Annotated in this window: 56 protein-coding genes, 1 tRNA gene and 2 pseudogenes (1 of these 59 running past the window's edge); 38 read left to right on the top strand and 21 right to left on the bottom strand. The window is 68.1% G+C overall.

The window, feature by feature from the left end; genetic code table 11:
* The 12 genes from A9976_RS07790 to A9976_RS07735 form a co-directional block, all read left to right on the top strand.
* A protein-coding gene (locus tag A9976_RS07790; RefSeq protein ID WP_183018526.1) for a virulence-associated protein crosses the window boundary here: on the top strand, window positions 1-906 show its 3' portion. It extends 141 nt beyond the left edge of the window; the window shows 906 of its 1,047 coding nt (coding positions 142-1,047); the start codon falls outside the window, past its left edge; its stop codon occupies window positions 904-906.
* 65 nt (window positions 907-971) lie between these two features.
* On the top strand, window positions 972-1,595 hold the full coding sequence (locus A9976_RS07785) for a hypothetical protein (RefSeq protein WP_183018525.1): 624 nt from the start codon (window positions 972-974) through the stop codon (window positions 1,593-1,595).
* A gap of 2 nt (window positions 1,596-1,597) precedes the next feature.
* Window positions 1,598-2,398, top strand: a complete 801-nt coding sequence (locus tag A9976_RS07780) for a hypothetical protein (protein WP_183018524.1) — start codon at window positions 1,598-1,600, stop codon at window positions 2,396-2,398.
* Between the two features lie 11 nt (window positions 2,399-2,409).
* Window positions 2,410-2,838 (top strand): hypothetical protein, encoded by a 429-nt coding sequence (locus tag A9976_RS07775; RefSeq protein ID WP_183018523.1) that lies wholly within the window; start codon window positions 2,410-2,412, stop codon window positions 2,836-2,838.
* 226 nt (window positions 2,839-3,064) lie between these two features.
* Window positions 3,065-3,490, top strand: coding sequence for a hypothetical protein (locus A9976_RS07770; protein ID WP_259649142.1), 426 nt, complete (start codon window positions 3,065-3,067; stop codon window positions 3,488-3,490).
* A 57-nt stretch (window positions 3,491-3,547) separates the two neighbouring features.
* Window positions 3,548-4,741: a phage tail sheath subtilisin-like domain-containing protein gene (locus A9976_RS07765; protein ID WP_183018522.1), complete on the top strand. Its 1,194-nt coding sequence runs from the start codon at window positions 3,548-3,550 to the stop codon at window positions 4,739-4,741.
* Window positions 4,742-4,804: 63 nt separating this feature from the next.
* Complete coding sequence (locus A9976_RS07760) at window positions 4,805-5,314, top strand: phage major tail tube protein (RefSeq protein ID WP_183018521.1); 510 nt, start codon at window positions 4,805-4,807, stop codon at window positions 5,312-5,314.
* Window positions 5,315-5,410: 96 nt separating this feature from the next.
* On the top strand, window positions 5,411-5,770 hold the full coding sequence (locus A9976_RS07755; protein WP_012204507.1) for a phage tail assembly protein: 360 nt from the start codon (window positions 5,411-5,413) through the stop codon (window positions 5,768-5,770).
* Between the two features lie 8 nt (window positions 5,771-5,778).
* Complete coding sequence (locus tag A9976_RS07750) at window positions 5,779-5,895, top strand: GpE family phage tail protein (protein ID WP_012204506.1); 117 nt, start codon at window positions 5,779-5,781, stop codon at window positions 5,893-5,895.
* Between the two features lie 113 nt (window positions 5,896-6,008).
* Window positions 6,009-8,744, top strand: a complete 2,736-nt coding sequence (locus A9976_RS07745; protein WP_183018520.1) for a phage tail tape measure protein — start codon at window positions 6,009-6,011, stop codon at window positions 8,742-8,744.
* 11 nt (window positions 8,745-8,755) lie between these two features.
* Window positions 8,756-9,196: a phage tail protein gene (locus A9976_RS07740; RefSeq protein ID WP_183018519.1), complete on the top strand. Its 441-nt coding sequence runs from the start codon at window positions 8,756-8,758 to the stop codon at window positions 9,194-9,196.
* Window positions 9,196-10,197, top strand: coding sequence for a contractile injection system protein, VgrG/Pvc8 family (locus A9976_RS07735; protein ID WP_259649140.1), 1,002 nt, complete (start codon window positions 9,196-9,198; stop codon window positions 10,195-10,197). Before A9976_RS07740 ends, A9976_RS07735 begins: the two co-directional genes overlap by 1 nt.
* A gap of 48 nt (window positions 10,198-10,245) precedes the next feature.
* Here A9976_RS07735 and A9976_RS07730 read toward each other — a convergent pair whose 3' ends face one another.
* Window positions 10,246-10,578: a helix-turn-helix domain-containing protein gene (locus A9976_RS07730; RefSeq protein ID WP_183018517.1), complete on the bottom strand. Its 333-nt coding sequence runs from the start codon at window positions 10,576-10,578 to the stop codon at window positions 10,246-10,248.
* Between the two features lie 86 nt (window positions 10,579-10,664).
* Between A9976_RS07730 and A9976_RS07725 the strand changes: the two genes are divergently transcribed.
* From A9976_RS07725 to A9976_RS07700, 6 genes are all read left to right on the top strand, one after another.
* A complete protein-coding gene (locus tag A9976_RS07725) occupies window positions 10,665-10,886 on the top strand; it encodes a hypothetical protein (protein WP_224986487.1) in 222 nt (73 codons plus the stop codon).
* A gap of 61 nt (window positions 10,887-10,947) precedes the next feature.
* The gene (locus A9976_RS07720) at window positions 10,948-11,271 is read left to right on the top strand and encodes an ogr/Delta-like zinc finger family protein (protein WP_099734180.1); all 324 of its coding nucleotides are present in this window, start codon (window positions 10,948-10,950) and stop codon (window positions 11,269-11,271) included.
* 156 nt (window positions 11,272-11,427) lie between these two features.
* Window positions 11,428-11,832 carry a hypothetical protein gene (locus tag A9976_RS07715; protein WP_259649139.1) on the top strand — a complete coding sequence of 135 codons (405 nt, stop codon included), beginning with the start codon at window positions 11,428-11,430 and terminating at the stop codon, window positions 11,830-11,832.
* 4 nt (window positions 11,833-11,836) lie between these two features.
* Complete coding sequence (locus A9976_RS07710) at window positions 11,837-13,831, top strand: replication endonuclease (protein WP_183018515.1); 1,995 nt, start codon at window positions 11,837-11,839, stop codon at window positions 13,829-13,831.
* A gap of 21 nt (window positions 13,832-13,852) precedes the next feature.
* Entirely contained in the window at window positions 13,853-14,128 is a 276-nt protein-coding gene (locus A9976_RS07705) for a hypothetical protein (protein WP_183018514.1), read from the top strand.
* Window positions 14,129-14,170: 42 nt separating this feature from the next.
* Window positions 14,171-14,377 (top strand): AlpA family transcriptional regulator, encoded by a 207-nt coding sequence (locus tag A9976_RS07700; protein ID WP_012204496.1) that lies wholly within the window; start codon window positions 14,171-14,173, stop codon window positions 14,375-14,377.
* 26 nt (window positions 14,378-14,403) lie between these two features.
* Here A9976_RS07700 and A9976_RS07695 read toward each other — a convergent pair whose 3' ends face one another.
* The 6 genes from A9976_RS07695 to A9976_RS07670 all read right to left on the bottom strand — a co-directional run bounded on the left by A9976_RS07695 (window position 14,404) and on the right by A9976_RS07670 (window position 22,083).
* The gene (locus A9976_RS07695) at window positions 14,404-15,711 is read right to left on the bottom strand and encodes a type II toxin-antitoxin system HipA family toxin (protein WP_183018513.1); all 1,308 of its coding nucleotides are present in this window, start codon (window positions 15,709-15,711) and stop codon (window positions 14,404-14,406) included.
* A complete protein-coding gene (locus A9976_RS07690; protein WP_183018512.1) occupies window positions 15,711-16,118 on the bottom strand; it encodes a helix-turn-helix transcriptional regulator in 408 nt (135 codons plus the stop codon). The genes A9976_RS07695 and A9976_RS07690 overlap by 1 nt, the downstream gene beginning before the upstream one ends.
* A 119-nt stretch (window positions 16,119-16,237) precedes the next feature.
* Window positions 16,238-17,254 (bottom strand): tyrosine-type recombinase/integrase, encoded by a 1,017-nt coding sequence (locus tag A9976_RS07685; protein ID WP_183018511.1) that lies wholly within the window; start codon window positions 17,252-17,254, stop codon window positions 16,238-16,240.
* Between the two features lie 185 nt (window positions 17,255-17,439).
* A tRNA-Leu gene (locus tag A9976_RS07680) sits at window positions 17,440-17,526 on the bottom strand.
* A 121-nt stretch (window positions 17,527-17,647) separates the two neighbouring features.
* Window positions 17,648-20,863 (bottom strand): efflux RND transporter permease subunit, encoded by a 3,216-nt coding sequence (locus A9976_RS07675; protein WP_183018510.1) that lies wholly within the window; start codon window positions 20,861-20,863, stop codon window positions 17,648-17,650.
* Window positions 20,860-22,083, bottom strand: coding sequence for an efflux RND transporter periplasmic adaptor subunit (locus tag A9976_RS07670; protein WP_183018509.1), 1,224 nt, complete (start codon window positions 22,081-22,083; stop codon window positions 20,860-20,862). Before A9976_RS07670 ends, A9976_RS07675 begins: the two co-directional genes overlap by 4 nt.
* A gap of 173 nt (window positions 22,084-22,256) precedes the next feature.
* Between A9976_RS07670 and hpnC the strand changes: the two genes are divergently transcribed.
* The 4 genes from hpnC to A9976_RS07650 all read left to right on the top strand — a co-directional run bounded on the left by hpnC (window position 22,257) and on the right by A9976_RS07650 (window position 26,585).
* Window positions 22,257-23,141 carry a squalene synthase HpnC gene (gene hpnC / locus A9976_RS07665; protein WP_183018508.1) on the top strand — a complete coding sequence of 295 codons (885 nt, stop codon included), beginning with the start codon at window positions 22,257-22,259 and terminating at the stop codon, window positions 23,139-23,141.
* A 67-nt stretch (window positions 23,142-23,208) separates the two neighbouring features.
* The gene (gene hpnD / locus A9976_RS07660) at window positions 23,209-24,054 is read left to right on the top strand and encodes a presqualene diphosphate synthase HpnD (RefSeq protein ID WP_012204489.1); all 846 of its coding nucleotides are present in this window, start codon (window positions 23,209-23,211) and stop codon (window positions 24,052-24,054) included.
* Complete coding sequence (gene hpnE / locus A9976_RS07655; protein ID WP_183018507.1) at window positions 24,051-25,439, top strand: hydroxysqualene dehydroxylase HpnE; 1,389 nt, start codon at window positions 24,051-24,053, stop codon at window positions 25,437-25,439. Before hpnD ends, hpnE begins: the two co-directional genes overlap by 4 nt.
* A gap of 126 nt (window positions 25,440-25,565) precedes the next feature.
* Window positions 25,566-26,585, top strand: a complete 1,020-nt coding sequence (locus tag A9976_RS07650; protein WP_097202878.1) for a tripartite tricarboxylate transporter substrate binding protein — start codon at window positions 25,566-25,568, stop codon at window positions 26,583-26,585.
* A gap of 38 nt (window positions 26,586-26,623) precedes the next feature.
* Here the strand turns inward: A9976_RS07650 and A9976_RS07645 are convergent, their stop codons facing one another.
* Window positions 26,624-27,307, bottom strand: coding sequence for a GntR family transcriptional regulator (locus A9976_RS07645; protein ID WP_012204486.1), 684 nt, complete (start codon window positions 27,305-27,307; stop codon window positions 26,624-26,626).
* Window positions 27,308-27,474: 167 nt separating this feature from the next.
* On the opposite strand from A9976_RS07645, the gene A9976_RS07640 reads away from it, so the two are divergent.
* From A9976_RS07640 to A9976_RS07630, 3 genes are all read left to right on the top strand, one after another.
* Window positions 27,475-27,873: a carboxymuconolactone decarboxylase family protein gene (locus A9976_RS07640; RefSeq protein WP_183018506.1), complete on the top strand. Its 399-nt coding sequence runs from the start codon at window positions 27,475-27,477 to the stop codon at window positions 27,871-27,873.
* A gap of 10 nt (window positions 27,874-27,883) precedes the next feature.
* Window positions 27,884-28,747, top strand: a complete 864-nt coding sequence (locus tag A9976_RS07635) for an NAD(P)-dependent oxidoreductase (RefSeq protein WP_183018505.1) — start codon at window positions 27,884-27,886, stop codon at window positions 28,745-28,747.
* Between the two features lie 132 nt (window positions 28,748-28,879).
* Window positions 28,880-29,878 (top strand): tripartite tricarboxylate transporter substrate binding protein BugD, encoded by a 999-nt coding sequence (locus A9976_RS07630; protein ID WP_183018504.1) that lies wholly within the window; start codon window positions 28,880-28,882, stop codon window positions 29,876-29,878.
* A gap of 7 nt (window positions 29,879-29,885) precedes the next feature.
* Here the strand turns inward: A9976_RS07630 and A9976_RS07625 are convergent, their stop codons facing one another.
* Genes A9976_RS07625 through A9976_RS07610 form a run of 4 tightly spaced genes read right to left on the bottom strand, consistent with a single transcriptional unit; the run spans window position 29,886 to window position 32,405 of the window.
* Window positions 29,886-30,476, bottom strand: coding sequence for a class I SAM-dependent methyltransferase (locus A9976_RS07625; protein WP_183018503.1), 591 nt, complete (start codon window positions 30,474-30,476; stop codon window positions 29,886-29,888).
* A 19-nt stretch (window positions 30,477-30,495) separates the two neighbouring features.
* Window positions 30,496-30,708 (bottom strand): DUF2788 domain-containing protein, encoded by a 213-nt coding sequence (locus A9976_RS07620; RefSeq protein WP_016449600.1) that lies wholly within the window; start codon window positions 30,706-30,708, stop codon window positions 30,496-30,498.
* Window positions 30,709-30,764: 56 nt separating this feature from the next.
* The gene (locus tag A9976_RS07615) at window positions 30,765-31,604 is read right to left on the bottom strand and encodes a DUF2189 domain-containing protein (protein WP_183018502.1); all 840 of its coding nucleotides are present in this window, start codon (window positions 31,602-31,604) and stop codon (window positions 30,765-30,767) included.
* Window positions 31,605-31,634: 30 nt separating this feature from the next.
* Window positions 31,635-32,405 (bottom strand): HAD family hydrolase, encoded by a 771-nt coding sequence (locus tag A9976_RS07610; RefSeq protein WP_183018501.1) that lies wholly within the window; start codon window positions 32,403-32,405, stop codon window positions 31,635-31,637.
* A gap of 91 nt (window positions 32,406-32,496) precedes the next feature.
* On the opposite strand from A9976_RS07610, the gene hemH reads away from it, so the two are divergent.
* The 4 genes from hemH (at window position 32,497) to A9976_RS07590 (ending at window position 36,144) form a co-directional block, all read left to right on the top strand.
* Window positions 32,497-33,594 carry a ferrochelatase gene (hemH, locus tag A9976_RS07605; protein WP_043823822.1) on the top strand — a complete coding sequence of 366 codons (1,098 nt, stop codon included), beginning with the start codon at window positions 32,497-32,499 and terminating at the stop codon, window positions 33,592-33,594.
* Window positions 33,595-33,740: 146 nt separating this feature from the next.
* On the top strand, window positions 33,741-34,715 hold the full coding sequence (locus tag A9976_RS07600; protein WP_183018500.1) for a sulfurtransferase: 975 nt from the start codon (window positions 33,741-33,743) through the stop codon (window positions 34,713-34,715).
* Between the two features lie 146 nt (window positions 34,716-34,861).
* Window positions 34,862-35,959 carry a YeeE/YedE thiosulfate transporter family protein gene (locus A9976_RS07595; RefSeq protein WP_183018499.1) on the top strand — a complete coding sequence of 366 codons (1,098 nt, stop codon included), beginning with the start codon at window positions 34,862-34,864 and terminating at the stop codon, window positions 35,957-35,959.
* An 11-nt stretch (window positions 35,960-35,970) separates the two neighbouring features.
* On the top strand, window positions 35,971-36,144 hold the full coding sequence (locus tag A9976_RS07590) for a hypothetical protein (RefSeq protein ID WP_012204476.1): 174 nt from the start codon (window positions 35,971-35,973) through the stop codon (window positions 36,142-36,144).
* Between the two features lie 13 nt (window positions 36,145-36,157).
* On the opposite strand, the gene A9976_RS07585 is transcribed toward A9976_RS07590, so the two are convergent.
* The 8 genes from A9976_RS07585 to A9976_RS07550 form a co-directional block, all read right to left on the bottom strand.
* A complete protein-coding gene (locus A9976_RS07585; protein WP_183018498.1) occupies window positions 36,158-37,153 on the bottom strand; it encodes a rhodanese-like domain-containing protein in 996 nt (331 codons plus the stop codon).
* Window positions 37,154-37,263: 110 nt separating this feature from the next.
* A complete protein-coding gene (locus A9976_RS07580) occupies window positions 37,264-38,172 on the bottom strand; it encodes an alpha/beta fold hydrolase (protein WP_183018497.1) in 909 nt (302 codons plus the stop codon).
* A 74-nt stretch (window positions 38,173-38,246) separates the two neighbouring features.
* Window positions 38,247-40,463 carry a 3-hydroxybutyrate oligomer hydrolase family protein gene (locus A9976_RS07575; protein ID WP_183018496.1) on the bottom strand — a complete coding sequence of 739 codons (2,217 nt, stop codon included), beginning with the start codon at window positions 40,461-40,463 and terminating at the stop codon, window positions 38,247-38,249.
* Window positions 40,464-40,514: 51 nt separating this feature from the next.
* A complete protein-coding gene (locus tag A9976_RS07570; protein WP_183018495.1) occupies window positions 40,515-41,582 on the bottom strand; it encodes a branched-chain amino acid ABC transporter permease in 1,068 nt (355 codons plus the stop codon).
* Between the two features lie 13 nt (window positions 41,583-41,595).
* Complete coding sequence (locus tag A9976_RS07565; protein ID WP_183018494.1) at window positions 41,596-42,588, bottom strand: branched-chain amino acid ABC transporter permease; 993 nt, start codon at window positions 42,586-42,588, stop codon at window positions 41,596-41,598.
* Window positions 42,585-43,328: an ABC transporter ATP-binding protein gene (locus A9976_RS07560; RefSeq protein ID WP_183018493.1), complete on the bottom strand. Its 744-nt coding sequence runs from the start codon at window positions 43,326-43,328 to the stop codon at window positions 42,585-42,587. The genes A9976_RS07565 and A9976_RS07560 overlap by 4 nt, the downstream gene beginning before the upstream one ends.
* On the bottom strand, window positions 43,325-44,107 hold the full coding sequence (locus A9976_RS07555) for an ABC transporter ATP-binding protein (RefSeq protein WP_183018492.1): 783 nt from the start codon (window positions 44,105-44,107) through the stop codon (window positions 43,325-43,327). The genes A9976_RS07560 and A9976_RS07555 overlap by 4 nt, the downstream gene beginning before the upstream one ends.
* Window positions 44,108-44,110: 3 nt before the next feature.
* Window positions 44,111-45,313: a substrate-binding domain-containing protein gene (locus A9976_RS07550; protein WP_183018491.1), complete on the bottom strand. Its 1,203-nt coding sequence runs from the start codon at window positions 45,311-45,313 to the stop codon at window positions 44,111-44,113.
* A 312-nt stretch (window positions 45,314-45,625) separates the two neighbouring features.
* On the opposite strand from A9976_RS07550, the pseudogene A9976_RS07545 reads away from it, so the two are divergent.
* Window positions 45,626-45,817: pseudogene (locus A9976_RS07545) on the top strand (DUF779 domain-containing protein); the annotation flags it as partial.
* A gap of 18 nt (window positions 45,818-45,835) precedes the next feature.
* Here the strand turns inward: A9976_RS07545 and A9976_RS31730 are convergent.
* A pseudogene (locus tag A9976_RS31730) lies at window positions 45,836-46,236 on the bottom strand (peroxiredoxin); the annotation flags it as partial.
* Between the two features lie 188 nt (window positions 46,237-46,424).
* Between A9976_RS31730 and A9976_RS07535 the strand changes: the two are divergent.
* The 8 genes from A9976_RS07535 to A9976_RS07500 all read left to right on the top strand — a co-directional run bounded on the left by A9976_RS07535 (window position 46,425) and on the right by A9976_RS07500 (window position 55,022).
* Window positions 46,425-48,035, top strand: a complete 1,611-nt coding sequence (locus A9976_RS07535) for an ATP-dependent acyl-CoA ligase (protein ID WP_183018490.1) — start codon at window positions 46,425-46,427, stop codon at window positions 48,033-48,035.
* A complete protein-coding gene (locus tag A9976_RS07530; protein WP_183018489.1) occupies window positions 48,032-49,174 on the top strand; it encodes a thiolase family protein in 1,143 nt (380 codons plus the stop codon). Before A9976_RS07535 ends, A9976_RS07530 begins: the two co-directional genes overlap by 4 nt.
* Window positions 49,171-49,467, top strand: a complete 297-nt coding sequence (locus A9976_RS07525) for a zinc ribbon domain-containing protein (protein WP_183018488.1) — start codon at window positions 49,171-49,173, stop codon at window positions 49,465-49,467. Before A9976_RS07530 ends, A9976_RS07525 begins: the two co-directional genes overlap by 4 nt.
* 14 nt (window positions 49,468-49,481) lie before the next feature.
* Window positions 49,482-50,681: a dienelactone hydrolase family protein gene (locus tag A9976_RS07520; protein ID WP_183018487.1), complete on the top strand. Its 1,200-nt coding sequence runs from the start codon at window positions 49,482-49,484 to the stop codon at window positions 50,679-50,681.
* A gap of 112 nt (window positions 50,682-50,793) precedes the next feature.
* Window positions 50,794-51,957 carry a cupin domain-containing protein gene (locus A9976_RS07515; protein ID WP_183018486.1) on the top strand — a complete coding sequence of 388 codons (1,164 nt, stop codon included), beginning with the start codon at window positions 50,794-50,796 and terminating at the stop codon, window positions 51,955-51,957.
* Entirely contained in the window at window positions 51,948-52,859 is a 912-nt protein-coding gene (locus tag A9976_RS07510) for a fumarylacetoacetate hydrolase family protein (protein WP_183018485.1), read from the top strand. Before A9976_RS07515 ends, A9976_RS07510 begins: the two co-directional genes overlap by 10 nt.
* Before the next feature lie 13 nt (window positions 52,860-52,872).
* Entirely contained in the window at window positions 52,873-53,928 is a 1,056-nt protein-coding gene (locus tag A9976_RS07505) for a carbon-nitrogen hydrolase family protein (protein ID WP_183018484.1), read from the top strand.
* 122 nt (window positions 53,929-54,050) lie between these two features.
* A complete protein-coding gene (locus A9976_RS07500; protein ID WP_183018483.1) occupies window positions 54,051-55,022 on the top strand; it encodes a tripartite tricarboxylate transporter substrate binding protein in 972 nt (323 codons plus the stop codon).
* Window positions 55,023-55,033 lie beyond the last annotated feature (11 nt).

Here is a 55,033-nt window from a genome sequence, read left to right as displayed (position 1 = left end):
GCACTGCGTGAGCAGCGTCTGGAGATTGCGCAGATCAAGACCGACGGGGCCGCCACGCGCGTGACCTGGACAGCCCTGGTGCAGCTGCAGGCGGGCACCAGCTACGCGCTGTGCATATCGGCAGCTGACACAGACACGGCCCTGGCCGTGGCTCAGATCGGTGATGCGCGCCAGGACGGCACCGGATGGGTCACGACCGCGCCGGCAGAGCTTGGCCAACTGCTGGAGATCAATGCCTCCGGCATCGCCACGCGCCACGCCAACCGCGTGCTGCGCTTTGATCTGTTCGAGGCCCAATATCCCGCCACGGTCAAAACCGTGGACGTTGGTGCGCAGGAGGTGGAGAACGCCACCATGCTGCTCATCAATGCCGGCGCCGAGCAGCCCGACCCCACGGCGCGCATCACCTATTCCATCGAGCTGCTGGGCGCAGGCGCTGCCGTGCTGCGCACCATCGAGGCGGACGCCGGCCAGCCCGTGCGCCTGGATGAGCCTCACACCGGCACCGTGCGCGTGAAGGCCACTTTGCGCGTGGGCGACAGCGGCATGGGCGCCGTGCTGGCTCCCGCAACCCTCCTGGCGGTGGGCAGCCTGCTGCAAAGCGGCACCTACATCACGCCCACCATCGCCACGGCGGGCGGCACCGAGCTGCGCGTGATCTTCGAGGGCACCATCCCTGCCGGCGCGGCCGTGGCCGTGCATGCGCAGCTGGGTGCCAGCGAGCAGTGGACCGAGGTGCCCTACCTGAGCAGCAGCCCGCAGACGGCCGGCACCATCGAACTCACGCACCGGCTGCAGGGCATCAACGCGGCCAGCCTGCGCCTGCGCCTGCGCCTGCGCCTCACGCTCACCGGAACGCCCACGGCGCGCCCCCTGGTGGACAACCTGCGCGCCGTGGTGCTGTAGAGGTGGATATGGCAGATGACACCCTCGAAACCCCGCCTGTCTTTGAAGACACGCCGCACCTGGGCATGCCCCTGCCCCATCCGGCGAACAAGCTGGAAGTGGATATCGGCCGACTGCGCCAAGCGCTGGACATGATCGACCAAGTGGCCGAGGACATGGGGCTGGCCATCGACGCCAGTGCAAGCCGGGAAGCCCTCCAGGCGCTGGCCCGGGCGACGGGCGACAGCATCGACCAGTTGCAGCAAAGCACCGGCCAGGCCCTGGCGCAGATGGGGCAGCAGATAGATCAGCTGGCCGATGACATCGAAAGCAAGTCGGTCAACCTGCAGGCCGTCGCGCAAGCCAGCGATGCACAGCAGGCCCGTGAGGGCGTGGGGAAAATCAAGCGCCTGGTGCAAGAAGCCGCGAACAGCTCCACCAACGGCGCTCCGCTGGTGGCTGGCGTGGAATACACGCTGCTGGCAGATGCAGCCTACAGCCGCCCATTGCCTGCCGACGCTCAGTTGGGCGACTCCATCCTGTTGCGTGACCCCACGGGCGAATGGAAGCTGGGCCGCATCACCATTGCCCGAAGCGACCCCGCCTACACAATCAACGGCCGGGCCGGAGATGTACTGTTCAACGTCAACGCCTGGAGCGTCGTGTTTACGTATGCGGGCAAAAAAAACTGGACGCTAACCAGGGGGTAGGAATGCTGAATCTGGATGAACTTTTGGGCAGCAACCCGATGCTGCTCGTGCAATCTGAAATGGTGCTCACCACCAAATCATTCAACATCGCAGCGGATGGCTATGCCGTGCTCTCGGGAATGGGCGGTGGCGCGGGCGGCTGCAAGAACTATGCGCCCGGCAATTCGGCGCCGTGGGGGGTCAAAGCCATCGCAGTGCGAGCCGGGGATGTGATTGCATTTGAAATCGGAGCGGGAGGCCTGGCCGAACAGGGCGCCACATCGGCGGCCAGGGCTGGCTCAAACACCACCATTTCCATCAACGGTGCGGCAGTGCTCACATGCCAGGGTGGAGATGCCGGGCCTGCTACAGCTACTGCCGTCAGTCCTCTGAATGCCAAAGTGATTGGCGCAGATATCTGGAAACTGGGAGCGCAGCCGAAAAGCCGTCCGGATGGAATAACTCCTATCAGTGGCGCGGCCGTAGACGTGGGTTCGGGGACGTATAACCAAGATTACAAATCTGGCGACGATTGTGTGGATTTTGAAGGCTCATCCAGAACGGGCGCTGGAGTGCCATGGGGCTACTTCTTCTGGCCGTTCGCCGTGCAGTTCCGGGGCTATGAATCGGGATCTCCCGGCGGTGGGGGTTCCCGTGCGCGAAAAGCTGGACTGTTCGGTGGGGGCGGAGGGGCTGTGTCTAGTCAGGAGAATGCACATGATCCTGGCCGAGGTGGATCGGCCGGAAGGTCTGCGGCCGGCGATGTCAAAAATGGTGGTGCCGGAATGGGCTATCTGAGGCTCTACCAACGGGTTAGCGCATAGGAGCCGTGCCGATGAACAACATCCACATTCTCGATTCAGCGGGCGACGTCGTGAACACCATCGTTGCCGACGAGCAAACTGCCCAGGCCATGTACCCCGGCCGCTGGCGCATTGCCGAGCAACAGCCGCAGCCCGAGCCACAGCAGCCAACCCGCCGCCGCATCACCCCCCTGGCATTCCGCCGCCGCTTCACCAGCGCCGAGCGCGCCGCCATCGAATGGGCCGCCGTGGACCGCGCCGACGCCACCAGCGCCGAGCGCATGCAGGCCGCGCAGCTGCGCAGCACGTTGAAGGACCAGGAGCTGGCCAGCTTCATCGACTTGGACGACCCGGACGTGGCGGCCGGCGTGCAGCTGCTGGAGACCGTGGGACTGATCGCAGACGGCCGCGCGCTGCAGATCACGGACACGCCGCCGCGCCCGGACGAGCTGCCGGCCTGACCTGGCCGCGCCACGCGCGCACCTGTCCCAAGCCCGCCACCCTGGCGGGCTTTGTCTTTCACGACCGTTCCTGCGACCTGTCTGAAACGGGCAGACGTGCCTGCTTGACCCACAGCCGGGATCGCTGGTGGCGCAGGCGCTCGCCGACGAACATCAAGCCACCGGGGGCATGCAACAGCGTCGCGACACCTGGCCACCCCGCCAATTTGCCCTGGGCCCTGCCAGTATGAACAGCAACACCATCGCCAACCTGCAAGACCGCATCCCGGCAGTGCCCGACTCTGGACATCCCACGCGCAGGCGCGGCAAGCTGCGGCGGCCTTCGCTGGCGGGGACACGACTGCCAGCGGCCGCATCGCGCAGGCCACCCCGCCACATCACCCCCCACGCCCTGCGCCGCCGCTTCACCGTGGTCGAGCGCACGGCGCTGGAGTGGGCCGTGGTGGACCGTGCCGAGGCGGGCGAGGCCGATCGGCGCCATGCGGCCACGCTGCGCTCGCTGCTCAAGGACATGGAGCAGGCACGTTCCATCGATCTTGACGACCCCGAACTGGCCGACAGCCTGCACCGGTTCGAGGCCTTCGGACTCATCGCCGCGGGGCGTGCCCAGGAAATCCTGGACGGCCCCGTACAAGCCCACGAACAGCCGTGACCGCCCCTTTTTGACGACAGCCCCACGGCCCAACCATCCCCCAACCCGGAGAACACCATGGCGACAGCCCCGTTCCATCATGGCATTCGCGTCACGGAAGTGAGCGAAGGCATCAATTCCATCCGCATCGTGTCCACGGCCGTGATCGGCCTCGTGGCCACGGCCAGCGACGCCGATGCGGCCACTTTCCCGCTGAACCGCCCGGTGCTGGTCACCAAGGTCGATGCGGCCATCGGCAAGGCCGGCACCAAGGGCACGCTGGCCCAGGCGCTGAACGCCATCAAGGAGCAGTGCCGCCCGGTGCTGGTCGTCGTGCGCGTGGCCGATGGCGAAGGCGCCACCGAGGCCGAGCGCCGCACCGACCAGGACGCCAAGGTCATCGGCACCACCGCCGGCAACCAGTACACGGGCCTGCAGGCGCTGCTGGCGGCCCAGGCACAGCTCGGCGTCAAGCCGCGCATCCTGGGCGCGCCGGGCCTGGACAGCCAGGCCGTGACCGACGCGCTGGCATCCGTGGCCATCAAGCTGCGCGGCTTTGCGTATGCAGCGGCCATCGGCAACGATGTGGCCGAGGCCCAGGCCTACCGCGAGCACTTCGGCCAGCGCGAGCTGATGCTGCTGTGGCCCGGCTTCAAGGCGCTGGACCTGTCCACCGCCGCCGTGCAGGACGCCTCGCCCGTGGCCTACGCCCTGGGCCTGCGCGCGCGCATCGACCAGGAGCAGGGCTGGCACAAGACGCTGTCCAACGTGCCGCTGTCCGGCGTGCTGGGCATCTCGCGCGATGTGCACTGGGACCTGCAAAGCCCCGATACCGAGGCCGGCATCCTCAACCAGGCCGGCATCACCACGCTGATCCAGAGCCAGGGCCACCGCTTCTGGGGCTCGCGCACCTGCACGGACAGCGAGCTGTTCCGCTTCGAGTCCAGCGTGCGCACCGCGCAGGTGCTGGCCGACACCATGGCCGAGGCGCATTTCTGGGCCGTGGACAAGCCCATGCACCCCAGCCTGGTCAAGGACATCCTGGAGGGCATCAACACCAAGTTCCGCGAGTTGAAGGCCCTGGGCTACATCCTGGACGGCAAGGCCTGGTACGACGAAACGGTCAACGAGACCGCCACGCTCAAGGCCGGCAAGCTGGTGCTGGACTACGACTACACGCCCGTGCCTCCGCTGGAGGACCTGGGCTTTCGCCAGCGCATCACCGACCGCTACTTCGCCGACTTCGCACTGCGCGTGGGCGCCGGCCAGTAAGCGGCGACCGCATCCGATACACCGGATACACCGGACAAACCTGATACACAGGAGAAAAGCACCATGGGACTGCCCCGCTCTCTCAAGAATTTCGCCACCTTCGTGGATGGCAACTCGTACATCGGCGACATGCCCGAAGTGGGCTTGCCCAAGCTCACCCGCAAGATGGAGAAGTACCGCGCCGGCGGCATGAACGGCGAGGTCAGCCTGGACTTCGGCATGGAGGCCATCGAGGCCGACCTGACCGCTGCCGGCTACATGAAGGAGTTGATCTCCACCTGGGGCACGCTGCGCCACGACGGCGTGCTGCTGCGCTTCGCCGGCGCCCTGCAGGGCGATGACAGCGAAGGCGTGGACACGCTGGAAGTGGTCATGCGTGGCCGCTTCTCGGAGTTCGACCCCGGCAAGGCCAAGGCCGGCGACAAGACCGAGATCAAGTACAAGCTGGCCGTCAGCTACTACCGCCTGTCCATCAACGGCCAGGTGCTGATCGAGATCGATCCGGTCAACTTCGTCGAAGTCGTCAACGGCATCGACCGCCTGGCCCAGGTCCGCGCCGCACTGGGCATCTGAGCCTGGCTCAACTGACCTGACCTCACCGGGCCTCACCGGGCCCCCGGGCCGGCCGGCCCGGTCCTCTCTTTCCCTTCACCCGAACGCTGACACACCATGGACACCACCAAGCCCCAGGAAGACCTCCAGAACCAGGCTGCCGCCAACGCGGCCGCCCTCGCATCGGGCGATGCGCGCGAGATCACGCTCGACGTGCCGCTCAAGCGCCCCGGCGGCGACCTGGCCCGGGTGCTGGTGCGCCGCCCCAATGCCGGCGCGCTGCGCGGCCTGTCGCTGGTCGAGCTGCTGCACATGAACGTGACCGCGCTGCAGACCCTGCTGCCGCGCGTGACCGAGCCCATGCTGCACAAGGCCGAGGTGCTGCAGCTGGACCCTGCCGACCTGGTGACCCTGGGTACGGAGGTGGCCTCTTTTTTGGTGCCGAAGGCGCAGAGGGAGCAATTCCCGAGCGCGTAGAGGACGCCATGGCCGACCTGGCCATGGTCTTCCACTGGCGGCCGGCGGACATGGAGGACATGTCGCTGGCCGAACTCGGCCAATGGCATGAACGGGCGCGCGAGCGCTACGAAAGCCAGGACTGAGCCAGGACTGAGCACCACCTCCACTCCATCGCCCGCCTCTCGCCCCTCTCTTGCACGCCCCTTGCCCATGACCTCCACCCAACGCCAAAACCGCACCGGCCAGGGAGCCCTCCATGGCCGTTGACACCCTGCGCCTGGACGAGGTGCTCAAGCAGGCCGAGCGCGTGCACCAGCCCCTGGCGCTGCTGGGAAGAACCAGCAGCAACACGGCCAGGGAACTCAAGGAAACGGTCGACCAGTTGAAGAATCTGCAGCAGCAGCAAGCCCAGCTGGGCGACTACCGCGCGCTGCGCAGCGGCCTGGCCGACACCACGGCACGGCTGCGCGGCGCGCGCCAGCAGATGGCCCAGCTGCGGCTGGAATCGGGCGCGGGCGAGCAGCCCTCGCGCGCCATGCTGCGCGCGCTGCGTTCGGCCCAGGTCGAAGAGGAGCGCCTGGCGCTGCTGCGCGCCACGCAGCGATCGCGCCTGATGGACATGCGCGAAGGACTGCGCGGCGCGGGCGTGGACACGGGCAACCTGTCCGCGCACGAGCGCAAGCTGCACAACGACATCCGCGCCACCACGGCCCAGATGGAAAAGCAGCGCAAGGTGGTGGCACCGGCCGCCCAGCGGCTGGAGAGGATCGACGCCCTGCGCGAGCAGAGCAAGACCCTGGCCGATCGCGGCCAGGCGCTGCGCGAGACGGGCGGCAAGATGCTGGCGCCCGTGCGCGCCGTGAGCCAGGCCTTCATGACCGACGACCAGGCCGCCGCACAGCTGCGCGCCACCATGGCGGGCAGCAACGGCAAGCCGGGCACCGATTACCAGCAGGTGCTGGACTTGGCCAAGAGCCTGGGCACCGACATGCCCGGCAGCACGGCCGACTACATCGCGATGATGAACCAGCTGCAGCGCCAGGGCGTGTCCTCGCAGGATGTGCTGGGCGGGGTGGCCCGGCAGGCGGCCAACCTGGGCGCGGTGCTGAACATGCCCGCCAAGGAGGCCGGCGAGTTCGCGGCGCAGCTGCAGCAGGCTACCCGCGCAAGCGCGGGCGACATGGCCGCGTTGGCCGACACGGTGCAGCGCACCTCCCACCTGGGACTGGACCCCACAGGCATGGTCAAGGGCCTGGACGCCATCGGCAAGGCCCTGCCGCAGCTGGGACAGCGGGGCGCAAGATCGGGACAGATGTTCGCGCCGCTGCTGCTCATGCTCAACGACGCCAGCATCAGCGGCGAGGCCGCCGGCAAGGCCGTCGGCAACCTGGTCAAGAACTCCATGGACCCGGCCAAGCTGGGCCAGGTCAACAAGATGCTCGCGAGTCAGGGCGTGTCGCTGGACTTCAAGGACGCCAGCGGCCAGTTCGGCGGTACCGGGCAGATGATGGCCCAGCTGCAAAAGCTGCAGAGCCTGGGCAGCGACAAGCTGCGCGCCGCTGCGCTGGACAAGCTGGCCGGCGGCGATGCGCAGACGCGCAAGGCCCTGGAGGCGTTGCTCCAGCAGGGCCCGGGCGGCTACCAGCAGATCGCCTCCCAGCTCAAGTCACAGGCGGATCTGGATGGGCGCGTGGCCATCCTGAAGGACTCGGTCTCGGCCCAGTACGAGTCCGTCAAGGACAGCTACAACGGCCTGTTGAGCGACATGGGCTCGACCATCGAGTCCGACCTCAAGGCCGTGCTGGGCACGCTGCGCGAGATGACCGAAGGCATGCGTGCCTGGGTCAAGGAGCATCCCCAGATCGTGCAGTGGACGCTGCGCATCGTGGCCGTGCTGGGCCTGCTGATCGCAGGCGTCGGCGTGGTGAGCAGCGTGCTGTTCGGCCTGCTGGCACCGCTGCTGCTCACGCGCACCGTGTTCGGCCTGCTGGGCGCGGCCATGGGCGCAGGCAGCGGTGCCTTGGGCGTGCTCAGGCGCGGCCTGGCGGCCGTGGTCCTGTCGCTGGGCATGATGGGCGGCGGCGGCAGTGCCATGGGCCTGTTGGCCGGCGGCATGCGCATGGCCAGCAACGCTGCAGGCGTGCTCAGGCGCGGGCTGGGCGCCGTGGTCCTGTCGCTGGCCATGATGGGCCGCGGCGCTGCCATGGGCAGCATAGGCACCGCCCTGGCCGGCGCAGGCCGCGCTGCAGGCCGCATCTTCGGCGGCGGTGCAGGCGCAGCCAAAGGCGTGGCCGGCAAGGGCCGTGCGGGCGCCGTCATGGGCCTGCTGGGCGCCGGCCTGGGTGCCGCAGGTGCCGTCGGCGGTGGCCTGGGCGGTAGTCTGGGTGGTGCAGCCGCATCGCTGATGGGCCTGGTGCGCATGACACCCATGGGCCGGCTCGCAGGCGGCCTGATGGGCGCGGGCGGCTCGATCATGCAGAACTGGGACGGCCTGTCCACCGCCTTCAAGGCCGGCGACTGGAAGGGCGTCGGCGGCACGCTGCTGGAGGCCGGCAAGGCCGGCCTCGATGGCGCCACGGGCGGGTTGTTCGGCGTGGTCTCTGACCTGGCGGGCAAGGGCATCAGCGGCCTGGCCTCGTCGGTGGGCTCGTGGTTCAAATCCGGCGATGCGCCAGCACACGACCAGGGCCGCGCCGGCGCACTGCGCCAGGGTGTCGCGGCCGCAGCCACGGCGGCCACGCTGGCCACGGGCGCCATGCCTGCCATGGCCGACACCGGCGCCGTACGCATCGACAGCCGCCCGCCGCTGGCCAGCATGGCTGCACCCGCGCCGGCACCGGCACCGGTGGCCGGCGCCACCATCCACATCACCGTCAACGCCGCGCCCGGCCAGGACGCGCAGGCCATTGCCCGCGCCGTGGCCGCCGAGCTGGACCGCCGCGACATGGCCAGGCGCTCCAGCGTGCTGTCGCAGCTGTCGGACATCGACTGAGGAGCATGAGCATGCTGATCACACTGGGCCAGTTTGCCTTCGGCATCGACACACTGGCATTCGACAAGCTGGTGCGCAGCAGTACCTGGCGCCACCCGAGCAACAGCCGCGTGGGCGCGCGCCCCGCCCGCCAGTCGCTGGGCCCGGGCGATGAAACGCTGGGGCTGACCGGCGTGCTCGCACCCGAGTTCCGGGGCACGGCCAAGTCGCTGGACGACCTGCGCGAAATGGCCGACCAGGGCAAGGCATGGGCCCTGGTGGGCGGCGAGAGCATCCTGGGCGCCTGGGTCATCGAGAGCCTGCAGCAGACCGGCACGCACTACACACCGGGCGGCAAGCCGCGCCGCATCGAGTTCGATCTCAAGCTGGCCCGCGTGGATGACCACCTTGCCGAAGGCAGCGGCGGCGTCGATCCCTGGCCCAAGGACGACTTCTGGGAATGGTGGATCTGATGACCACACAGGAATACCTGCACGCCAAGCCCCAGTACGAGATCGTCCTGGACGGGCGCAACATCACCAGCCAGGTGGACACGCGGCTGATGAACCTGACACTGTCCGAATCGCGCGGCGAAGAGGCCGACAAGCTGGACATCACGCTGGACGACAGCGATGGGCGCCTGGCCCTGCCAGGCAAGGGCTCCAAGATCGCGCTGAAGCTGGGCTGGGCCGGCCACGGCCTGATCGACAAGGGCACCTACGAGGTGGACGAGGTGGAGCACCAGGGTGCGCCCGACAGGATCGTGGTGCATGCGCGCTCGGCCGAGCTCAAGCGCCAGCTGCGCACGCGCTCCGAGCACAGCTACCACGACAGCACGCTGGGCCAGATCGTGCGCAGCATCGCCCAGCGCAACGGCCTGCAGGTGCGCGTGGACGCGCAGTTCGAGAACCTGCGCGTGGACCACATCGACCAGACCCACGAAAGCGACCTGAACTTCTGCAGCCGCCTGGCGCGCCAGTACGACGCCGTGTGCACGGTCAAGAAGGGCAAGCTGGCCTTCATCGCCATCGACAGCAAGATCACCGCCGGCGGCCAGGCCGTGGAGGCCGCCACGCTGACGCGCGCCGAGGGCGACAGCCACAACTACCACACGGCCGCACGCAACGACTACAGCGGCGTGCGCGCGTACTGGAACGACGCGGATCGTGCCGAGAAACGCAGCGCCACGCAGGGCGCCGAGGACAACGAAAAGCGCCTGAAGGACACCTACGGCAGCGAGGCCGAGGCGCAGGCCGCCGCCAAGGCCGAGATGGGCCGCATCCACCGCGCCAAGGCCACCATGGGCCTGAAGCTGGCGCTGGCGCGGCCCGACCTGATGCCGCAGACACCGCTGAAGCTGCAGGGGTTCAAGGCGGAGATCGATGACACGCCGTGGCTGGTCGTCAAGATCCAGCACGAGCTGGGCGACGGCGGCTTCACCTCCAAGCTGACGCTGGAAACACGCGCCAAGTGAGCGAGAGGGGCGGGTAGAGCGCGTCCTGGAGCGGCCGGCGCAGGCCGTTCAGCGCGCGGCCAGGGTCGCCACGGCCCTGATGGCGGCACGGCCCGAATCGTCGGCCCGGCCGTAGCAATCGAGCAGCTCGCGTTCGTCGGGCGCCAGGGTCTGGACCGATGCGTTCGCATGCTGGCCCGTGACCACATACAGGACATCCACGCCCAGGCCCGCCATCACGGCCAAGGCGGCCGCATTGGGCGATTGCTCGCCCTTCTCCCAGGTGGCCAGGGTGCCGCGCGAGACGTCGCAGGCGTCGGCCATGGCGAGCTGCGCCACGTCCAGACGCAGACGCTCTTGCCTCAGCCTTTCACCGATGTGATCGAAATTTCTTCTATTCATCAATTGACATGCTCGAAATTTCGAGCAATGATGCAGTCAGCGTGTAACCAAACCATCCAAACCATCCCAAATACTACATGACAGCCATGCACTCCCCCAGAGCCGTGCCCGGTATCCCTGCGGATCCGGTGCTTCATGACAGGCCCGTGCCACTGCGCATGACGGCATCCGAACGCGAACGCCACGCCCGCTATGCCAGCCGTGAAAGCCGCAGCGCCTCCAACTTCGCGCTGAAGCTGTACCGCATGGGCATGCAGCAGTACGAGCAGCAGATGCCGCCGCTGCCCCAGGCCGATCAGGCGCGATAGCCACCCGCGCCGCCCTGTTCACCGTCTTGTCTTCGATCCCAACTGCCCCAAGGAGCCTGCCATGCGCATGATGTGCCCCCACTGCAACGAACACGCCTACACCCGCACCAGCCTGCAGCTGACCAGCACCAGCCGCGAGACCATCTTCCAGTGCCGCAACTTCGAGTGCGGCCATGTGTTCTCGGCGGTCACCGAGATCAACCGCACCATCAGCCCCAGCGCCATCCCCAACCCCATGGTGATCCTGCCGATGAGCACGCACATCAAGCGCAAGCTGCTGCAGACCCAGCTGGACGCCATGCCGTCCTCGCAATACGAAGGCGCAGCGCACCGCGCAGCCCAGGCGGCCGAATCCGCCCAATCCCCCCAAGGCGCGCGCAGCTAGCGCGGCCGGGGCGCCTTCGCCGCTCCTGACGGCGCTCCACCCGGCGCGCGGGCAGCCCGCCTGCACCGCCGCCACCCCACCCCCTTTCCCGCAACCTGCGGAGCCTGCATGAAGGCCCTGCGGGATGCGCTCACCCTGAAACGACCTGGACAGACCATGAAGCTCGGCGACCTGCGCCTTTCCGATCTGATGCGACTGCTGCGGGCAGACGATGCGCCCGCGCCCGAATACCGGCCCGAGGACCCGCCCGCGCTGCCCGAGGCCTACCAGCGCCTGAGCGTCCAGGACTGCCGCATCCGCCTGCGCGAACTGCAGCGCGAGGCCGCGCAGCGCTGCGCCAATGGCCGCTGCGGCAGCGCCGAAAGCCGCGAATGGGCGGGCCTGGCCAGCCACTACCGCATGGCGCTCGTGCTGCTGGCGGGCATAGACGGCGAGATCGAGGAGCTGGCCCTGCGCGACTGGCGCGAAATGCCGCCGCCCGAGCGCGACGCCATCCGCCGCCAGATCCGCGCGCTGCGCAGCTGCCTGCTGCCGCTGCGCGCGCTGGCCCTGAGGGCCTGAGCCCGTGTCCGTCCTGCTCGCCGCCAAATCCACCGGCCGCAGGCTGCGCACCGCCAGCCTGCAGCAATGGGACCAGCACAAGCCGCGCCCCCACATGGTCCAGCGCGCCATGCAGGCGCTGGAAAAAGCCTTGCCGCCGCAGTGGCTGCAGCCCATGAAGCTGCTGGGCCTGGGCGACTGGCACAAGGGCGATCAACACATCAGCGGCCTGCCCGAATGGGCTGCCTGCCACGACGCACTGGCCGCCATTGACGACTTTGCCAGCCGCCACGGCCGTGCGGCCGAGTGGAACCTGGACGACTACGAGATCTGCCAGATGGCCAGGCGCCTGAGCGACGAAGTCGGTGAACTCGACGCCGGCGCCCAGGCCCAGAACATGGACCTGGCCGGACGCGTGGACCTGGTGCGGCTGATGCTGCGCATGCTGGGGCTGCAGGAAAGCACGCCGCTGGCCGGCGAGCCCGCCATCCGCCGCGCGCTGGATGCCGCCTGGTGGCGCCGCATGCTGCGCCGCCATGTCACGCGCACCGTGGAGGCCGGCGCCGTCAAGCTGGGCATCGTCAACCGCCACGCCGGCGGCTATGCCAGCAATGCCACCGTGCGCCGACGCACCGCGCAGATCGAACGCAATGCCCGCGCGCTGGAGCGCAGCCTCTACCGAAACGAGGCCGGCCAGGTCTTCACCCTGGCCGAGCTGGCCGCGCTGTCGCCGGCCAACCCCGTGATCCGTGGCGGCGAGCTGATGACGCGCATCCGCGGCGCAGAGGAGTATGCCGACGCGCGCAGCCACGTCGGCCTCTTTCTCACGCTGACGGCGCCCAGCCGCTTCCATGCCGTCACGCTGGGCAGCGGCGGCCGGCCGCGTCCCAATCCCCATTACGACGGCCGCAGCACGCCGCGCGATGCCCAGCTGTGGCTGCGCACCATGTGGGCGCGCGTGCGCTCGCACCTGGGCCGCCAGCGCATCGCCATGTACGGCATCCGCGTGGCCGAGCCGCACCATGACGCCACGCCGCACTGGCACGCCCTGGTCTGGGCCGAGTGCGAGGAGCACGCCCGGCACATCGAGGCCGCCATCCGCAAATGGTGGCTCAGCGAGGACGGCGACGAGCCCGGCGCCCAGCGCAACCGCGTCAACATCAAGCGCATGACCGGCGGCGGCGCTGCCGGCTACGTGGCCAAGTACATCGCCAAGAGCGTGGGCCATGCGGCCCTGGCCGACCACCTCGATGTGGTGCAGGGCCGCCTGTGGGATGTGGAGCAGGGCGACATGCCCGGCCACCGCCGCGTGGACGCCTGGGCCGCCTGCTGGGGCATTCGCCAGTTCCAGGCCGTGGGCATGCCCAGCGTCTGCATCTGGCGCGAGCTGCGCCGCGTCAGCAAGGACCAGGTCGAACAGATCCGCATCGACGGCGACCGGGCCAGCTGGCAGGCCTGGGGCGCCAGCCACCGCCATGGGCCCGACATCCCCGCCGACTGGCGCCGCTACATGGAAGCCATGGGCGGCCACTGCCTGGGCCGCGACCGCTGGCACCTGCGCATGGCGCGCCGCCCCGTGCCCGCCGGCGCCGTCAACCAATACGGCGAGGCCATCGCTCCCGGCTGCGGCCGCGTGGTGGGCCTTGAGACCCGGCGCGGCCAATGGCTGGTCTCGCGCCGCATCGCCTGGCGCAGCGTGGCGCGCGCCACGCTGGAGTTCCAGGAAACCCAAGGTGCAGAAAACGCCGATGTCGCCGAGGGTGCCGAGGTCGCCGACGTGGCCCCGCCGGCCCTGCCCGCCCGCGCGCCGCTGGCGCGCGCTTGGACTGGTTTCAATAACTGTACGGCCCGGCTCACGGGCCACACGCTGCGCGCCCTCATCGGCCGCGGCGGGCACCAGCGCGAGGACCGGGCCAACCCGGCCGGGCCCGATTCGGGTGCCGATTCAGTGCCCCATTCCGTGCTGCACCGCCCCGCATCCGGCGCCACGCCATCCAACCACCCGTTCTTTACCAGCTGATCCACCCCAGGAGGACCCACCATGCACCACAACATCACCGCCCTGCGCAGCTACCGCGCCACCCTCATACCCCATGGCGTGGACGCCGCGCAGCTGGATCAACTGGCCGACGCCCGCCTGCTGCCCGTGCTGCGCCTGAAGGCGGCCAGCGCCAGCCACGCCCAGGCCTGCGCCCTGCTGGCCAGCGGCCGGCCCGTGCTGCGAGTGGAGCGAGTTGAGCGAGTTGAGCGAGTTGAGCACGCAGAACGTGTGGAGCGCAAGAAGGCAGGCAAGTCCATCACGCCGCACCAGGCCTGAGCAAGCACCCAAGCACCGGACACGACATCGGAGAACAGCGCAATGACGCAACAGAACATGGAACTCTTTCACAGCGCCCCGCGCCTGGACACCCAGGGCATCGCCAACTACCTGGGCCTGAGCCGCGAGCACGTCACCGCGCGCCTGACCAAGCGCCCGGACTTTCCCAAGCCCTTCATCAACGCCAGCCGCCGCATCCGCTACTGGCGCATGGCCGACGTCAAGGCCTGGGCCGAGGGGCGCCGGTGAGCCGGCACCAGGCCATCGCCGTGCGCTCAGTGATCGCTGCCCGCAAGAAAACGGCGAGCCTGGTCGCGCGCCCCGTCGAAGATCTGCCGGGCCATAGGCTGCGGCACGCTGGCCGGCAGGCGCGGCTGCAGCCGGGCTATGGCGCCGTCCAGCGCCTCGACCATCTGCACCATGCTCTCCCACAGGCCTGCGATGCGCGTGGTCTCGGCCAGCGCCTTCCAGTGGCGGCGCTGGATCTCGGCCAGGCGGTAGTGGCGGCTGCGCCCCGGCAGGGCCATGGCCATCCTGGCGCGCTGGCGGGCGATCTTGCCGTGGCCGTGGCCGATGATGGGCCAGGCCGACAGCACGTCGTACAGCGGCGTCATCTCATAGCCGCCGCCCGGCTGCAGGAACACCGAGAAATTCTTGGCATGCCCGTCCGTGGCTGCCAGCAGCCAGAACGCCAGCTGCGCCATCACGAAGCGGGCGCAATCCTGGGCAGGCTCGCTGCCATGCTGCAGCACCTGCAGGCACTGCAGCATGCCGGGCCCGCCGTGGGTCTCGTACTTGTTGGCGCTGGCAACGCCGCGCACCTGGCAGAAATCTTCCTGCGGCAGGCGCGCAATCCAGCCCTGGGCCGTCCAGGCGCGGTCAAAGCGCTCCACGCACAGCACCTGCTGCCCGCCAAAGCTCTCGATGCTGCTGTCGGCCACGGCAAAGCCCAGCTCGGCCAGCAGGCGGGCGCACAGCCACTCATTGGCCACTGACTCGCTCAGGTCGTAGTGCCAGTGCGGCACCACGCCGATGGCCGGCTTCAGGATATGCGTGGTCGGCGTCGCACCCAGCGGGCGGCACCACTGGCCGCCCTGGCGCAGCACCGCCGTCTTCTCCTGCGCACCGGCAATGGACAGCCGGAACTCCTGGTCCACCTCCAGCGCACCAAACCCGCCGCCCAGGCTGGCCAGGTGCTCTGCAATCTGCGCCTCGCTCAGCGGCTCGAAGCGCACCTGGTCGAACCCTTCGGGCACGGCCCCCTCGGGCAGCAGCTGCACGGCACCCACGCAATCGCGGCCAATGGCCTCCAACAGCGAAAACGCATCGATCCCGCGCAGCCCGAAACGCTGGTGAATGCGCCGGCGAATGCCCTCGCCGTCCGGCAGCAGGTTGTCGAAATAGTGGGCCACCACCTCGCCCGCCACCGTCAGGTCGCGCGTGAAGGGCATGGACAGCGACAGCGGCCGCGCATGCGCGCTCTGCGGCCAGGCCGGGTCATAGGCGAACACATGGCGGCCCGTGCGCGTGACCTCCCAGGTGCCCACCCGCTCCCCATTCATCCAGACGCCCAGCGCCGCCATCACCAGGACCCTTTCGGCTTGCGGTCCTGCCAGTGCGGCGGCAGCGCCTGCGGCTTGAAGGCCACGGGGCGGTCGGCGGGCTTGCGGGGCACGTTGTCACCCGCGTACGGTTGTGGAGCTGGCTCGGCCACCCTCAACGCAGCAGGCACAGGCACCGGCACAGGTACAGGTGCAGAAGAAGCCACCGCATCCGCCCTGGGCCGCATGAGCAGATCGGCATCCAGCAATTGCAGGATCTCCATCAACTGGCGCACGCTGATGGCGGCCGGATCACGCTCTATCGCCGCCACGCGCGACTGTGACACGCCCAGCCGCTGTGCCAATTGGGCCTGGCTCACGCCAGCGGCCTTGCGCAGCGACTTCAGGTGCAGCGCAAGCTGATCGGGCAGTTGCAACAGGTGGTCCATGGTGTTCTCCTGGCCAGGGCATTCAAAATATCATCTCAAGATGATTAATTGAAATTATCACTTTAGAATAATATTGTCAATACATCATATTGGAGTGATATTCCTGGCAGCCATCCTGCCTACAACCGTGCCGCGATGTCCTCGGCCGTCTCCCGGTAATAGGTATTGAACAGCTCGTTGATATCCACGTGGCCGCTGATGCGGGCCAGCGTCATCACGTCCACGCGCTTGCTCAGCCAGGTCAGCGCCGTGGCGCGCAGGTCATGGAAGCGCAGGCCCTCCACCATCACCCGGTCGCGCAGCTTGCGGTAGAGCGTGTCGCGGCTGGCGTCGCTGATGGTCCAGTAGGCGTCGCGCCCCGCAGCCTCGGCGGCGGCGTCCAGCACACGCAGCAGGCGCACGGCACGGCGCGTCAGCGGCACATGGCGCTCGCCCACCTTGGCCTCGGTCTTGTGGTGCGGCAGGTGGTAGACCCGGCGCTTGAGATCCACATTGCTGCGACCCATGCGCAGGATCTCGCCGCTGCGCATGGCCGTGTGCAGGGCCACCAGCATGGTCCAGGCCGTCTGCTCCATGGCGGTGACAGGCGCCTGGCGCGGCGAGACATTGGCCGAGCGCAGCATGCGCCGCACCTCGCTCCACTGCCCCGTGCGCCGGCGCGCATGGGACTTGGCCGGCAGCTTGATCTCGGGCCAGGGGCTCTTGCCCACCCATTTCCACTGCTTGACCGCCAGCGTCCAGATCGGACGGAACTGCTGCGCCTCGCGCAGCACGCTGGCGCCGGAGACCTGCTGCAGCCGCGCATCGCGCCAGCGCGCCAGGTCGTCGCCCGTGATCTCGTGGAACACCTTGGCCGCCAGCTCGGGGAACTCGCGCAGCCAGGCATCGAAGCGCAAATGGTCGGCCCGCGCCGTGCTGGCCGTCTTTTTGTCGGTGACCTCGCGCCGATAGCGCTCCACCGCCTCGGCCAGCGTGCGCCGCGGAAACTCCCCGCGCGCGCCGGCCAGGATGGCCGCCTCCTCGGCCACGGCCCAGCCCTGCGCCTCGGCCTTGGTCGCCCGCGTGGCGGTACGCCGAATACCCGCACGCTCCACCTCGGCCCGCCATCCGTTCTTCACCTTCCGGAAATACGCCATCCCACCTCCTGCACCGCGCGCGGGATCACAAGCGGGATCTGCGCGGGATTGTGATGTGATTTTGCGCTGTTTTGTGCCGGTTTCAACCTGCTCCGTTTTGCAGCGAAGACCCAGAAAAAAAGCCCGCCTCCTCTACAGGAAGCGGGCTTGAGCAGTGTTCGCCGCAGTTGAGCGGCGTTGGTGCGTGGTGCGCGGGGGGGGACTCGAACCCCCACACCATTGCTGGCGTCAGGACCTAAACCTGGTGCGTCTACCAATTTCGCCACCCGCGCTGGTTCTTGAGGGAGCCGCCTGCGCGGCGGCTCCTAGGTCAGGGCGCAGATTCTAGCCGCAATTGCGGGGCCCATTGCCATACCCCGGATTTGATCGGCGGCCTCTGCGCTTTCGCGGCCATCAGTGCGTGGGCTCGCGGCGCACGCGGAACACGGCGGCGTACATGGCCGGCAGCGCCAGCAGTGTCAGCACGGTGGCCACGACCAGCCCGCCCATGATGGCCACGGCCATGGGGCCCCAGAACACGCTGCGCGACAGCGGGATCATGGCCAGCACGGCGGCGGCGGCCGTCAGCACGATGGGACGCAGGCGGCGCACGGCGGCTTCGATGATGGCGTCCCAGGCAGGCACGCCGCGCGCGCGATCGGTCTCGATCTGGTCGATCAGGATCACCGAATTGCGCTGGATCATGCCCATCAGCGCCACCACGCCCAGCAGCGCCACGAAGCCGAAGGGCCGGCCCAGCAGCAGCAGCGCCGCCGCCACGCCGGGAATGCCCAGCGGCCCGGTGATGAACACCAGCAGCGAGCGGCTGACACTGCGCAACTGCAGCATGAGCAGCGTGAAGGTGAGGAACAGCATCACGGGCACGCCGGCGACGATGGCGTCCGAGCCCTTGGAGCTTTCCTCCACGGCGCCCGCCACATCGATGCGGTAGGCCGTGTCGCCCGCGGCATGCCAGCGCGCCTCGATCTCGCGCAGACCCGGCAGCAGCGCATGGGTCAGCGTCGCTCCCTGCAGGCCCTCGCGCACATCGCCCTGCACAGTGATGGCGAACATGCGCTTTTCTCGCCACATCACGCCGGGCTCCCAGACCATCACGGGCTTGGCGATCTGCGTGAGCGGGATCGACTTGCCCGACGCCGTGGGCAGGTAGGCGTTGGCGATGTCGGTGATGGCGTCTCGCTCCGAATACGGCGTGCGCAGCACGATGTCGATGAGCTTGTCGCCCTCGCGGAACTGGCCCACGGTGGAGCCGCTGAGCATGACGCGGGCCGCCTGTGCGATGGCCTGGCTGCTCACGCCCAGGGCGCGCGCCTTGTCCTGGTCCACCTCCAGGCGCACGGCCTTGACGGACTCGTTCCAGTTGTCGTTGACGCCGCGCATGTCGGCGTTGGCGATCATGACCTGCTTGACCTCGTCGGCATAGGCACGCAGCTTTTGCGGATCGGTGCCGGACACGCGGAACTGCACCGGATAGGGCACGGGAGGCCCGTTGGGCAGCAGCTTGACGCGGCCGCGCACCTCGGGGAACTCCTGGGCCAGCAGCGCCGGCAGCGATTTGCGCAGGCGCTCGCGCGTGGGCAGGTCCTGGGCGACCAGGATGAACTGCGAGACGTTGTTCTGCGGAAATACCTGGTCCAGCGGCAGGTAGAAACGCGGCACGCCCGAGCCCACCCACTCGCTGACCGTGCGCACGCCGTCCAGCTGCATGAAGCGCGCTTCCACACGGCGCGTGACGGCTTCGTTGGCGGCCAGCGACGTGCCCTCGGGGAACCAGACGTCCACCAGCACCTCGGGCCGGCTGGAATCCGGGAAGAACTGCTGCTGCACGCGCGACATGCCCACCAGGCCCAGCGCGAAGACCAGCACCGTGATGGCAATGGTCAGCCAGCGGTGCGTCACGCACCAGTTCACGGCGCGCCGGAAGCGGTTGTAGAACGGGCTGTCGAAGACTTCATGCTCGGCCGACGAGGCATTGAGGTTGGTCTCCTCGATGGGCACCTCGCCCGAGGCCACCTCGGGCGGCAGCGTGGCCGCGTGCGGCGGGCGCTTGAGCAGCAGCATGCCCAGGTAGGGCACGAAGTACACCGAGGCGAACCAGCTGAGCACCAGCGCAATCACCGTCACCGCGAAGATGGCGAAGGTGTACTCGCCCGTCATGGACTTGGCCATGCCGATGGGCAGAAAGCCCGCCGCCGTGATCAGCGTGCCGGTCAGCATGGGCTTGGCCGTGATCTCGTAGGCAAAGGTGGCGGCGCGGTACTTCTCGTAGCCCTCCTCCATCTTGCGCACCATCATCTCCACGGCAATGATGGCGTCGTCCACCAACAGGCCCAGCGCGATGATCAGCGAGCCCAGCGACACCTTGTGCAGGCCGATGTTCCAGTACCACATGGCCAGGAAGGTCGCGGCCAGCACCAGCGGAATGGTGATGGCCACCACCAGGCCCGGGCGCGGGTCGATGTACCAGCGCTTCCACAGCGGCTGGTGGCCCTCGCGCTTGTGCAGGCCCAGGCTGATGAAGCTCACGGCCAGCACCACCACCACGGCCTCGATCAGCACCTGCAGGAATTCGTTCACCGAATCGGCCACGGCCTTGGGCTGGTCCTGCATGTTGGCCAGCTCGACGCCTGCCGGCAGCGTGCGCGCGATGTCGCCCACGGCGCCGCGCAGGGATTTGCCCAGGCGGATGATGTCGCCGCCCTTGGTCATGGACACGCCCAGCGCAATCGTCTCGCGCCCCTGGTGGCGTACCTTCACATTGGCCGGATCGGCATAGCCGCGGCGGATCTCGGCGATATCGCCCAGGCGCAGCTGCGCGCCCGAGGCACCGCGGATCGGCATGGCGCGCAACTCGTCCACCGCCAGGAACTGGCCGGCCACGCGCACCTGCACATCCTCGCGCGGTGTCTGCAGCACGCCTGCGCCCTCGATCGCGTTTTGCTGGCCCAGCTGGCCCAGCACCTGGTTCATGTCCAGGCCCAGCTGCGACAGGCGGCGCTGCGACAGCTCGATGTAGACCTTCTCGTCCTGCACGCCGAACAGCTCCACCTTGGCCACATCGGGCACGCGCAGCAGGCGCTGGCGCACGTCGTCGGCCATGGTCTTGAGCTCGGCGTAGCTGAAGCCGTCGGCCTGCAGGGCGTAGATCACGCCATAGACATCGCCGAACTCGTCATTGAAGAACGGCCCCTGCACGCCCTGCGGCAGGGTGTAGCGCATGTCGCCGATCTTCTTGCGCACCGTGTACCACAGCTGCTGGACATCGCCGGGGCGCGAATTGTCCTTGAGCTGGAAGATGATCATCGACTCGCCAGGCTTGGAATAGCTGCTGATCTTGTCGGCGTAGGGCACCTCCTGCAGCGTGCGCTCGATCTTGTCGGTCACCTGCTCGGCCATCTGCTGCGCCGTGGCGCCCGGCCAGTTGGTGCGCACCACCATGGCGCGGAAGGTGAAGGGCGGGTCCTCGTCCTGCCCCAGCTGGAAGTACGAGGCAAAGCCCAGCAGCAGCAGCACGACCATGAAATAGCGCGTCAGCGCCACATGGTCCAGCGCCCAGCGCGAAAGATTGAAGTGCCCGCCCTGCGGCGCCTTGTGCTTGGCCCCGCTCATTGTGCCGCTCCGCTGGACGCAGCACCTTCGGGAGCAGCAGCGCCTGCGGCGGCAGGGGCCTGTGCCGGCTGCTGCGTCTTGTCATACCGGTCCTGATAGACCGTGACCTTCTGGCCTGGCGTGAGCACATGCACGCCGGCGGCCACCACCTGCATGCCGGGCGCCAGGCCTGCGGCAATCACGGCCTCGTTGCCATCGGCCGTGGCCAGTTGCACGGGCTGCAGCTTCACCGTGCTGCTGGCGGCGTCGAACACCCACACTGCCGTGCCCTGGCCACCGCCGCCTTCCTGGCGCAGCGCGGTGGTGGGCAGCTTGATCACGGGCTGGCCCGTGGGGCCCATGCCCTCGGGCAGCGCATGGACCGTCGCGCCCAGCGGCGGCACGGCAGCCGCATCCGACGCGGGCAGTGCCACCTTCACCTGGTAGGTGCGCGTGACGGGATCGGCGCTGGCCGCCACCTCGCGCACCTGGCCCTGCAGCGGCTGCATGCCGGCCGACCAGGGGCGCACATTCACCTTCTGGCCCACGCGGATGGCACCGCGCTTGTCCTCGGGCACCACGAACACCACGTCGCGCGGGCCGTCCTGGGCAATGCGCACCACGGGCGAGCCGGCCGACACCACCTGGCCGGGTTCGGCGTCTATGCCGGTCACCACGCCAGGCACATCGGCCAGCAACTGCGCGTAGGACTCCTGATTGCTCTGCGATGCCAGCTGCGCCTTGGCCTGGTCCAGCGTGGCCTGGGCGGACTTGAGCGTGGCCTCGCGCCGCTCCAGCTCCGCACCGCTGATGAAATTCTGCGCCTTCAGCTGCGAGTAACGCCTCACATCGGCGGCAGCAAGATCGCGCTGCGTGGTCGCGGCCGCCACCTGGGCGCGCGCGGCGTCAGCTCCCAGCCGGTAGTCGCTGGCATCGAGCCGCGCCAGCAACTGGCCTGCCTGCACATGCTGGCCCAGCTCCACCTCGCGGCGCACGAGCTTGCCGGCCACGCGAAAGCCCAGGCGCGACTCTATGCGCGCGCGCACCTCGCCCGCGTACTCCAGTTGCGTGTCCAGCGCGCCCACGCCTACGGTGAGCAGCTTGACGGCGCGCACCGGCTCGGGCGGCGGCTCCGCCTTGGAGCAGGCGCCCAAAGCCAGCGCGGCGGCCAGGCACAAGGGAGCAAGAAGAAGATGGCGCGGCAAAGCGGGCGCGGCAGGGGTCGATGGCAAGTCGGGCATGTGGATCCGGGAGGGCTGGTGCGAAAAGCGGCGTGGGCTGCAAGATCCGGGCAACATGCCCCGGCAGCTGGCTGGCGCCGTTTACTGACTGACGGGTTAGTAATTTAGGAGAAGCCCTTGAGCCCGTCAAGTGAAATGCATGGCCTTGCGCACAGCATCGACAATCGGCCACCGTGAAGTCCACCGCACCCACCCTGCCCGCCTCCCCCGCCCCGGTCACGCACTACGAGAACTTTCCCGTGGCGTCCTGGCTGTGCCCACCCCGCTTGCGCCCGCCGATTGCCGCGCTCTACCACTTCGCGCGCACTGCAGACGACCTGGCCGACGAGGGCGACGCCACGCCGCCCGAGCGCCTGGCCGCACTGGCCGCCTACCGTGGCGACCTGATGGCGCTGGGCACCGAAGGCGAGGCTTCCATGCTTTCGCGCACGGCATGGCCCCAGGTCTTTGCAGGGCTGGCACCGCAGGTACGCGCCCACCAACTTCCGCTGGCGCTGATGGACGATCTGCTCAGCGCCTTCGCGCAGGACGTGCACAAGACCGAATCCGGCGCCACCTATGCCGACCGCGCCGAGCTGCTCGACTACTGCCGCCGCTCGGCCAATCCCGTGGGCAGGCTGCTGCTGCACCTGTACGGAGTGGACGATGCCGAATCGCTCAACCGAAGCGACGCCATCTGCACCGCCCTGCAGTTGATCAATTTCTGGCAGGACTTCAGCGTGGACCTGCCACGCGGGCGCCACTACCTGACCGACGCCGACTGCGCCGCCCACGGCGTGCAGCGCGATGAACTGCGCGCCGAGCCCTCGGCACTGACCCCCGCCGTGCGTGCACTGTTGGCCGCACAATCGGCCTGGGCGCGCGCACTGATGCAGTCCGGCGCACCGCTGGTGCACCGCCTGCCGGGCCGCATCGGCTGGGAGCTGCGCCTGGTCGTGCAGGGCGGGCTGCGCATCCTGGACAAGGTCGATGCGCTGCAGGGCGCCAGCCTCTACCGCCGGCCCACCGTCGGCAAGGCCGATGCGCCGCTGCTGCTGTGGTGCGCCCTGCGCATGTGATGGCGGGCCGGCCGTTGCGACACCCAGGCTTTGGCGCCCAGCCGTCCATGGGACAATCCCGCCCCATATGAATCCGGATCAGTACGTCCAAGACAAGGCTGCCGCCTCGGGCAGCAGCTTTTATTACGCCTTCCTCTTCCTGCCGCGCGAGCGCCGTGCCGCCATCACAGCCTTCTATGCCTTCTGCCGCGAAGTGGACGACGTGGTGGACGAAGTCTCCGACCCCGGCGTGGCCGCCACCAAGCTCGGCTGGTGGCAAAACGAAGTGCACCAGGCCTTTGCAGGCAAGCCCTCTCATCCCGTGATGCGGGCGCTCATGCCGCACGCCCCGGTCTACGGCATCGAGGAGCGCCACCTGCAGGCCGTCATCGACGGCTGCCGCATGGACCTGGAGCAGACCCGCTACCTGGACTTCCAGGGCCTGACGCGCTACTGCCACCTGGTCGCAGGCGTGGTCGGTGAAGTGGCCGCACGCATCTTTGGCCAGACGCAGGAAGAAACCACGGCCTACGCCCACAAGATGGGCCTGGCCTTCCAGCTGACCAACATCATCCGCGACGTGGGCGAGGACGCCATGCGCGGACGCATCTACCTGCCCATCAGCGAGCTGCAGCAGTTCGACGTCAAGGCGCATGAAATCACCAAGCGCGAGTACTCCGACCGCTTCACCGCGCTGATGCGTTTTCAGGCAGAGCGCGCCCACCGCCTCTACGACGAGGCCCTGGCCCTGCTGCCCGCCGCCGACCGCCGCACGCAAAAGCCCGGCCTGATGATGGCCAGCATCTACCGCACCCTGCTGCGCGAGATCGAGGCCGACGACTTCCGCGTGCTGCACCAGCGCATCAGCCTGCCGCCGCTGCGCAAGCTGTGGCTGGCCTGGAAGATGCAGGCGCTGGGACGCATGGCGCGGTGAGCAGAGAGAGCGCCAAAGACAAGCCGCGCGCCGCTGTGCCGCGCGCCGCCATCCTCGGCGGCGGCTGGGCAGGATTTGCTGCCGCCCTTGCGCTGGCGCGCAGCGGCTGGCACATCACCCTGCACGAGGCCGCACGCGAGCCCGGCGGCCGTGCGCGCGGCATGGACCTCGACACGCCACAGGGCCCGCTGCGCGTGGACAACGGCCAGCACATCCTCATCGGCGCGTACACCGAAAGCCTGCGCCTCATGCGCGAAGTGGGCGTGGACCCTGAACGGGCGCTGCACCGCCAGCCCATGGCCCTGCCCTATGCCGATGGCAGCGGCCTGCGCTTTCCCGACTGGCCTGCGCCGCTGGATGCGCTGGCCGGCATTGCCACCGCACGCGGCTGGAGCCTGGGCGAGCGTGCAGCCCTGCTGGCGCGCGCCGTGCGCTGGCGGCTGGCGGGCTTTCGCTGCACGCCGCAGGCCACCGTGGCCGCCCTGTGCGCCGGCCTGCCGCAGCGCCTGGTCAGCGAGTTCATCGACCCGCTGTGCATCTCGGCACTCAATACGCCCATTCACATGGCCAGCGGCACGGTGTTCCTTCGCGTGCTGCGCGATGCGCTGTTCAGCGGCCGTGGCGGCTCGCATTTCCTGGTGCCGCGCCGTGACCTGGGCAGCCTGTTCCCCGCGCCGGCCGCGCAGTGGCTGCAGGAGCGCGGCCACGCCGTGCGCCTGGGCAGCCGCGTGGCCGAACTGCAGCCCCAGGGCCCGCACTGGACGCTGGGCGCAGCCCAGGCCGAAGACGCGCCCTTCGACGCCGTGCTGCTGGCCTGCCCCGCGCCCGAGGCGGCGCGCCTGGCGCTCACCGCCGCCGGGCACGACAGCCTGCCTGCACGCGACGGCATAGCCCTGCAGCGCTGGGCGCAACTGGCCCAGGACCTGCAGCACCGCCCCATTGCCACCGTCTATGCGCAGACCGGCGATCCCTCCCACGCATTGCCCCCGGGCGCGCCCTGGCTGGCGCTGCGCGCCACGCCCGATGCGCCTGCGCAGTTCGTCTTCGACCGGGGACAGCTGGGAGGACCGCAGGGCCTGATGGCCTTCGTCATCAGCGACAGCGCATCGGACCGCGAGACACTGCAGGCCCAGGTGCTGGCCCAGGCCCGGGCACAGTTGGGCTGGCATGGACTGGTTGCGCTGCGCACCGTGATCGACAAGCGCGCCACTTTCGCCTGCCTGCCGCAGCTGCAGCGCCCCGGCATGGAGCTGGGCCACGGCCTGTGGGCCTGCGGCGACCATGTGGATGGCCCGTATCCGGCCACCATCGAAGGCGCCGTGCGCAGCGGCCTGCAGGCGGCCGAGGCCATCGGCCAGGCCCTGGGTGCCGGGGGAAAAGCCTGATCCCCCGGGTATCTCCGTAGCCTGCAGACCCTGGTTTGACAGCAGATTGACAGCCACCGGCGCCACCATCGCTGGCGCCGCATCCGCTGCGGCCCATCCACTACAACGATAACCAGGAGACCAGACATGCCTTCGCGCGACTTTCTTCACCACGCAGACCTGCCCCCGCTCGGCCGCCGCCAACTGCTGGCCGGCACGGGCGCCATGGCCCTGTCGGGCCTGTTGCCTGCGGCCGCGCTGGCGCAGGACGCCTGGCCCACACGCCCCATCCGCTTTGTCGTGCCCTTTGCGCCGGGCGGCAGCTCGGAAATCGTGGCGCGTTCCACGGCGGCCGAGCTGTCCAAGACCCTGGGCCAGAACGTCTTCGTGGACAACAAGCCCGGCGCAGCCGGCAACATCGCCATGCAGGAAGTGGCGCGCGCCGATGACCAGAGCACCGTCATCCTGGGCCACATCGGCACGCTGGCCGTCAATCCCTACATCTTCGACAAGCTGCCCTACGACGCCAACAAGGACTTCCAGCCCGTCAGCCTGCTGGCCAAGGTGCCCAGCCTGTACGTGGTCCACCCCGATGTGCCGGTCAAGAACCTGCGCGAACTCATCGCCTACGCCAGGAAGAAGCCGGGCCAGCTCAGCTACGGCTCGGCCGGCAATGGCAGCGCCGGGCACCTGGCCTTCGAGTACCTGAAGATGACGGCCGAAATCTTCATGCTGCACGTGCCCTATCGCGGCACGGGCCCCATGATGACGGACCTGATGTCGGGCCGGCTGGACGCTGCCTCGGTCGGCGCCGCCGCCCTGCTGCCCTTCATCAAGGCCGGCAAGGTGCGCTGCATCGCCACGGGATCGACCCAGCGCCTGCCCCAGTTGCCCGACGTGCCCACCGTGGCCGAGCAGGGCTTCCCGGGCTTCGAGATGACGCAGTGGTACGGCATGCTCGCGCCCTCCAGCATGACCCGGGCCCACGTGGACAAGCTGGCTGCCGAATGCGCCAAGGCCGTCAAGGCACCCGACGCGCTCAAGCGCCTGCAGGGCGATGCGGCCGAGCCCATCGGCAGCACGCCCCAGCAGTTCGCACAGTTCATTGCCACCGAGCAGACGCGCTGGCAAAAGGTGCTCAAGCGCGCCCAGGTCAAGCCGGACTGAGCGCACACGGACTGCCCCCCCAGGCACAGGCCCCGGCATCAGCTGGCCGGTCCAGCCTTCTCGGCCATGGCACGCAGCACGCCCTGGCTGGCCTTTTGCACATGCTCTGCGCTCAGGCGCGCGGCCTGGTCCGCGTCGCCCTGCTCTATCGCCGCCACGATGGCATCCAGCTCGGCCAGCGTCTGCGGCAGGCGCCCGGGCTGGGACATGGAGATGCGCCGCAGCACCGTCACGCGGTTGTTCAGCTGCCGCAGCATCTGGCCGGCCACCAGATTGCCGCAACCCTCGATCAGGATGTCGTAGAACTGGTTCTTGATCGCCAGCAGGGCCACCTTGTCGCTGGCCACGGCGGGCACGGCCAGCTCGCCCAGCTTGGCGCGCAGCGCGGCGCGCTGGCCAGCCGAGGCATGCAGCGCAAAGCCCCGGCTGGCCAGCCCCTCCAGGCTGGCCCGCACCTCGTAGATATCGCGCACTTCCTGCACCGAGATGTCCGTGACCTCGGGGCCACGGTGCGGAACGATGGTGATCAGCCCCTCGGCCTGCAGGTGCTGCAGGGACTCGCGCAGGCACGAACGGCTCACATCAAGGCTCTCGCACAGTTCGCGCTCGGACAGCTTCTGGCCCGGCGCAAACACGCCATCGAGGATGGCCGTGCGCAGGGTCTGCGTCGTGCGCAGGCGCAGCGACGTTTCTTCGCGGGGGACACGCAGCATCTGGTTCATGGGACGAATCCTACCCGCCAATCCAGGGGCCGGACGGACTGACGGATTGTCATACACACACCTGGCTCGGCAGGCAATCCCGATTTTCATCTAGTAGGATTGTCTGACAATCTGATTAAATCCATTCCACCGACAGACACTTTCACCGCCTTCCATCAGGAGTTTTCATGACCCGAGCCTACGCACCCAAGAACCCCGCCCTCTTCGACCAGGGCCTGTCCACCCGCCGCGAGGTGCTGGGCGCCGAGTATGTCGATGCGTCCATACAGAACGCCACGGACTTCAACATCGACATGCAGGAACTGGTCACCCAGTACTGCTGGGGCGATGTCTGGAACCGCCCGGGCCTGGACCGCAAGACGCGCTCCTTCCTGAACCTGGCCATGATCACGGCGCTGAACCGCCCGCATGAACTCAAGCTGCATGTGCGCGGCGCCATCAACAACGGACTGAGCAAGGAAGAGATCAAGGAAGTCTTCCTGCAGACCGCCATCTACTGCGGCGTGCCGGCCGCCATCGACTCCTTCCGCGTGGCTTCGGAAGTCTTCAAAGAGATGGACATCTGAGGCACGCAGCATGACCACCATAGGATTCATCGGCCTCGGGATGATGGGCCAGCCCATGGCCCACCTGCTGCACGCCGCAGGGCACGCCCTGGTCATCCGGGACGCCGTGCCCGCCGCCACCGCGCGCTTTGCCAGCGAACATGCGGGCGTGTCCGTGGCATCCGGCGCGGCCGATTTTGCCGGCTGCAGCGTGGTCTTCACCATGCTGCCCGACTCCCGCATCGTCGATGCCGTGGTGGGCGAACTGGCACCGTACCTGCCGCCCGGCGCCTGCATCATCGACATGAGTTCGGCCGACCCCAACCGCACGCGGGCGCTGGCCGGCCTGCTGGGCGAGCGCGGCATCGGGCTGCTGGATGCGCCGGTCTCCGGCGGCGTCAAGCGCGCCATTGCGGGCACGCTGTCCATCATGGTCGGGGGCGATGCGGACCTGCTCGCCCAGCACCTGCCGCTGCTGCAGCGCATGGGACAGGCCATCACCCATGTCGGCCCCGTGGGAGCAGGCCATGCGCTCAAGGCGCTGAACAACTACGTCTCGGCAGCGGCCCTCATCGCCACAGCCGAGGCCATCCACGCAGGCGCGGCCTTCGGCATTGCGCCGGCCACCATCGTGGACGTGATCAATGCCTCCACCGGCAAGAACAACACCACCGAAAACAAGGCCCACCAGTTCATGCTGAACGGTGCCTTCAACTCGGGCTTCTCGCTGGCGCTGCAGGCCAAGGACGTGGGCATCGCCCTGTCGCTGGGCCAGGCCATGCACACGCCCATGGCATTGGCCGAACAGGTCAGCGCCATGGCGGCCGAAGCCTCCAGGTCCCTGGGACTCGCCGCCGACCACACCGAGCTGTACAGGTACGTGGCCCCGGCCTGAGCCTGCTCCGTCTCGCCGTCGTCAAGGGCCGCATGCGGCCCTTGCCTTCCTGCCTCACGCCACCAAACACGCCACCGACAACCGGCCGAACCGAGCCGGCGGCCCCTGCACGCGCCTCCAGGAGACAAACCCATGCGCCCCCTCATCCGCAACCCCCTCATCCGCAACCCCCTCGCCCAGACCCTTATCGCCGCCGCGCTGTCAGCGGCCAGCCTTGCCGCCCTGGCCTTCCCCAACAAGCCCGTCACCATCGTCGTTCCCTACGCGGCCGGAGGCTCCACCGACGTGCTGGCCCGCGTGCTGGCCGAGGCCATGACGCGCGACCTGGGCCAGCAGGTCATCGTCGAGAACCTGGGCGGCGCCGGTGGCACCATCGGCACCAGCCGCGTCACACGCGCCCAGGCCGACGGCCACACCCTGCTGCTGCACAACATGGGCATTGCCACGGCACCCGCGCTCTACAGCAAGCTCGCTTTCGATGTGAGGCGCGACCTGGAACCCATCGCGCTGGCCGGCGACGTGCCCATGATCCTGGTGCGCAGCAAAGGCTTTGCGCCCGCCACGCTGGCGGACTTCATCGCCCACATGAAGGCCAGGCCGGGCGAAGTACGCTTCTCGCACGCCGGCGTAGGCGCCACCTCCCACCTGTGCGCCATGCTGCTGCTGCAGACCACCTCCACCGAGGCCACCCTGGTGCCCTACCGTGGCACGGGCCCGGCCCTGCAGGACCTGGTGGCAGGCAATGTCGATGTCATCTGCGACCAGCCCGTGGCCACCGGCCCGCACATACAGGCGGGCATGCTCAAGGGCTACGCCGTCGCCACGCGCGAGCGCCTGCCCTCCCTGCCCGATGTGCCCACCTTCTCGCAGGCCGGCCAGCCCGGCTTCGAGCTTGCCGTATGGCACGGCCTGTACGCTCCGCGAGGCACGCCCCAGGCCGTCATCGAACGCCTCAACAAATCCCTGCGCACCGCCCTGGCCGAGCCCGCCCTGGTCAAGCGCTTCACGGACATGAGCGTCATCATCCCGCCCGCAGACCGCCTTACCCCCGACGCCCTGCGCCAGCACACCGCCGCAGAAATCAAGCGCTGGGACCCGGTGATCAAGGCTGCGGGAGCCAAGGCCGAGTAACGCCGCACTACGACGACACCGGCCTGCGGGCCACGACATCAAAGCGATGCCAGTGCTTTGGCCCCTGCATGCTGGGGGCCATGCCATCGAACTCATTGAAGGCCAACAGCTCCATGCCATCCAAAAGGTGCAAGACCTGATCACGCGAATGAAAGCTCATGGACTGCGAATCGGCCCAGGCATCGCGCGGTCCGAAAAAATGACCTGCGAACACACCGCCCGGACGCAGCGCAGAACGCACCAGCGACCAAAACGCATCGAAGTACTCAGGATGGCAAAAGGGCAGGCTCAGCCCAGCGTGGATCAGATGCGCCGCAGGCAAAGAGGAAAGATCCTCGAAACGGCAAGCCTGCAGCGTCAAAGCGCCGGACGCCTGCGATGCCAGGGGGCGCAAGCCCTCGATGGCCGCAGGTTCGCTGTCGATGGCGTGGACGCACCAGCCGGTATTGAGCAGCACGCGGCATTCATGGCCCGCGCCACAGCCCAGATCGATGGCCGCTTTATCTGCCGTATCACCCGCCAACGCGTCAAGCGCCTGCACCAGCAGGGGGGATATCTTGCGTCCCTCGGTAAAGCGGTAGTAGTCCGTCCAACTCATGGGCGTGACGCCTGCGGCGTCATCTCTCCATCCACCACTGGATGACGATCTTGGCGACGTAGCCCACAAAGCCCACGCCCAGGCCCAGGAAAATCACGAAGGTGCCGAACTTTCCTGCCTTGGACTGGCGCGCCAGCTGCAGGATGATGAACACCATGAAGAGGATGAAGGCCCCCACGCCATAGGTGAGGAAGAAATGGGCGATCTGTTCTTCTGTGTACCCGAATATCACGACAACACCGTCCTACATCCTCCCCTGCAGGCCCGGCCGGTCCGGGCCCGCCCGGCTCAACGCGCCGGGAAGGCCGACGCATCGACCAGATCGCGGTACGCGTGCCAGCTCGCGTGCCCCAGCAGGGGCATCACGGCCACCAGTCCCAGCAGCCAGCTGCCCAGGCCCAGCAGGGTCAACAACACAATGAGGGCGGCCCACAGTGCCAGAGGCACAGGGTTGGCCAGCACGGCCAACCAACTGGTCAGCACGGCCTGGCGCACCGTCACCCGCCTGTCCAGCATCAGCGGCATGGCCACCACGCTGGACGCAAAAATAGGCGCTGCCAGAAAACTGCCCAGCGCCAGCCATATCGCAAACAACTGCCCGTCGCGGGCCAGCACCACGTGCTGCACGAAATCCGCCGGAGTGGCAATGCTCACGGGCGAGAGCACCGTGATCAGCGACGCCGACACCAGCACCCAGCCCGTGGCCGCCAGCGACAGCAGCAGCCCGAACTGCACCAGGCACCAGTAGCCGCCCTGCCCCTCGGCCTTGGCCTTGGCCGCATGGCAGCTTTGCCAGCGCGTCCAGGTGCGCCGCACCAGGGACAGATCGGCAGCCTCGCCGCGCTCCAGCGCGCGGCTGATGGCGTAGAGGCTGGTTGCCACGACAGGGCCGACGATCAGGAACCCCGACAGGGCCCCGGCCATCAGCCAAAAGCGATTGTGCCCCAGCGTCAAGATCAAAAACCCGATCAAGGTCAAGACCAGGCCATGTGCCAGGCTCAGCCAGGGCGCCCTGGCCATGTCGCGCGCGCCACGCGCCAGCCAGCTCAGGGGGTGTTTCCAGCCGATGCTGCGCACGGCGGGGAGGACGGGGGGGTGGAAGAAAGCGGTGCTGTGGCTGGTGGGCATGGCATGGCGCGGCTTCGCGGGCAGGCAGGGTCAGCTGTCAGCCAGCCCCTGGCACAACTGCGCGAGGCTGGCCACCGTGACGTGGGGCGTGGACCCCTCGTGAGGCCATGCTACGCCCGTGCGGTTGAGCCAGACTGCGTGCATACCCGCATCCATGGCGCCCAGCGCATCGAGCCGCGCGTCGTCGCCAATGTGCAGCACCTCGTCAGGCGCCACGCCTGCCGCCGCCGCTGCCGCGTGGAAAAAGCGCACATCGGGCTTGGCCATGCCGGCCTTGGTGGCGCTCAGCGCGGCATGGAAATGCTCGCCAATGCCCACCACGTGCACGCTGGCGTTGCCGTTGCTCAGCGCCACCACGGGCCAGCGCGCGGCCAGGAACTGCAGGGCGGGCAGCGCGTCCTCGTACAAATCCACGCGCTGGCGCTCGGCAAAGAAGATGTCGAAGGCCGCTTCCGCCAGGCCGCCATCGTCGCCATTGCGCTGCAGCGCCAGGCGGATGGACTCGCGGCGCAGGCCGCTCAGGTCGTGGGCCAGGTCGGGGCGGTCGCGCTCGATCTGCACGCGGATGGCGCGCACGGCGGCCACGTCGCGCAGCGCTGCGGCCGTGGTGGGCGCATGGGCGTGCAGCCAGTCCAGCAGCACCTGTTCGGCGCGCGAGATGGCCGGCCATACAGGCCACAGCGTGTCGTCCAGGTCGATGGAAATGGCGCGGATGCGGCCGCTGCGGCGCAGCTGCTGCAAGGCGGCCAATGCAGGGTCAAGAGAGGATTCGGCGAGGGGGGTGATGGCGGCTTGGGACATGGTTCGAGCATAGCGAAGGCAGCCGTTGCCGGCTGCAGCCGGGTCATCCGACTCGCGTGGCAGGCGGCTCCGTCCTGCCACAATCGGCCCCATGCCTTCCCGCTTCGCGCCAGAACCCCCATTCCGCCACGACCAACCCCAGCGCACCGCCGTGCTGCTGTGCAACCTTGGAACGCCCGATGCGCCCACGGCCCCGGCCGTGCGCCGCTACCTGGCGCAGTTCCTGGGCGACGACCGCGTGGTCGAGATCCCCAGGATTGCCTGGCTGCCCATCCTGCACGGCATCATCCTGCGCACGCGGCCGGCCAAGTCGGCCGCCAAGTACGCCACCGTCTGGCATGAGAAGGACGGCTCCCCCCTGCAGCACTGGAGCGCGCGCCAAGCCCTGCTGCTGCGCGGCTGGCTGGGCGAGGCCGGGCACAACGTGCTGGTGCGCCATGCCATGCGCTACGGCAACCCCTCCATCCCCAGCGTGCTCGATGCCCTCAAGGCCGAGGGCGCCACGCGCATCCTCATCCTTCCGCTGTACCCGCAGTACTCGGGCACGACCACGGCCAGCGTGTTCGATGCCGTCTATGACTGGGCCCGCACCCAGCGCCATATTCCCGAGCTGCGCTTCGTCAACCGCTACCACGACGACGCTTCCTACATCGATGCGCTGGCCCAGCGCATCGAGGCCCACTGGCGCGGCAACGGCCGTGGCGAAAAGCTGGTCATGAGCTTTCACGGCGTGCCCGAGCGCACGCTGCACCTGGGCGACCCCTACCACTGCGAATCGCGCAAGACCGCCCGCCTGCTGGCCGAGCGCCTGGGCCTGTCGCCCTCGCAATACCTGGTGACCTTCCAGTCGCGCTTTGGCAAGGCCAAGTGGCTGGAGCCCTACACCGAGCCTTCGCTGATCGAACTGGCACGCAGCGGCACCAAACGGGTGGACGTGGTCTGCCCCGGCTTCACCAGCGACTGCCTGGAAACGCTGGAGGAAATCAGCCAGGAAGCGCGCGAGGCCTTCCTGCATGCGGGTGGCGAGCAGTTCGAGTTCATTGCCTGCCTCAACGACAGCGCGCCCTGGATCACGGCGCTGAGCCGTATCGCCCAGCAGCATATGCAGGGCTGGCCCACGCAGAAGGCGCCGCAGGCCGAACTCGACGCCAGCCTGGAGCGCGCCAAGGCCGTGGGCGCACAGCGCTGAAGCCGTTCTGCATCTTCTGCACCGCGCCATATAACCCTGCCTCATGAGCAGAATGCATAAGCGTCTTTGTATATAGATGCTGCAAGCGGGACAATTGCACCTCTGTTGCTTGTTCCGCCGGTCTTCCATGGTCGGCCCCAGCCATCATGACCAAGACATTCCTTCCCTCGCTGCGTCTGGCCGCCCCGCTGCTGGCGCTGGGCCTTGCCTGCACCGCCTTCGGCACGGCCCACGCCGCCGAACCCTTGCTCCCCCCTGCCGGCGTGCAGGCGGCCGCCGGCCAGGACGCCGTGCGCATCATCGACATCCGCGATCCCAAGGCCTATGGCGAGCGCCATATCCCAGGCGCGCTCAACGCCCCCTACGGCAAATGGCGCGGCCCCGCCACCAATCCCGGTGAACTGCCCGAGCTGCCCAAGCTCACCGAACTCGTGCAGTCCCTGGGGCTGACGCCGGCCAACCACGCCATCGTGGTCTCCACGGGCGCGGACGCCACCGACTTCGGCGCGGCAGCGCGCGTGTACTGGACGCTCAAGCTGCTGGGTCTCAAGGAGTTGTCCGTGCTCAACGGCGGCATGAAGGCCTGGAACGAGCAAAAGCTCCCGCAGGACAACGAGGCCGTCAAAGTCGCTCGCAGCAGCTACCAGCCCCAGCTGGACACCAGCCTGATCGCCACGCGCGAGGACGTGGGCCAGCACGTCAGGCTCAGCAACGCCGCTCTGGTGGACTCGCGCCCCGACGCCTTCTACCAGGGCAAGACGCGCGCACCCGCCGCCAAGATCTCGGGCACCCTGCCCGGCGCGCAGCAGCTGGACTTCAACCAGTGGTTCGTGCCCGGCACTTCCACCTTTGTCGATACCGCCACGGCCAAGCAGATCGCGGCCAAGGTCAAGCGCGAGCAGGGCCAGGACATGGTGGCCTTCTGCAACACCGGCCACTGGGCGGCCACCGACTGGTTCGGCCTGTCCGAAGTCGCGGGCCTGCCGGGCGTCAAGCTGTATGCGGGCTCCATGGTGGACTGGACGCAGCAGGCCGATGCGCCGCCCATGGCCAACCAGCCCGGCCGCGCCGAATCCCTGGCCTACGACGCCAAGCAGTGGTGGGAAAAAAAGTTCAAATAACCCCCCCCTGAGACGCTTCGCGCCTTCCCCCTTGAAGGGGGACGACGCCATCGGCTGGGCGCCCCCGCCGCGAGGCGGCTCTTGCCCGGCGTCTCTGGCTTTGGAGCGTGCCGGTAGCAAAGTGCCGCGCCATGGAGAAAAATGATATGAAACGACTTCCTCTTGCGGCCATCCTGGCCGTTTTCTTTGGCTGGCTGCTGTGGAGCGTCTCGGTGCGCCAGGCCGCGCTGTTCGCCGTGGGCCTGGGCCTGGGCGCGGTGCTGGCCGGCAAGCGCTTCGGCTTCACCACGGGCTGGCGCATGCTGATCGAGGACAAGGACGCCAGCGGCGTCTTCGGCCAATTGCTGCTGCTGGCGCTGGCCGCCGCGCTGGCCATGCCGCTGCTGGGCCACTATCCCGAACTCACGGCCGCCCTGGGCCCGCCCAGCATCAGCCTGCTGGTGGGCGCCTTCGTCTTCGGCCTGTGCATGCAGATCGCGGACGGCTGCGGCAGCGGCACGCTGTACAAGGCCGGCATGGGCATTCCCATGAATGCGGCCATCCTGCCCGTGTTTGCCGTCGGCAGCTTCCTGGGCAGCCTGCACCTGGGCTGGTGGCTGGACCTGGGCAACACCCAGCCCGTGGGCCTGGTCACGGCCTGGGGCTGGGCCCCTGCCCTGCTGGCCACGCTGGCGGCGCTGGCCGTGGTCGCGCTGGGCGTGGCCTGGTATGTGCGTGGCGCCAACATGGCACTCAAGCGCCCGGCCAAGCCGCTGTTCGTGCGCAAGTGGGTGGTGGGTGCCGTGCTGCTGGCCGTGCTGGCCACGCTCAACCTCGTCATTGCGGGCCAGCCCTGGGGCGTGGTCTACGGCTTCGGCCTGTGGGCGGCCAAGATCGCCAACGCCACGGGCGCCGTGGACCTGGCCGGCAACTGGTTCTGGAGCCAACCCGGCAACGCCGCGCGCCTGCACGAGACCGTGCTGCTGGACGTGACCAGCATCACCAACATCGGCATCCTGGGCGGCGCCCTGTGGGTGGCCGCCGCCAAGCCCGTCAACGCCAAGCCGCTCACGGGCACGCAGTGGATCGTGGCCCTGGTCGCCGGCCTGGTGCTGGGCTACAGCTCGCGCCTGGCCTTCGGCTGCAACGTGGGCGCCATGCTCTCGGGCATCTCCACGGGCAGCATCCACGGCTGGATCTGGGTGCCGCTGGCCTTTGCCGGCACCATCTTCGGCCTGCGCATCCGCCGCCATTTCAATTTCTGAGAGGACCCGCCATGACACAGCAAAACACCCTGCGCGCGGTCTTCTGGGCCGTGCTGGTTCTCTTCCTGGCCTGGGACCACCTGCACTCGCCGCCCGTGGACCTGCGCTTCGAGGCGCCGCTGATCGCGGCCGGCTCGGGCAAGGCCACGCAAGGCGGGCATTGCTCGATGCCGGCGGGCAAGTAGGTCAAGGTCAGGGTCAGGGCACGCTGGGCGCCGGCCCCTCGTCCGCACCGGCCGTCACGGGCAGCGGTGCGGTTTCCACGTCGAAGCCGGCGGCCTGCCAGGCCTTGAGGCCACCCACCAGGGGGCGCACGTTGGCAAAGCCGGCGCGCTGCAGCTGGCGCGCCAGGCGTGCGGCGGATATCTCGTTGGGGCAGTCGCAATAGATCACCAGCCCGTGGGGATGGTCGTGCTGGGGCAGCAGATGGGCATGCACCTCGCCACCGTCGCGCGGGCGCAGTTCCCAGGACTGGGCGCCGGGGATGTGGCCCTGGCGGTACTGCGGCAGGGCTCGCACATCGATCACCGTGGGCTCCATGCCCTGGGCTTGCAGGCCCGCCAGCTCGCGCACCGACATGCGCGGCATGCGCAATGAACGCACCATGCGATGGCGCTGCCACCACTTGCGCACGATGAACAGCCCCAGCGCCACGCCCAGCAGCAACAGGCCCCACTGGCCCAGCGCCGTGAGCACGCCCAGCAGGTCTTCCACCGTGGAGCTGAACAGCGAGCCCAGGTACACGGCCGAGCCCACCCAGATCAGCGCGCCCAGCCCGTCATACAGCACGAAGCTGCGCAGCGGCGTGCCCATCACGCCGGCCAGTGCGCTGGCGATGGAGGCGAAGCCCGGCACGAACTTGGCCACCAGCAGCGACCTTGCGCCCCAGCGGCCGTAGACGGTCTCGGTCTGGCGGATGCAGGCATCGGGCGACAGCGAGATGCGGCAGATGCGGCCCAGCACACGGTGGCCGTAGGCCTTGCCGGCCTGGTACCAGAACAGGTCGGCAATCAGCGCCGCGCTCACGGCCACGGCCACCAGCCACAGCAGGCGCACCCAGTCAGCGCCTTCCAGCGCGCCGGTCACGACCAGCACCGGGTAGGCCGGAATCGGCGCGCCCAGCTGCTCGACGAACACATTGAGAAAGACGATGCCGAAGCCGTACTCGCGGATCAGCTCCACCAGAAAACCCATGTCAGGCCTCTCTTGCCCAGACGGTGCCCGCACCCGAAAAAGAAGGCGAGGCTGCACCCGTCGCAAATGCTAGCGCGGCGGCAACATCCGCGCCCGGCCCGGGTTGATGCTCAGCCGCGCTGCAGATGCTCCAGCACCCACAGCCAGTGCGCGGGCACGTTCAGCGCCGGCGCATGGCCGCAGCCGGGCACCTCCTGCCAGTGCAGCAGGCCGCTCGCGCCGGGGCCGCGCGTGGTCATTTCGCGGGCCACCTCGGGCAGCACCAGGTCCGAGTCCACGCCCCGCAGCAGCAGCACGGGAATCTCCAGCGCGTCGTAGTGCGGCCAGATGCCGTAGTCGTCGTCATGGGCCGTGAACTGCTCGATCATGGCCGGGTCGTAGTGCGGCGTGACGCGTCCGTCGGGCAGGCGGCGCACGCTGGTCTCGGTGAGCTTGCGCCACTCGGCATCGCCGAGCCAGCCATAGGGCCGGTAGGCCTGGCGAAAGAAGGCCTCCAGCTCGCCCACGGTGTCGAAGGCCGGTGGCTCGCCCGCATAGGCCTTGATGCGCGCCAGCGCCGACTCGGCCAGCTGCGGCGCATTGTCATTGAGCACCAGCGTGGCAATGCGTGCACGCAGCGAAGGCTCGAACAGGCCCGAGGCGCAGACCGTGCCGATCGCCCCGCCCATGGATGTGCCCACCCAGTGCGCGCGCTCCAGACCCAGCGCATCGAACAGCTCGCGCGCGATGCGGGCGTAGAACCCCAGCCGGTATTCCTCGCGCGGCGCGCGGCTCCACTGGCTCAGGCCCCGGCCCGGCGTGTCGGGGCAGATCACGCGCCAGCCCTGGCCTGCCAGGAACCGGGCCAGTGCATCCATATCGCGCCCCGTGCGTGCCAGCCCGTGCCAGGCGACGACGGTGCCCGCTGGCGCCACTTCGGGCGCGGGCTGCCAGTCCATGTAGTGGATCTCGTAGCCCGCGCATTGCGTGTAGCAGGAAGCGGGTACGGGCGCGGATGAGGGGGATGCTTTGGAAGCCATGGGAGAAATCTCTGCTGTGCAGGGGGTGGGCGGCGACCTGGCAACTGCCTGGCGGCCGCCCGCCCCGGCCTTGCTCACTCAGGAATGCGGATCAGCCCGTCGCTGACCTCGATGGTGTTGGCCGTGCTGGGCCGCGCCACGAAGGGCGGCACCTGGGCCGCCGTGATGGCGGGTGCCGCGCCCGGCTGGCCGCCGCGCGGCGTGGTGCGCACCACCTGGCTGGCGGGCAGCGCGGTGCTGCTGCGCAGGTTGGCCCACACGGCATCCATGGCCTGATTGAAGTACGGATGCAGCGGCACAAAGCGCGTGTCGAAGCCGGAGAACGGCAGGAAGGCATCGAAGTGCTGGGCATTCACCACCTCGATGTAGCGCAGCCGTGTGTTGGCGCCATCCAGCCCCCGGTTGAGCACCGTGTAGGCGCGCGCATTGTGGTTGACCGGCACCAGCGCATCGCTGCGGCCCGCCACGATGATGGTGGGCTTGCCGCGCAGCTTGGCGGTGTGCAGCACCTCGGCAATGCCTGCGCGCACGGCGTCGCTCTGGGCACGCGTGGGCACGCTGCTTTCGGAGAGATTGAAGCCGGTCACCGGATCGAAGCCCGTCACCAGCGCGTGCTGGCACAGCGCGTTGTCCAGGCCCAGGTCGGCCACGCGCGTGGAGGGCGACACGGCAAACTGCCAGGCCTTGGCCCCGCCCACCGAGTCGTTGTATACCACCGTGGCCGGCGTGCCGTTGGCCGTGCCATTGGCCGTGGCAAAGCTCTGGGCCAGCGCAGCCCCCGTGGCGGGCACCACGTCGCCCGTGGCATTGGCAGCCGCAAAGCTGGTGCGGCACAGGTTGGCATCCACGCCAAACCGGCCATAGGCCATGGTGTACATGGCCGACAGGATGGGGCCGTTGCCCAGCGCGTAGTGGGCGTTGTGCATGCGGTCATGGTCACGCGTCCAGCCGTACAGGCGCAGCTTGCTCAGTGCATTGGCGGCACGGTCGGCCGTGGTGGCGCCGACGACCAGGCCCTTGGCGGCCAGGCTGGTGCAGCGTGCCTCGGCCCGCGCCGTCATGGCCGTGAGGCCTATGTAGTTGAAGATGGATGTTTCGGTCAGCGCAGCATCGGGGGCCAGCGCCGCGCAGGGCTGGTAGATGTTGCCGTAGGTGGTGTACTCGGCCAGCGGGCGGCCCGGGTTGGGCATGGTCGCATTGCCCACGGCAATGGTGTAGCCCTGGCGCGTGGGCATCTCGGTCACGGGTTCGGAGGCCACCACGCCGTCGATCAGGCCGTCCGTATCCAGCTCGGCCGCGCGCAGCACGGCCGCGCCGCCGTTGGAGGCCGAGCCCGCCAGCACCAGCGTGTTGTCCTTGCCGAAGGGCACGGGGTCCTGCGTGGTGCCATAGCGGGCATTGAGCACGTACAGCGCATAGCGGGCCGCGGCCAGCGTGTCGTTGCCCCAGTCCTTTTCGGGGTTCTGCTGGGAGTGCGCGTGCTTGATGGCGATGCGGTTGGGAAACGCCGCGTTGTAGGCGGCGCGCGCCGCATCGGTCAGCCGCGCGGCAAAGAAGGACAGGCTGCCCGCATCCGTGCGCGTGGCACGCGTGCCGTCCAGCTTGTTGACGGTATCGTCGCTCAGGTTGTGCAGGCCCATGCCCTTGCCCGCGTCGGTCAGCGCCACGGCGCAGCCCTTCTTCAGGCCCCACTCGCCCGCCGTGCCGATGGCGCCATACACGCCGCGCGAGCCCGAGGACGGGCCCAGCACGATGCAGGGCCGGTTGCGGTCAAAGCTGTCCGGCACCTGCACGGCCACCATGGTCTGCTTGCGGCCCGTGCCGTCGTCCAGCACGGCCAGATACTCGCGCCCGGGGATCAGCCCTTCGCCCGCAGTCACCTGCCCGTCGGCCGTGATGTTGGGGCCGTACAGCGTGCCGTAGCCGCCGCCCGCCGTGGGGTCCAGGATGCCCCGGTAGTTGGAGTACAGCGCATTGCGCCGCAGCTCGGCCGCCGTGGGATTGGCAGGGTCCGCGTACAGGGGGGCGGCCGCGGCGCCCAAGCCCGTCTTGCCCAGGCCGCCGGTCAGCAAGTCCTGCGTGGCCGCCGTGCTGCCCGTGCCGGTGGCCGTGGCCGGATACACCGTGGCACCCAGTTCGGTAAAGCCCTTGGGCAGGTCGTTGCTGGGATCACGTCCTTCGGCGCCGCAGGCCGCCAGCGTGGCTACGGCCAGAGCCGTGAAAGCCCAGCGCCAGGGGGCGGACACCTCCGTTCGCTCATTCAAAAATGCCAACTCTTCAGCCTTGAACATGCCATCTCCTAGTGATAGTTCTCTGATGCACGAATGCGCCAGGGGCCCTGGTCAGGCCCCGACGCGGGAAGAACGCAGACGCCCCACGACGCCCGTGGGGAAATAGTAGACCGACAACACAAACAGCACGCCCAGCCACAGCAGCCAGCGGTCGGGCGACAGCAGCGCGGCAAGCCATGGCAGGCTGTGCGCGGCCTCGCTGGCCACGCGCAGCAGGTCCTGCAGATAGCTCTGGGCGATGAGGAACAGCACCGAGCCGATCGCCGCGCCATAGATGGTACCCATGCCGCCGATCACCACGATCAGCAGGCAGTCCATCATGATCTCGAACGACAGCGAGGTATCGGGCCCGTTATAGCGCAGCCACAGCGCCAGCATGGCACCGGCCACGCAGGCGAACAGGGCCGACAGCACGCTGGACAGCGTGCGGTAGACCACCACGCGGTAGCCGATGGCCTCGGCGCGGAACTCGTTCTCGCGGATGGCCTGCAGCACGCGGCCGAACGGGGAATTGACGATGCGCAGCAGCGCCAGCACCAGCACCACGGCCAGCACGAACAACAGGTAGTAGGTGAGGATGCGCCCGTCGATCAGCACGCCCAGCACCTCGTTCTCGAACGGCTCGAAGCCGGGCGACAGCCACTCGGGCAGCTTGAAGCTCAGCCCATCCTCCCCGCCCGTCCATTCCGACAGTTGGGAGGCCAGCGTCTGGAACGCCGCCGCCACGGCCAGCGTGATCATGGCAAAGAAGATGGCCCGCACCCGCAGCGAGAACAGTCCGATGGCCAGCGACAGCAGCAGCGACACCAGCAGCGCCGCGCCCAGGCCCAGCGCCAGCGCGCCCCAGCCCGCGCCCATGCGCGAGGACGCTATCGCCACCCCATAGGCGCCAATGCCGAAGAACATGGTGTGCGCAAAGCTCACGATGCCGGTGTAGCCCAGCAGCAGATCGAAGCTGGCCACCAGCACCACGAAGATCAGCACCTTGGCCGCCACGTTCAACGCCTTCACGCCGGGGAACACGAAGGGCGCCGCCGCCAGGCCCGCAAAGATCAACAGCAGCAGCACCGCCAGCACGCGGCTGCGCGGCATGTCGCCGGAAAGCAATCGGTTGAGCATGTCGATCACTCCTTCAGCGGTTCGCCACGGGATAGACGCCCTGAGGCCGCCACAAGAGGATGGCCACCATCAACGCAATGTTGGAAAACAGCGCCACCTTGGGCACGAGAAAGCCCGTGTAGTTGGCCATCAGCCCCACCAGCAGCGCGCCGATCAGCGCACCGCCCGTGCTGCCCAGCCCGCCGATGATGATCACGATGAAGATCAGCACATTCACCTGCGCGCCCATCTGCGGCACCACGTTCTGCTGGTACATGCCCCACATCACCCCGCCCAGCCCGGCCAGGGCCGAGCCCGCCACGAACACGCCCACGAACAGGCGGCGCACGCGGTAGCCCAGGGCCTCCACCATCTCGCGGTCCTGCACGCCTGCGCGGATCAGCAGGCCGATCTTGGTGCGCGACAGCGTCCAGGCCAGCAGCGCAAACACCGCCAGCCCAACCAGCACGGCCACCACGCGGTACTTCTCCACGGCGGCATCGCCCAGCAGCCAGGCGCCCTTCATGCCCTGGGGCAGCGGCAGCGGAATCTGCTGCGGGCCCCAGATCAGCTTGATCAGTTCCTCGCCGATGATCATGCCGCCCATGGTGATCAGGATCTGCTTGAGATGCTGGCCGTACACGGGCCGCACGATGAAGCGCTCGAACGCCAGCCCGATGGCGCCCGCCACCAGCATGGCCACCACCATGGCCGGCAGCACGGCCAGCAGGTTGCGCCACAGCTGGTCCGACCCCGTCCAGTCGCCCATGGCACCCAGCACGCTGGTGGCCACGAAGGCACCCAGCGCGATGAACACGCCGTGGCCGAAGTTGAGCACGTCCATCAGCCCGAACACCAGCGTCAGCCCCGAGGCGATGATGAACACGATCATCCCCATGGCCAGCCCCGCCACCGTCAGCGTCAGCCAGGTCGAGCCAGAGCCCACCAGCGGCAGCGCCACGAGGGCCAGCACCGGCACCAGCAGCAGCGGCTTGAAATCCCAATCCAGCTTGTTCAGCCTGTTCATAGCGAAAGCCCCAGCAGCGACTGCTGCAACGCCGCATCTGCCGAGAACTCGGCCATGCCGCCCGCGTGCACCACGCGGCCGTTGTCCATCACCGCCACGCGGTCGCCCAGGCGGCGTGCAAAGCCCAGGTTCTGCTCCACCAGCACAATCGTCGTGCCGCCCGCCTTGAGCTGCGCGAAGGCCGCGATCATGTTCTCGATGATGGCCGGCGCCAGGCCCTTGCTGGGCTCGTCCACGATCAGCAGGTCGCGCGGCTCCACCATGGCGCGTGCCACCGCCACCATCTGCTTTTGCCCGCCCGACAGCTTGCCGGCCGGGTGGTTCCAGAACTTCTCCACCGCCGGGAACATGCCGAAGATCCACTGCAGCCGCTGCGCGTCCATGCGGTCGGCGCGCGAGGCGCCGCGCGCGGCCAGCAGCAGGTTTTCCTGCACCGTCAGGTCCGCGAAGATGCCCATGTTCTCGGGCACATAGGCAATGTTCAGCCGCGCAATCGCCGGCGTGGGCAGGGCCGTGATGTCGGCCCCGCCAAAGGCGATGCGCCCCTGGCTGGCCCGCCACAGGCCCATGATGGTGCGCAGCGTGGTCGTCTTGCCCGCGCCGTTGCGCCCCAGCAGCATGGTCAGCTGCCCGCGCGGCACGGCCAGGTCCACGCCATGCAGGATGTGATAGGCCCCGATATGCGTGTGCACGCCCGACAGCTCGAGCAGGTTGGGGCTGGGGTTGGCGGCGGTGCTCATGCGGCCTCCTTTGCAGCGCCCTGCTCCGGCACCACACCCAGGTAGGCCTGCTGCACCACAGGCGAGGCAATCACCTCGGCCGGGGGCCCATCGGCCACCAGCGTGCCATTGGTCAGCACGATGATGCGGTCGGCCAGTTCGCGCACCACATCCATCTTGTGCTCCACCAGCAGGATGATCTTGCTGCGGTCCTGCTTGAGCGTGCGTATCAGGTCCAGGATCACCGGCGCCTCGTCATGGCTCATGCCCGCCGTGGGCTCGTCGAACATATAGACCTGGGGTTCCAGCGCCATCAGCAAGGCCACCTCCAGCTTGCGCTGGTCGCCATGCGGCAGCGCGGCCACGGCCTCGTCGCGTCGGGCAGACAGGGCCACCTGGTCGAGGATGTGCAGCGCCCGCTGCGTGAGCGCGCGGTGGTCGCTCCAGATGCTCCACAGGTTCAGGCCGCGCCGGTGCGGCCCCTCGTCGCGCGCCTGCACGGCCAGGCGCACGTTCTCCAGCACGCTCAGGTGCGGGAACAGATTGGTGAGCTGGAACGCCCGCCCCAGCCCGGCCCGCGTGCGCGCCGAAGGGGCCAGCCCCGTCAGCTCGCGCCCGCCCAGCAGCACGCGCCCGGCCGTGGCCTTGAGCTGCCCCGAGATCAGGTTGAAATACGTGGTCTTGCCTGCCCCGTTGGGCCCCACGATGGCCGTCAGCGTGCCCGGCTCGAAAGAGCAGCTCACGCCGTTGACGGCCACATGGCCCCCGAAGCGGATGGTCAGATCCTCTGTGCGCAGCATTGCTCAACGGCCGTTGCGGATGGGGACCTGCATCTCCTCGGGCTTGATCTCGCGCACCAGCTCGGGCACGCCCCAGGCCAGCGCCGGGTCCACGCGGATCTTGAAGTGGTACATGCTCTGCAGGGCCTGGTGGTCTTCCTTGCGGAAGGTCATCTGGCCCTTGGGCGTGTCGAAGCTCATGCCCTCCATGGCCTTGATCAGCGTGTTGGTCTTGGTGTCTCCACCTGTCTTCTTGAGCGCCGTCACGATGGCCATGGCCGCAGAGAAACCGCCCGCCGTGAAGAAATCCGGTGGCGTCTTGTACTGCTTGTAGTGCATGGACACCAGGGCCTCGTTCACCGGGTTCTTGGGAATGCCGTAGTAGTAGTACGTGGCGCCCTCCATGCCCGGCAGATTCTTGTAGGCCGCCATGGCGGGCAGGATGTTGCCACCCGTGGCGATCTCGATCCCGTAGCGCTTGAGATCCATGTCCGCGATCTTGAACGGATTGCCCGCCCCGGCCCACACGATCCAGATGATCTTCCGGCCCGGCTGGTCCTTGAGCTTGTCGATCAGCCGCTGCGCCCCTGCCGTGAAATCCGTGGTGGCGGCAGGCAGGTACTCCTCATGCGCCAGCTTGCCCTTCTTGATGGAGTCCTTGAAGGCCTTCACCCCGTCGCGGCCGAAGGCGTTGTCCTGGGCCAGCGTGGCAATCGTCACGCCCGCCCTGTCGATGGCCACCGCATTGCTGATGGCGTCCTGGCTGGAATTGCGGCCCGTGCGGAAGATGTACTTGTTCCACTTGTCGCCCGTGATCGAATCGGCCACGGCCGGCTCCACCAGCAGGATCTTCTTGTACTCCTCGGCCACCGGCAGCATCGCCAGCGCCACGCCGGACGACGTGGGCCCCACGGCCAGATCGGCCTTGTCATCGGAATACGCCGTGGCCAGCAGGCTCTTGCCCAGGTCGGGCTTGCCCTGGTCGTCCTTCTCGATCACCACCAGCTTTTTGCCATTCACCGCCATGCTGCCGCCCGTGGCGTACTCCAGCCCCATCAGCAGCCCGGCCTGGGTCTGCTTGCCATAGGCCTCCAGCGCGCCGGTCTTGCTGTAGACGTGGGCAATGCGGATCTCGCCCTGCTGGGCCATGGCGGCAGGAGCCGCAGCGGCCATGGTGGCCATGGCGGAGAGTGCGAGGGCGGAATGCAGGAAGGGGCGGCGTTGCATGGTGTGTCTCCTTGGGTTGGCGGCTGGGCTGGCGCCCGCTGCTTTTGTGGGGAGGGACCATGCATGCTTTGTGCCAGGCACGGCCAGGGGGCGCAATGCCAGGAACGGCCTTGCGCCCCTGGGCCGCGCGCCGCGGGCACGGGCCGGGCATGGGCCGGGCATGGGCCGGGCATGGCCTGCGAGTGTCCGGCAATCGAACAGATTCACTGTCTTGACTTCAGACAGTTGCCTGAATCCGATACAGGGCAAACCATGAGCCCCTGGTACCCCGGCATCTTTCCCTGCAACAGTACGGAGATGCCACTGCGCCAAGCTTCGAAGTACATCGGCAATTCCCAGTACGAATACTGGAAGCACACCCAGCTCATCCTGGACGTGATCGAGGGCCAGGGCGGCAGCTTCTCGCTGGAGGGCAGCACGGGCAAGGCCTTCCACACACGCTCCAGGCTGTTCACGGACGAGGAATACGCCGAGATCCTGGCCAGCGAGGGCGACGGCCCCTGACAGCGGCTGCGCGGCGGGCTACTTGCCGGCCAGCCGCTTGAGCGCGGCCTCGGTCTGGCGCACATGCTCGTCCGGGTCCGAGCCGATGTGCACGAAGCGGACCTTGCCGTCCCGGCCGATCACGCAGGAGATGCGGTCGGCGCGCTGGGGGTCGGCGGCGGCCGAGGCGTCGTAGGCGCGGATGGTCTGCGCCTGCGGGTCCGATGCCACGGCGAACTGGTCGCGGCAGGCCTCGGTGGAAAAGCGCTTGAGCGTATCGATGTCGTCATGCGACATGCGACATGCCCACCACCGTCGCGCCCATGGCCGCGGAACGCGGCGTGGCCTCGGCAAAGGCGTGGGCTTCCATGGTGCAGCCCTGGGTGAAGGCCTTGGGGGAAGAAGTACAGCACCACCGGCCCCTTCTTGAGCGTGGAGGCCCGATTGTGACCAATCGCGCCGCTCGAAGCACAGCCCCCTCCCACAAGACCGCACTTGAAGGCCTTCGACCGCAGCCACAAGGACACATTCAAAGATCCGCGTGACCCGCAGGTACAGGAAAAATCCGTTGATGACATTAAAAATATACAATATACTTTTTATCAACAAACCACGAAGCCAACAACTTATGCCGACATCCTTTCCCTTGTGTCCCGATGCCGCGCAACGGCATCTCATCCCCTTGCTGCATCAGCGCATCGCCGCCGCGCCCCACTCCGTCCTGCTCAGCCAGGAGGAGCGCGATTTCACGGCCGAAGAACTGCTGGCCGCAGCCAGCGTGTTCGCACGGGCCTTTGCCGCAGCGGGGCTGAAGGCAGGCGACCGCGTCGCCCTGCAGTGTGGCAACCGCCCTGAATTCCTGTCTGTTCTCACGGCCTGCGCGCTGGCCGGCCTGGTCCTGGTCCCCATCAATACCGCGTCACGCGGCAGCCAACTCGCCTACTACATGAGGAACTCTCGGGCAAGCGTGCTTTTGACCGAACCTTCACTGTTTGACCATATCACCAGCGCGCAGCTGGCCGATCCGGACAGCCTGTCCGGCCTGCATGCCATCTGGTCCCTGGACGCCCATGCGCCCGTCGCCACGCTGCCCGGCCTGTCGCCCTTCGCGGACGCGGCCCTGGCCGAGGACATCCCGGCCCACGCGCCCCATGCGCCGGCGCCGGCCGTAGTGATCTACACCTCCGGCACCTCGGGCCCGTCCAAGGGCGTCATCTGCTCGCACGCACAGCTGTACTGGTGGGGGCATCACTCGCTGCGCAACATCGGCATCGATTCTCAGGATGTGCTCTACACCTGTCTGCCGCTCTTTCATATCAATGCACTCAACACCTTCTACCAGGCACTGCTCAGCGGAGGACGCATCGCGCTGGGTGCCAGGTTCTCGGTATCGCAGTTCTTCCTCGAACTGGCAAGCACGCAGGCCACGGTCACCTTCCTGCTCGGAGCCATGGTGGCGATGCTGCTGTCGCGGGCACCCGACGGCAGCGAGAAAGCGCACCGTGTTCGTACTGCGCTGGCGCCGGGCGCTTCCGCGCAGCACTACGCGCTCTTCGAGCAGCGTACCGGCATCCGCATGCTCGACGGCTTCGGCTCGACAGAGACCAGTTTCGTGATCTGCACCCCGCATGACGCCTCGCGCCCGGGCTGGATGGGCACGCTGGCGCAAGGCTTCCAGGCCCGCGTCGTGGACGAGCATGACAACGAAGTGCCCCATGGCACGCCAGGCGAACTGATCTTGCGCAGCGAGCAGCCCTACGCCTTTGCATCAGGCTACCTGGACATGCCCGACAAGACGGTCGAGGCCTGGCGCAATCTGTGGTTCCATACCGGCGACCGGGTGCTGCGCGACGAGGATGGCTATTTCAGGTTCCTGGACCGCATCAAGGACAGCATCCGCCGCCGCGGCGAGAACATCTCATCCTACGAGGTCGAGCAGGTGCTCCACTCGCATCCAGCCGTGGCCGAGGTGGCTGCCTATGCGGTGGCCTCGGAGCTGGCGGAAGACGAAGTGATGTGCGCACTCGTGCTGCGCGACGGCTGCACCATCGATCCGCTGGCGCTGGTCATGTGGTGCGAGCCCCGCCTGCCCTATTACGCCGTTCCGCGTTTTCTTCGCATCACGCACGAGCTGCCCAAGACCGAGAACGGAAAAATCCAGAAGTACAAGCTCAGGGCCGAAGGGCGCACGCCCGACACCTGGGATCTGGCCAGCAGCGGCCATGTGGTGAAGCGATGAATCACGCGCTGATCCAGGGAGCGGTCGAAATCCCCTATGCCCGCCGCACGACCGAATCCACCACCCACTGGCTGGGACAGGCCTTCGAAGCCCTGGTGCAACAGCACGGGTTCGAGGCCAGCCGCATCGATGGCCTGGGCGTGGCGTCCTTCACGCTGCGACCGGACCGCTGCATCGACCTGGCCTGGCGTCTGGGGCTGCAGCTTTCCTGGTTCATGGATGACGGCAACGGCGGCGTTTCGGGTTTGAACCTGCTGCAGCACGCCATCGCCGCCATCGAGACCGGGCAGGCCCGCAACATCGTGCTGCTGGCGGGCGATGCTTTTCAGGCGTCGGAGTTCCAGGACCTTTCGGCCAACTACAACCGCACCACGCAGACCCTGCTCAGGCCGCTGGGCATCGCCAATCCCAACACGCTGTTCGCTCTGCTGACCCAACGCCACATGGCGCGGGAAGGCCTGTCGCGAAGCGACTACGGGCAGTTGGTACTGGCCCAGCGCCGCCATGCCAGCCGCAATCCCCAGGCTGTCTACCGCAGCGCAATGTCCATGGACGACTACCTGAACGCGGCGCCCGTGGCCGATCCGCTGGTGATCTACGACTGCGTACCCGTCGTTGCGGGAGCCAACGCCATCCTGATCAGCCATGCCGACGAAGTGGCCCGGCGCGCCGGCTGTGTGCGCGTGCGCTCCCTGCAGGCCTGCCACAACCATGACGGCCAGCAAGGCGACGGCCTGTCCACCGGACTGTCCCGGGTGGCTGGCCAACTGTTCTCACAGGCCGGCTGCAACGTTGGCGACATCGACCTGTGGTCGGTCTATGACGACTATCCGGTCATGTCGCTGGTGCAGTTGCAGGACCTGGGTCTCATCGAGGCAGGCGGCCTGCAGCGTTTTCTCCGGGAGGCCGTGCCCCAGGACCGGATCGCCGTCAACACGTCGGGCGGCCAACTGTCCGCGGGCCAGGCCGGAACCGCAGGAGGCATGCACGGGCTGGTCGAGGCGGTGCGCCAATTGGGCGGGCGCTGCGGCGAACGCCAGTTGGCCCGTGCCCGCACCGCCCTGGTCTCGGGCTATGGAATGGTCGAGTACCGATATGGCATGTGCGCCAACGCCACCATTTTGGAGGGTCTGGAATGAGCCTGTACATCAACGCCTGCCTCGGCTGCGGCGCCCAGCATTTCCCCGCCCGCCTTCGCTGCCCGCATTGCGGCGGCAGGGCCTTCAAGGCGCAATCGGTCCGCGAAGCCAGGGTGACCGGCGTGGTCCGGGCGCATCGCCTGCCCAATGCCTGCCCGTGGAACTGCCTGGTCGAACTATGCACGGCCGGGGGCGTCACGCTGCTGGCGGCCTCTGCCCACGCGCCGCCGCCCGGCAGCCTGGTGGGCCTGTCCCAAAGCGCGGATGGAGCCATCGTCGTTTCCGCAACCTGAAAAGAGACCATCCCATGACCCACCTCACTCCCATCGGCGGCGAAGGACTTGGCGCCTATGTGGCGCTTCCTGCAGCCGGCACCGGCCCACTGCTCGTGGTCCTGCAGGAAATCTTCGGCGTCAACGCGAATATCCGCGCCCTGTGTGACGAGTATGCGCAGGAAGGGTATGTGGCGATCGCCCCAGACCTGTTCTGGCGTCAGGGCCGTGGCATCGACATAGACCCCTCCTCAGAGCAGGCCATGGACCGCGCCCTGGCCCTGCTCGCGTCCTTCGACGACGCCCAGGCCATGCAGGACATCACGGCAAGCATCGCTTTCGCACAGCACCTCCATGGCTGCCCTCGCAGCGTGGCGGCCGTTGGCTACTGTCTGGGCGGGCGACTCGCCCTGCGCTCGCTGTTCGACACGGCCGTCACTGCTTCGGTCTCCTACTACGGGGTGGGACTGGAGACATTGGCGACCCGCCCGCTGCCCGCCGGCAAATCGGCATTGCTGCATGTTCCGCAGCAGGACATCTACTGCTCCGCGCCCGTGCAAGCCACGATCCGCGAGGCCGCGCGGGGGCCCCTGAAAGCCCATTTCTATCCTGGTTGCGACCATGCCTTCGCGCGCGCGGGATCGCCCCATTTCCATGCCGACAGCGCGCGCCTGGCCCACGACCGGACCATGAATTTCCTGGTGCCGCGCGTGGGACCCGCCTATGACCTGGAGGCCCTTTGGGAGGCACATCTGGACTACGAATTCACCACGCGCGATGTGGACCTGACCATGTCCACCATGGTGGACCAGCCCTATGTCAACCACATCCCCACCATGACGGGCGGCGTGGGCTATGCCGACCTGCGGCGCTTCTACAAGGACTACTTCATCAACGCCAACCCCGAGGACACGGGACAGATCACGGTCTCGCGCACCCAGGGCGTGCGCCAGATCGTGGATGAGGTCATCTTCAGCTTCACGCATGACCGGCGCATCGAATGGCTGCTGCCCGGCGTGGCGCCCACGGGCCGCAGGCTGCGCTTCGGCCTGGTGGGGGTGGTGCGCTTCAAGGGCGACAAGCTATGCCACGAGCACATCTACTGGGACCAGGCATGCGTCCTGGTCCAGGCCGGGCTGCTGGACAGGGCAGGCCTGCCCGTGGTCGGGGCCGAAGGCGCCGACAAGATCACCGACAACGGCATCCCCAGCAACCGCCTCATCGCGGGCTGGTGAATTCCGGGCAAACCCTGTCAAGGCAAATTCCTACGCCTCGAATAAAAGAATACAGTATTCTTTTTAACAGCATAAGCATGCCCCTAACTCCCGTGCACGCCAAGGAGCGAAGATGAGTACACAGACCCCCTACGACAGCTACCGCGAGGACGTGGCCGGACGCGCCAACGTACAGGACACCCCCGAGCTGGTGGCCTACTACAGGGACCTGGAGCGGTTTGAAGCCGGCGCACTGTGGACCGTGGCCAACAAGATCGAACCCTGGCAGCCCGCTTCCGTATCGGTGCCGACGCTGTGGCGCTACCGGGATCTGCGCGAACATGTGCTGCGCTCCGTGGCCCTGGTCACGCCCGAAAAGGCAGGCCGCAGGGTGATCTACCTGAACAACCCGGGACGCCGGGATGTCTCGGCTGCCGTGGGCTGGCTGTACTCCGGCCTGCAGGTGATGTACCCCGGGGAATGCGCCTCCACGCACCGGCATTCGGCTTCTGCGCTGCGCTTCATCATGGAAGGCAGCGGGGCCTACACCATCGTCGACGGCCACAAGATGACGCTGGGCGCCAACGACTTCGTTCTCACGCCCAACGGCACCTGGCACGAGCATGGCGTGGCGGAGCAGGGAACCCCCTGCATCTGGCAAGACGGCCTGGATATTCCCTTCGTGAACGCGCTCGAGGCCAACTTCTACGAAGTCCACCCCGACCTTCACCAGCAGGTGGCCTACCCAGTGGACGACTCCAGCCATGCCTGGAGCGGCACCGCGCTGCAGCCGCACGGACATTCATGGAATAAGTCCTACTCGCCGCTGTTCAAGTACGAATGGGGTCCGACCTATGAATCCCTGCGCCGCCTTGCCCAGGTCAGCGAAGGCTCGAAGTTCGACGGTGCACTGATGCACTACGTCAATCCGCTGACCGGTGGCCCCGTGATGCCCACCATCGGCGCGAGCATGCAATTGCTGCGGCCGCAGCAGCATACCCAGGCCCACCGCCACACCGGCAGCTACCTGTACCAGGTGGCCAAGGGTGAGGGCTACTCCGTCATCAACGGCAGGCGCTTCGACTGGCGCGAGCGCGATATTTTCTGCGTCCCGTCCTGGGCCTGGCACGAGCACGCCAATACCCAGGCCACCGAGGACGCCTGCCTTTTTAGCTTCAGCGACCTGCCGGTAATGAAGGCCCTGGGCCTGTACCGAGAGGAAGGCCTGGGCACCAACGGCGGCCATCAATCCATCGAATCCCACCCCACCTTTACTACGGAACACCCATGCGCCTAGTTACCTACCGCCCCTGCGTTGTCGACGCCGCCCGACTGGGCGTGATCCAGGGCGATGAAATCGTCGATGTCCAACGCCTGGCCGCCAGCCAGGGCGCAGAGCTGCCGTCCTGCATGCTCGCGCTGATCGATCTCGGGCCTGCGGCCCTGCGTTCGCTGCAGCGCATGCTGGATGCCGCCCGCGGCACCTGGCCTCCAGGCTGCTGCGTGCCCACCGTGAACGTGCAGTTGCTCGCGCCCATCCCCCGCCCGCGCAAGAACATCTTCGGCATCGGTCTGAACTACGTCGAGCATGTAGCCGAATCCAGCCGCACGCTGGACACTTCGCGGGATCTGCCCGCACAACCCGTCATCTTCTCCAAGCCGCCCACAACGGTCATCGGCCCCGGCGAACCGATCCGTCACAACGCCGACATCACGCAACAGATGGACTGGGAAGTGGAGCTCGCCGCCATCATCGGCCGACGCGCCAGCCGCGTCGGCGCCGACACGGCCCTGCAGTACATCTTCGGCTACAGCGTCATGATCGACATCAGTGCCCGCGACTGCCGCCGGGCCGGGCAGTGGATCTACTCCAAGGGCCAGGACAGCTACGGCCCCTTTGGCCCCTGCATCGTCACCGCCGATGAAATACCCGATCCCCAGGTCCTGGACCTGTGGCTCACCGTCAATGGCGAAACCAAGCAGCAGTCCAACACGCGCCACATGCTGTTCAAGGTCAACCAGCTGGTGGCGGACATCAGCGCCGGCATAACTCTGGAGCCCGGCGACATCATCGCCACCGGCACACCCGAGGGCGTGGGCGCCGGCCGCACCCCTCAGGAGTGGCTGGTACCCGGCGACGTGGTCGTGGCCTGCATCGAGAAAATCGGCCAGATCCGCCATCCGGTCATTGCCGTCTGAACAGGAGGACTCCATGCCCAAGCATGCCCCATTCAAGGTGGCCGCCGTACAGGCCAGCCCGGTTTTCCTGGACACCGCAGCGACGGTAGACAAAGCCTGCCGCCTGATTCGAGAGGCAGCCGCCGGCGGCGCGCAACTGGTACTCTTCCCCGAAGTCTTTGTGTCCGCCTATCCCTACTGGAGCTGGATCGGCAGCCCCATCGCCGCCGGCCCATGGTTCCAGAGACTGTGCGAATCAGCCGTGGAGGTGCCCGGTCCCGAGGTGGCGCGCATCGCTCAGGCCGCACGCGAATGCGGCCTGCATGTTGCCATCGGCATCAATGAGCGCGCGCCGCGCAGCCTGACCACGATCTACAACACCATGCTGCTGATCGGACCCAACGGCCAGTTGCTGGGCCGCCACCGCAAGCTGGTGCCGACCTGGGCCGAAAAGCTGACATGGACTCCCGGCGACGGCGCGGGCCTGCGTGTGCACGACACCGCCCTGGGCCCCATCGGCATGCTGGCCTGTGGAGAGAACACCAACACCCTGGCGCGCTTTGCGCTGCTGGCCCAGGGCGAGCTGGTGCACCTGGCAAGCTATATCTCGCTGCCCGTGGCGCCCCCGGACTACGACATGGCCGAGGCCATCAAGGTTCGGGCCATGGCCCATTCGTTCGAAGGCAAGGTCTACACCGTCGTCTCCTGCTCGACCATCTCGACCGAAACCATCGCGCAGATGGAGCAGGCCTTCCCGGGATCGGCCGCGCTTCTGGGCCGTGGCAACAGCGCGTTCTCGGGCGTGATCGGCCCGGACGGCCGCGTGCTCGGCCAGCCGTTGATCGATGCCGAAGGCATCGTCTATGCCGACATCGATCTCGCACGTTGCATACAGCCCCGCCAGATGCATGACATCACGGGCCACTACAACCGCTTCGACGTGTTCGACCTTCGCGTCAACCGCCGCAGCCTGGCCCCAGCCACCTTCCATGACGGCGATCCCGCCGCGCTGCCCGAACTGCTCGCGGCGCAGCCGCCCCTCGCCTCCGCACCGGGCGAGGCAGACCGCAACACAGGACACAACGACTAGAACAGCACGCCACGTCACCCGGCCACAACGCATGGCCGGAATGTTCGCCACCGCTTCGCGGCCCCTTACCGCGAAGGGGCCGGGCAATACCCGGTCGCAAAGAACCACCACGGAGACCCCTGATGAAAACCGCCCTCAAGTCCCTCGCCTGCATCGTGGCCGCTGTGGCCAGCCTCGGCGCCATGGCGCAAGGCCCCTACCCGTCCAGGCCGATCAAGATGGTGATCCCCTTTCCTCCTGGCGGCGCCGTCGATGTGCTGGTACGCACCATCGGCCCGCAACTGAGCGCCGAACTGGGCCAGCCCATCGTCGTGGACAACCGGCCCGGAGGAGGCGCCCAGATCGGCGCCTCCTCCGTACTCAACGCGCCGGCCGACGGCTACTCCGTCTTCGTGGCCGAGATCGGGGCGTTCGCCATCAATCCCAGCCTGTACAAGAACCTCAGCTACCAGCCCACGCGCGACTTCGAAGGCGTGGCCATGCTGGTACGCACACCCATGGTGATGTACAGCGGCAAGGCGGGCAAGTTCCACGGCGTTTCCGCCTTGAAGGATGCCCTCGCCTCCGGCAGGGAGCTCAGCTATGGCTCCTTCGGCCCAGGCACCGCACCGCACATCCTGGGCCATCTGCTGTCGCGCAGCGTCCCCGGGGCCAGGCTGCTGCATGTTCCCTACAAAGGCGCACCGCCGGCCTTCCAGGCCATCATGGCCAACGAGATCGACCTGCTGTTCGACGGCGTGCCAGGTACGCTGAACATGGTGCGCAATGGCAAGGCCGTCCCGCTGGCGGTAGCCGCACCTCAGCGCAGCGAGTTCCTGCCCCAGGTTCCAACGACCACCGAAATCGGCTTTCCGGCGATGCAAATGGACCTGTGGATAGGCGCGACAGTCAAAAAGGGCACGCCTCCGGACATCGTCAACCGCCTGCATGCCGCCATCGAAAAGGCCCTGAGCCTGCCCGATATCTGGAAGAAGCTCTCGGACCTGGGCTACAGCCGCACGCCCATGGCGCCAGCGCAGTTCAACGCCTTCGTCGAATCAGAAAGCCACCGCTACCGCCCCATCATCCAGGAGACAGGCGTGGTGGTTGACTGATGACCGCAGCG

The sequence above is a fragment of the Delftia sp. UME58 genome (assembly GCF_014170385.1).
Taxonomy (GTDB): Bacteria; Pseudomonadota; Gammaproteobacteria; order Burkholderiales; family Burkholderiaceae_C; genus Comamonas; species Comamonas acidovorans.
The sequence above is the reverse complement of the archived record's forward strand: the minus strand, read 5'-3'. Positions and strand labels throughout refer to the sequence as shown.

Excerpts from the sequence above, each read along its gene's own strand:
- A9976_RS07785 (WP_183018525.1), top strand. The coding sequence starts at position 972 with ATGCCCCTGCCCCATCCGGCGAACAAGCTGGAAGTGGATATCGGCCGA.
- A9976_RS07780 (WP_183018524.1), top strand. The coding sequence starts at position 1,598 with ATGCTGAATCTGGATGAACTTTTGGGCAGCAACCCGATGCTGCTCGTG.
- A9976_RS07775 (WP_183018523.1), top strand. The coding sequence starts at position 2,410 with ATGAACAACATCCACATTCTCGATTCAGCGGGCGACGTCGTGAACACC.
- A9976_RS07770 (WP_259649142.1), top strand. The coding sequence starts at position 3,065 with ATGAACAGCAACACCATCGCCAACCTGCAAGACCGCATCCCGGCAGTG.
- A9976_RS07765 (WP_183018522.1), top strand. The coding sequence starts at position 3,548 with ATGGCGACAGCCCCGTTCCATCATGGCATTCGCGTCACGGAAGTGAGC.
- A9976_RS07760 (WP_183018521.1), top strand. The coding sequence starts at position 4,805 with ATGGGACTGCCCCGCTCTCTCAAGAATTTCGCCACCTTCGTGGATGGC.
- A9976_RS07755 (WP_012204507.1), top strand. The coding sequence starts at position 5,411 with ATGGACACCACCAAGCCCCAGGAAGACCTCCAGAACCAGGCTGCCGCC.
- A9976_RS07750 (WP_012204506.1), top strand. The coding sequence starts at position 5,779 with ATGGCCGACCTGGCCATGGTCTTCCACTGGCGGCCGGCGGACATGGAG.
- A9976_RS07745 (WP_183018520.1), top strand. The coding sequence starts at position 6,009 with ATGGCCGTTGACACCCTGCGCCTGGACGAGGTGCTCAAGCAGGCCGAG.
- A9976_RS07740 (WP_183018519.1), top strand. The coding sequence starts at position 8,756 with ATGCTGATCACACTGGGCCAGTTTGCCTTCGGCATCGACACACTGGCA.
- A9976_RS07735 (WP_259649140.1), top strand. The coding sequence starts at position 9,196 with ATGACCACACAGGAATACCTGCACGCCAAGCCCCAGTACGAGATCGTC.
- A9976_RS07730 (WP_183018517.1), bottom strand. The coding sequence starts at position 10,578 with ATGAATAGAAGAAATTTCGATCACATCGGTGAAAGGCTGAGGCAAGAG.
- A9976_RS07725 (WP_224986487.1), top strand. The coding sequence starts at position 10,665 with ATGCACTCCCCCAGAGCCGTGCCCGGTATCCCTGCGGATCCGGTGCTT.
- A9976_RS07720 (WP_099734180.1), top strand. The coding sequence starts at position 10,948 with ATGCGCATGATGTGCCCCCACTGCAACGAACACGCCTACACCCGCACC.
- A9976_RS07715 (WP_259649139.1), top strand. The coding sequence starts at position 11,428 with ATGAAGCTCGGCGACCTGCGCCTTTCCGATCTGATGCGACTGCTGCGG.
- A9976_RS07705 (WP_183018514.1), top strand. The coding sequence starts at position 13,853 with ATGCACCACAACATCACCGCCCTGCGCAGCTACCGCGCCACCCTCATA.
- A9976_RS07700 (WP_012204496.1), top strand. The coding sequence starts at position 14,171 with ATGACGCAACAGAACATGGAACTCTTTCACAGCGCCCCGCGCCTGGAC.
- A9976_RS07695 (WP_183018513.1), bottom strand. The coding sequence starts at position 15,711 with ATGGCGGCGCTGGGCGTCTGGATGAATGGGGAGCGGGTGGGCACCTGG.
- A9976_RS07690 (WP_183018512.1), bottom strand. The coding sequence starts at position 16,118 with ATGGACCACCTGTTGCAACTGCCCGATCAGCTTGCGCTGCACCTGAAG.
- A9976_RS07685 (WP_183018511.1), bottom strand. The coding sequence starts at position 17,254 with ATGGCGTATTTCCGGAAGGTGAAGAACGGATGGCGGGCCGAGGTGGAG.
- A9976_RS07675 (WP_183018510.1), bottom strand. The coding sequence starts at position 20,863 with ATGAGCGGGGCCAAGCACAAGGCGCCGCAGGGCGGGCACTTCAATCTT.
- A9976_RS07670 (WP_183018509.1), bottom strand. The coding sequence starts at position 22,083 with ATGCCCGACTTGCCATCGACCCCTGCCGCGCCCGCTTTGCCGCGCCAT.
- hpnD (WP_012204489.1), top strand. The coding sequence starts at position 23,209 with ATGAATCCGGATCAGTACGTCCAAGACAAGGCTGCCGCCTCGGGCAGC.
- A9976_RS07650 (WP_097202878.1), top strand. The coding sequence starts at position 25,566 with ATGCCTTCGCGCGACTTTCTTCACCACGCAGACCTGCCCCCGCTCGGC.
- A9976_RS07645 (WP_012204486.1), bottom strand. The coding sequence starts at position 27,307 with ATGAACCAGATGCTGCGTGTCCCCCGCGAAGAAACGTCGCTGCGCCTG.
- A9976_RS07640 (WP_183018506.1), top strand. The coding sequence starts at position 27,475 with ATGACCCGAGCCTACGCACCCAAGAACCCCGCCCTCTTCGACCAGGGC.
- A9976_RS07635 (WP_183018505.1), top strand. The coding sequence starts at position 27,884 with ATGACCACCATAGGATTCATCGGCCTCGGGATGATGGGCCAGCCCATG.
- A9976_RS07630 (WP_183018504.1), top strand. The coding sequence starts at position 28,880 with ATGCGCCCCCTCATCCGCAACCCCCTCATCCGCAACCCCCTCGCCCAG.
- A9976_RS07625 (WP_183018503.1), bottom strand. The coding sequence starts at position 30,476 with ATGAGTTGGACGGACTACTACCGCTTTACCGAGGGACGCAAGATATCC.
- A9976_RS07615 (WP_183018502.1), bottom strand. The coding sequence starts at position 31,604 with ATGCCCACCAGCCACAGCACCGCTTTCTTCCACCCCCCCGTCCTCCCC.
- A9976_RS07610 (WP_183018501.1), bottom strand. The coding sequence starts at position 32,405 with ATGTCCCAAGCCGCCATCACCCCCCTCGCCGAATCCTCTCTTGACCCT.
- hemH (WP_043823822.1), top strand. The coding sequence starts at position 32,497 with ATGCCTTCCCGCTTCGCGCCAGAACCCCCATTCCGCCACGACCAACCC.
- A9976_RS07600 (WP_183018500.1), top strand. The coding sequence starts at position 33,741 with ATGACCAAGACATTCCTTCCCTCGCTGCGTCTGGCCGCCCCGCTGCTG.
- A9976_RS07595 (WP_183018499.1), top strand. The coding sequence starts at position 34,862 with ATGAAACGACTTCCTCTTGCGGCCATCCTGGCCGTTTTCTTTGGCTGG.
- A9976_RS07590 (WP_012204476.1), top strand. The coding sequence starts at position 35,971 with ATGACACAGCAAAACACCCTGCGCGCGGTCTTCTGGGCCGTGCTGGTT.
- A9976_RS07585 (WP_183018498.1), bottom strand. The coding sequence starts at position 37,153 with ATGGGTTTTCTGGTGGAGCTGATCCGCGAGTACGGCTTCGGCATCGTC.
- A9976_RS07580 (WP_183018497.1), bottom strand. The coding sequence starts at position 38,172 with ATGGCTTCCAAAGCATCCCCCTCATCCGCGCCCGTACCCGCTTCCTGC.
- A9976_RS07575 (WP_183018496.1), bottom strand. The coding sequence starts at position 40,463 with ATGTTCAAGGCTGAAGAGTTGGCATTTTTGAATGAGCGAACGGAGGTG.
- A9976_RS07570 (WP_183018495.1), bottom strand. The coding sequence starts at position 41,582 with ATGCTCAACCGATTGCTTTCCGGCGACATGCCGCGCAGCCGCGTGCTG.
- A9976_RS07565 (WP_183018494.1), bottom strand. The coding sequence starts at position 42,588 with ATGAACAGGCTGAACAAGCTGGATTGGGATTTCAAGCCGCTGCTGCTG.
- A9976_RS07560 (WP_183018493.1), bottom strand. The coding sequence starts at position 43,328 with ATGAGCACCGCCGCCAACCCCAGCCCCAACCTGCTCGAGCTGTCGGGC.
- A9976_RS07555 (WP_183018492.1), bottom strand. The coding sequence starts at position 44,107 with ATGCTGCGCACAGAGGATCTGACCATCCGCTTCGGGGGCCATGTGGCC.
- A9976_RS07550 (WP_183018491.1), bottom strand. The coding sequence starts at position 45,313 with ATGCAACGCCGCCCCTTCCTGCATTCCGCCCTCGCACTCTCCGCCATG.
- A9976_RS07535 (WP_183018490.1), top strand. The coding sequence starts at position 46,425 with ATGCCGACATCCTTTCCCTTGTGTCCCGATGCCGCGCAACGGCATCTC.
- A9976_RS07530 (WP_183018489.1), top strand. The coding sequence starts at position 48,032 with ATGAATCACGCGCTGATCCAGGGAGCGGTCGAAATCCCCTATGCCCGC.
- A9976_RS07525 (WP_183018488.1), top strand. The coding sequence starts at position 49,171 with ATGAGCCTGTACATCAACGCCTGCCTCGGCTGCGGCGCCCAGCATTTC.
- A9976_RS07520 (WP_183018487.1), top strand. The coding sequence starts at position 49,482 with ATGACCCACCTCACTCCCATCGGCGGCGAAGGACTTGGCGCCTATGTG.
- A9976_RS07515 (WP_183018486.1), top strand. The coding sequence starts at position 50,794 with ATGAGTACACAGACCCCCTACGACAGCTACCGCGAGGACGTGGCCGGA.
- A9976_RS07510 (WP_183018485.1), top strand. The coding sequence starts at position 51,948 with ATGCGCCTAGTTACCTACCGCCCCTGCGTTGTCGACGCCGCCCGACTG.
- A9976_RS07505 (WP_183018484.1), top strand. The coding sequence starts at position 52,873 with ATGCCCAAGCATGCCCCATTCAAGGTGGCCGCCGTACAGGCCAGCCCG.
- A9976_RS07500 (WP_183018483.1), top strand. The coding sequence starts at position 54,051 with ATGAAAACCGCCCTCAAGTCCCTCGCCTGCATCGTGGCCGCTGTGGCC.